Origin of the sequence: Bradyrhizobium nivariense (assembly GCF_029846695.2) — a bacterium.
Classification (GTDB): domain Bacteria; phylum Pseudomonadota; class Alphaproteobacteria; order Rhizobiales; family Xanthobacteraceae; genus Bradyrhizobium.
The window spans coordinates 1-56,122 of the sequence record NZ_JARWCR020000049.1 but is presented as its reverse complement, the minus strand read 5'-3'; the positions used below and the strand labels follow the sequence as shown (position 1 = coordinate 56,122).

At 63.1% G+C, this 56,122-nt stretch carries 53 protein-coding genes, 1 tRNA gene and 1 pseudogene (1 of these 55 cut by a window edge); 24 read left to right on the top strand and 31 right to left on the bottom strand.

Annotated elements, in window-relative coordinates; genetic code table 11:
- The 5 genes and pseudogenes from QCM77_RS31020 to QCM77_RS31000 form a co-directional block, all read right to left on the bottom strand.
- Positions 1–159 carry the 5' portion of a MarR family winged helix-turn-helix transcriptional regulator gene (locus QCM77_RS31020; protein WP_279661348.1) on the bottom strand. Its footprint begins 309 nt before the window's first position, so the window shows 159 of its 468 coding nt (coding positions 1–159); the start codon lies at positions 157–159; the stop codon falls past the left edge of the window.
- A gap of 9 nt (positions 160–168) precedes the next feature.
- Entirely contained in the window at positions 169–1,779 is a 1,611-nt protein-coding gene (locus QCM77_RS31015; RefSeq protein ID WP_279661349.1) for an acyl-CoA synthetase, read from the bottom strand.
- 130 nt (positions 1,780–1,909) lie between these two features.
- Entirely contained in the window at positions 1,910–3,049 is a 1,140-nt protein-coding gene (locus QCM77_RS31010) for an epoxide hydrolase family protein (RefSeq protein WP_279661350.1), read from the bottom strand.
- Between the two features lie 64 nt (positions 3,050–3,113).
- Positions 3,114–3,569 (bottom strand): GatB/YqeY domain-containing protein, encoded by a 456-nt coding sequence (locus QCM77_RS31005; RefSeq protein ID WP_279661351.1) that lies wholly within the window; start codon positions 3,567–3,569, stop codon positions 3,114–3,116.
- A gap of 33 nt (positions 3,570–3,602) precedes the next feature.
- Positions 3,603–4,346: pseudogene (locus QCM77_RS31000) on the bottom strand (alpha/beta fold hydrolase); the annotation flags it as partial.
- 131 nt (positions 4,347–4,477) lie between these two features.
- Between QCM77_RS31000 and carA the strand changes: the two are divergent.
- Positions 4,478–5,668, top strand: coding sequence for a glutamine-hydrolyzing carbamoyl-phosphate synthase small subunit (carA, locus tag QCM77_RS30995; RefSeq protein WP_279661353.1), 1,191 nt, complete (start codon positions 4,478–4,480; stop codon positions 5,666–5,668).
- A gap of 249 nt (positions 5,669–5,917) precedes the next feature.
- The gene (locus QCM77_RS30990; protein ID WP_279661354.1) at positions 5,918–6,442 is read left to right on the top strand and encodes a cupin domain-containing protein; all 525 of its coding nucleotides are present in this window, start codon (positions 5,918–5,920) and stop codon (positions 6,440–6,442) included.
- A gap of 69 nt (positions 6,443–6,511) precedes the next feature.
- On the opposite strand, the gene QCM77_RS30985 is transcribed toward QCM77_RS30990, so the two are convergent.
- On the bottom strand, positions 6,512–7,036 hold the full coding sequence (locus QCM77_RS30985) for a Dps family protein (RefSeq protein WP_279661355.1): 525 nt from the start codon (positions 7,034–7,036) through the stop codon (positions 6,512–6,514).
- Between the two features lie 112 nt (positions 7,037–7,148).
- Here QCM77_RS30985 and QCM77_RS30980 point away from each other — a divergent pair, with 112 nt between their 5' ends.
- Positions 7,149–7,850, top strand: a complete 702-nt coding sequence (locus QCM77_RS30980; RefSeq protein ID WP_279686134.1) for a class I SAM-dependent methyltransferase — start codon at positions 7,149–7,151, stop codon at positions 7,848–7,850.
- Between the two features lie 288 nt (positions 7,851–8,138).
- Here QCM77_RS30980 and QCM77_RS30975 read toward each other — a convergent pair whose 3' ends face one another.
- Positions 8,139–8,510: an ArsR/SmtB family transcription factor gene (locus QCM77_RS30975; RefSeq protein WP_279661357.1), complete on the bottom strand. Its 372-nt coding sequence runs from the start codon at positions 8,508–8,510 to the stop codon at positions 8,139–8,141.
- Between the two features lie 112 nt (positions 8,511–8,622).
- On the opposite strand from QCM77_RS30975, the gene QCM77_RS30970 reads away from it, so the two are divergent.
- From QCM77_RS30970 to greA, 3 genes are all read left to right on the top strand, one after another.
- Positions 8,623–9,792 carry an MFS transporter gene (locus QCM77_RS30970; RefSeq protein WP_279661358.1) on the top strand — a complete coding sequence of 390 codons (1,170 nt, stop codon included), beginning with the start codon at positions 8,623–8,625 and terminating at the stop codon, positions 9,790–9,792.
- 144 nt (positions 9,793–9,936) lie between these two features.
- Entirely contained in the window at positions 9,937–13,401 is a 3,465-nt protein-coding gene (gene carB / locus QCM77_RS30965; RefSeq protein ID WP_279661359.1) for a carbamoyl-phosphate synthase large subunit, read from the top strand.
- A 212-nt stretch (positions 13,402–13,613) separates the two neighbouring features.
- Positions 13,614–14,087 (top strand): transcription elongation factor GreA, encoded by a 474-nt coding sequence (greA, locus tag QCM77_RS30960; RefSeq protein ID WP_279661360.1) that lies wholly within the window; start codon positions 13,614–13,616, stop codon positions 14,085–14,087.
- 248 nt (positions 14,088–14,335) lie between these two features.
- On the opposite strand, the gene QCM77_RS30955 is transcribed toward greA, so the two are convergent.
- On the bottom strand, positions 14,336–14,815 hold the full coding sequence (locus tag QCM77_RS30955) for an Lrp/AsnC family transcriptional regulator (protein WP_279661361.1): 480 nt from the start codon (positions 14,813–14,815) through the stop codon (positions 14,336–14,338).
- Positions 14,816–15,081: 266 nt separating this feature from the next.
- Here QCM77_RS30955 and trxB point away from each other — a divergent pair, with 266 nt between their 5' ends.
- The 5 genes from trxB (at position 15,082) to QCM77_RS30930 (ending at position 18,944) form a co-directional block, all read left to right on the top strand.
- On the top strand, positions 15,082–16,047 hold the full coding sequence (trxB, locus tag QCM77_RS30950) for a thioredoxin-disulfide reductase (RefSeq protein WP_279661362.1): 966 nt from the start codon (positions 15,082–15,084) through the stop codon (positions 16,045–16,047).
- A 5-nt stretch (positions 16,048–16,052) separates the two neighbouring features.
- Complete coding sequence (locus QCM77_RS30945) at positions 16,053–16,976, top strand: LysR family transcriptional regulator (protein ID WP_007614700.1); 924 nt, start codon at positions 16,053–16,055, stop codon at positions 16,974–16,976.
- A 466-nt stretch (positions 16,977–17,442) separates the two neighbouring features.
- Positions 17,443–18,351 (top strand): 4-hydroxy-tetrahydrodipicolinate synthase family protein, encoded by a 909-nt coding sequence (locus QCM77_RS30940; RefSeq protein WP_279661363.1) that lies wholly within the window; start codon positions 17,443–17,445, stop codon positions 18,349–18,351.
- Between the two features lie 39 nt (positions 18,352–18,390).
- Entirely contained in the window at positions 18,391–18,666 is a 276-nt protein-coding gene (locus QCM77_RS30935; RefSeq protein ID WP_279661364.1) for a hypothetical protein, read from the top strand.
- Positions 18,667–18,764: 98 nt separating this feature from the next.
- Positions 18,765–18,944, top strand: coding sequence for a hypothetical protein (locus QCM77_RS30930; protein WP_279661365.1), 180 nt, complete (start codon positions 18,765–18,767; stop codon positions 18,942–18,944).
- Positions 18,945–19,020: 76 nt separating this feature from the next.
- Here the strand turns inward: QCM77_RS30930 and QCM77_RS30925 are convergent, their stop codons facing one another.
- Together QCM77_RS30925 and QCM77_RS30920 are read right to left on the bottom strand one after the other, a co-directional pair.
- Positions 19,021–19,698, bottom strand: a complete 678-nt coding sequence (locus QCM77_RS30925) for an AAA family ATPase (protein WP_007596685.1) — start codon at positions 19,696–19,698, stop codon at positions 19,021–19,023.
- Positions 19,699–20,131: 433 nt separating this feature from the next.
- On the bottom strand, positions 20,132–20,530 hold the full coding sequence (locus QCM77_RS30920; protein WP_279661366.1) for a hypothetical protein: 399 nt from the start codon (positions 20,528–20,530) through the stop codon (positions 20,132–20,134).
- Positions 20,531–20,968: 438 nt separating this feature from the next.
- On the opposite strand from QCM77_RS30920, the gene QCM77_RS30915 reads away from it, so the two are divergent.
- The 3 genes from QCM77_RS30915 to QCM77_RS30905 all read left to right on the top strand — a co-directional run bounded on the left by QCM77_RS30915 (position 20,969) and on the right by QCM77_RS30905 (position 23,375).
- Positions 20,969–21,730 (top strand): AEC family transporter, encoded by a 762-nt coding sequence (locus tag QCM77_RS30915; protein WP_279661367.1) that lies wholly within the window; start codon positions 20,969–20,971, stop codon positions 21,728–21,730.
- A gap of 154 nt (positions 21,731–21,884) precedes the next feature.
- On the top strand, positions 21,885–22,166 hold the full coding sequence (locus QCM77_RS30910) for a hypothetical protein (RefSeq protein ID WP_279661368.1): 282 nt from the start codon (positions 21,885–21,887) through the stop codon (positions 22,164–22,166).
- 999 nt (positions 22,167–23,165) lie between these two features.
- Complete coding sequence (locus tag QCM77_RS30905) at positions 23,166–23,375, top strand: hypothetical protein (RefSeq protein WP_279661369.1); 210 nt, start codon at positions 23,166–23,168, stop codon at positions 23,373–23,375.
- A 486-nt stretch (positions 23,376–23,861) separates the two neighbouring features.
- On the opposite strand, the gene QCM77_RS30900 is transcribed toward QCM77_RS30905, so the two are convergent.
- Both QCM77_RS30900 and tenA read right to left on the bottom strand, forming a co-directional pair.
- The gene (locus tag QCM77_RS30900) at positions 23,862–24,074 is read right to left on the bottom strand and encodes a hypothetical protein (RefSeq protein ID WP_279661370.1); all 213 of its coding nucleotides are present in this window, start codon (positions 24,072–24,074) and stop codon (positions 23,862–23,864) included.
- A gap of 853 nt (positions 24,075–24,927) precedes the next feature.
- A complete protein-coding gene (gene tenA / locus QCM77_RS30895) occupies positions 24,928–25,602 on the bottom strand; it encodes a thiaminase II (RefSeq protein WP_279686132.1) in 675 nt (224 codons plus the stop codon).
- 226 nt (positions 25,603–25,828) lie between these two features.
- Here tenA and QCM77_RS30890 point away from each other — a divergent pair, with 226 nt between their 5' ends.
- Complete coding sequence (locus tag QCM77_RS30890) at positions 25,829–27,070, top strand: hypothetical protein (RefSeq protein ID WP_279686131.1); 1,242 nt, start codon at positions 25,829–25,831, stop codon at positions 27,068–27,070.
- Complete coding sequence (locus tag QCM77_RS30885) at positions 27,067–27,960, top strand: DUF2971 domain-containing protein (protein WP_279686130.1); 894 nt, start codon at positions 27,067–27,069, stop codon at positions 27,958–27,960. Before QCM77_RS30890 ends, QCM77_RS30885 begins: the two co-directional genes overlap by 4 nt.
- Before the next feature lie 37 nt (positions 27,961–27,997).
- On the opposite strand, the gene QCM77_RS30880 is transcribed toward QCM77_RS30885, so the two are convergent.
- Together QCM77_RS30880 and QCM77_RS30875 are read right to left on the bottom strand one after the other, a co-directional pair.
- Positions 27,998–28,074: transfer RNA gene (locus QCM77_RS30880), tRNA-His, on the bottom strand.
- 194 nt (positions 28,075–28,268) lie between these two features.
- Positions 28,269–28,703: a phasin gene (locus QCM77_RS30875; RefSeq protein WP_279661375.1), complete on the bottom strand. Its 435-nt coding sequence runs from the start codon at positions 28,701–28,703 to the stop codon at positions 28,269–28,271.
- A 589-nt stretch (positions 28,704–29,292) separates the two neighbouring features.
- Here QCM77_RS30875 and QCM77_RS30870 point away from each other — a divergent pair.
- Positions 29,293–32,616, top strand: a complete 3,324-nt coding sequence (locus tag QCM77_RS30870) for a PAS domain-containing protein (RefSeq protein WP_279686129.1) — start codon at positions 29,293–29,295, stop codon at positions 32,614–32,616.
- Between the two features lie 252 nt (positions 32,617–32,868).
- Positions 32,869–33,327: an MAPEG family protein gene (locus QCM77_RS30865; protein WP_279661377.1), complete on the top strand. Its 459-nt coding sequence runs from the start codon at positions 32,869–32,871 to the stop codon at positions 33,325–33,327.
- Between the two features lie 3 nt (positions 33,328–33,330).
- Here QCM77_RS30865 and QCM77_RS30860 read toward each other — a convergent pair whose 3' ends face one another.
- Positions 33,331–34,986 (bottom strand): BTAD domain-containing putative transcriptional regulator, encoded by a 1,656-nt coding sequence (locus QCM77_RS30860; protein WP_279661444.1) that lies wholly within the window; start codon positions 34,984–34,986, stop codon positions 33,331–33,333.
- A 63-nt stretch (positions 34,987–35,049) separates the two neighbouring features.
- A complete protein-coding gene (locus QCM77_RS30855; protein ID WP_279661378.1) occupies positions 35,050–35,385 on the bottom strand; it encodes a hypothetical protein in 336 nt (111 codons plus the stop codon).
- Between QCM77_RS30855 and QCM77_RS30850 the strand changes: the two genes are divergently transcribed.
- The 3 genes from QCM77_RS30850 to QCM77_RS30840 all read left to right on the top strand — a co-directional run bounded on the left by QCM77_RS30850 (position 35,372) and on the right by QCM77_RS30840 (position 36,542).
- On the top strand, positions 35,372–35,524 hold the full coding sequence (locus tag QCM77_RS30850) for a hypothetical protein (protein ID WP_279686128.1): 153 nt from the start codon (positions 35,372–35,374) through the stop codon (positions 35,522–35,524). The genes QCM77_RS30855 and QCM77_RS30850 overlap by 14 nt on opposite strands.
- A 113-nt stretch (positions 35,525–35,637) precedes the next feature.
- The gene (locus QCM77_RS30845; RefSeq protein WP_279686127.1) at positions 35,638–35,991 is read left to right on the top strand and encodes a hypothetical protein; all 354 of its coding nucleotides are present in this window, start codon (positions 35,638–35,640) and stop codon (positions 35,989–35,991) included.
- A complete protein-coding gene (locus QCM77_RS30840) occupies positions 35,943–36,542 on the top strand; it encodes a hypothetical protein (protein WP_511337215.1) in 600 nt (199 codons plus the stop codon). The genes QCM77_RS30845 and QCM77_RS30840 overlap by 49 nt, the downstream gene beginning before the upstream one ends.
- Positions 36,543–36,692: 150 nt before the next feature.
- Here the strand turns inward: QCM77_RS30840 and QCM77_RS30835 are convergent, their stop codons facing one another.
- Entirely contained in the window at positions 36,693–38,135 is a 1,443-nt protein-coding gene (locus tag QCM77_RS30835) for an MFS transporter (protein ID WP_279686126.1), read from the bottom strand.
- Positions 38,136–38,241: 106 nt separating this feature from the next.
- Here QCM77_RS30835 and QCM77_RS30830 point away from each other — a divergent pair, with 106 nt between their 5' ends.
- Positions 38,242–39,174, top strand: coding sequence for a LysR substrate-binding domain-containing protein (locus QCM77_RS30830; protein ID WP_279686125.1), 933 nt, complete (start codon positions 38,242–38,244; stop codon positions 39,172–39,174).
- Between the two features lie 36 nt (positions 39,175–39,210).
- Here the strand turns inward: QCM77_RS30830 and QCM77_RS30825 are convergent, their stop codons facing one another.
- The 13 genes from QCM77_RS30825 to QCM77_RS30765 all read right to left on the bottom strand — a co-directional run bounded on the left by QCM77_RS30825 (position 39,211) and on the right by QCM77_RS30765 (position 54,463).
- Entirely contained in the window at positions 39,211–41,184 is a 1,974-nt protein-coding gene (locus tag QCM77_RS30825; RefSeq protein ID WP_279686124.1) for a methyl-accepting chemotaxis protein, read from the bottom strand.
- A gap of 161 nt (positions 41,185–41,345) precedes the next feature.
- Positions 41,346–42,905, bottom strand: coding sequence for an FAD-dependent monooxygenase (locus tag QCM77_RS30820; RefSeq protein WP_279686123.1), 1,560 nt, complete (start codon positions 42,903–42,905; stop codon positions 41,346–41,348).
- Between the two features lie 276 nt (positions 42,906–43,181).
- Positions 43,182–44,354: a thiolase family protein gene (locus tag QCM77_RS30815; protein WP_279686122.1), complete on the bottom strand. Its 1,173-nt coding sequence runs from the start codon at positions 44,352–44,354 to the stop codon at positions 43,182–43,184.
- 174 nt (positions 44,355–44,528) lie between these two features.
- Positions 44,529–46,118, bottom strand: a complete 1,590-nt coding sequence (serA, locus tag QCM77_RS30810; RefSeq protein ID WP_279661387.1) for a phosphoglycerate dehydrogenase — start codon at positions 46,116–46,118, stop codon at positions 44,529–44,531.
- Between the two features lie 208 nt (positions 46,119–46,326).
- Positions 46,327–47,499, bottom strand: coding sequence for a phosphoserine transaminase (locus QCM77_RS30805; protein ID WP_279686121.1), 1,173 nt, complete (start codon positions 47,497–47,499; stop codon positions 46,327–46,329).
- 79 nt (positions 47,500–47,578) lie between these two features.
- The gene (locus QCM77_RS30800; protein ID WP_279661389.1) at positions 47,579–47,770 is read right to left on the bottom strand and encodes a hypothetical protein; all 192 of its coding nucleotides are present in this window, start codon (positions 47,768–47,770) and stop codon (positions 47,579–47,581) included.
- A 173-nt stretch (positions 47,771–47,943) separates the two neighbouring features.
- Complete coding sequence (locus QCM77_RS30795) at positions 47,944–48,408, bottom strand: GNAT family N-acetyltransferase (protein WP_279686120.1); 465 nt, start codon at positions 48,406–48,408, stop codon at positions 47,944–47,946.
- Between the two features lie 35 nt (positions 48,409–48,443).
- The gene (locus tag QCM77_RS30790) at positions 48,444–49,034 is read right to left on the bottom strand and encodes a glutathione S-transferase family protein (protein ID WP_279686119.1); all 591 of its coding nucleotides are present in this window, start codon (positions 49,032–49,034) and stop codon (positions 48,444–48,446) included.
- A 75-nt stretch (positions 49,035–49,109) separates the two neighbouring features.
- Entirely contained in the window at positions 49,110–49,997 is an 888-nt protein-coding gene (locus QCM77_RS30785) for an outer membrane protein (RefSeq protein WP_279686118.1), read from the bottom strand.
- A 168-nt stretch (positions 49,998–50,165) separates the two neighbouring features.
- Positions 50,166–50,996 carry an outer membrane protein gene (locus QCM77_RS30780; RefSeq protein WP_279661393.1) on the bottom strand — a complete coding sequence of 277 codons (831 nt, stop codon included), beginning with the start codon at positions 50,994–50,996 and terminating at the stop codon, positions 50,166–50,168.
- 236 nt (positions 50,997–51,232) lie between these two features.
- Positions 51,233–52,480, bottom strand: a complete 1,248-nt coding sequence (locus QCM77_RS30775) for an MFS transporter (RefSeq protein WP_279686117.1) — start codon at positions 52,478–52,480, stop codon at positions 51,233–51,235.
- Positions 52,481–52,732: 252 nt separating this feature from the next.
- A complete protein-coding gene (glmM, locus tag QCM77_RS30770; RefSeq protein WP_279661395.1) occupies positions 52,733–54,076 on the bottom strand; it encodes a phosphoglucosamine mutase in 1,344 nt (447 codons plus the stop codon).
- Positions 54,077–54,295: 219 nt separating this feature from the next.
- Positions 54,296–54,463, bottom strand: coding sequence for a hypothetical protein (locus QCM77_RS30765; protein WP_279661396.1), 168 nt, complete (start codon positions 54,461–54,463; stop codon positions 54,296–54,298).
- Between the two features lie 133 nt (positions 54,464–54,596).
- Here QCM77_RS30765 and QCM77_RS30760 point away from each other — a divergent pair, with 133 nt between their 5' ends.
- Both QCM77_RS30760 and QCM77_RS30755 read left to right on the top strand, forming a co-directional pair.
- Positions 54,597–55,733 carry an alpha-hydroxy acid oxidase gene (locus QCM77_RS30760; RefSeq protein WP_279686116.1) on the top strand — a complete coding sequence of 379 codons (1,137 nt, stop codon included), beginning with the start codon at positions 54,597–54,599 and terminating at the stop codon, positions 55,731–55,733.
- A 52-nt stretch (positions 55,734–55,785) separates the two neighbouring features.
- Positions 55,786–55,911, top strand: coding sequence for a hypothetical protein (locus QCM77_RS30755; RefSeq protein WP_279686115.1), 126 nt, complete (start codon positions 55,786–55,788; stop codon positions 55,909–55,911).
- Positions 55,912–55,936: 25 nt separating this feature from the next.
- Here the strand turns inward: QCM77_RS30755 and QCM77_RS30750 are convergent.
- Positions 55,937–56,122, bottom strand: a 186-nt coding sequence (locus QCM77_RS30750) for a hypothetical protein (protein WP_279686114.1), incomplete at its 5' end; no start/stop codon positions are given.

Sequence of the window (56,122 nt, the reverse complement as noted above, 5' to 3'; positions counted from 1 at the left end):
ATGGTGCGGGCGCGACAGACCCTGCTTCGCAAGAAACGCGTCGGCCTCGCGTGTCATGCCGCGCCAGCCGTAATACATGAGCTCCAGCGCTGCATCGAGATCGTGCAGCTTCGCAAGTGAGGCGCGGTGAAGCCCCGCGGCTTGAGACGTCTTTGCCATTGTAGGAAGCTAACCCCGCGCCCGCAGCTCGCGCCGCAGCACCTTTCCGGTGGCGGTCATTGGCAATGTCTCCGCGAACTCCACGAAGCGTGGGTATTCGTGAGCAGCGAGCTGCACCTTGACGAACTCCTGGATCTCGCGCGCGAGCGTGTCGCTTGCGGCAAAGCCGGGACGCAGCACGATCCAGGCCTTGATCGATTCGGTGCGGATCGGATCGGGGATGCCGACCACCGCGGCCATCGCCACCGCCGGGTGCTTCATCAGCGTGTGCTCGATCTCGGACGGGCCGACCCGATAGCCTGCGGTGGTGATGACGTCGTCCTCGCGGCTGACGTACCAGAAATAGCCGTCCTCATCCTGCACGCCGAGATCGCCGGTGAGCAGGAACTCGCCGGCATATTTTTTCGCCGTGGCGTCCGGATTGCGCCAGTATTCGAGCATCGTGCACGGGCAGGGCTGGCGCACGCCGATGATGCCGCGCTGTCCCCTCGGCTGCTCCTCGCCTTTGTCGTTGACGATGCGAACGTCGAAACCCGGCGTCGCCTTGCCCATCGCGCCCGGACGGATCGGAAACAGATTCGCGTTGCTGCCGATCACGAGATTGCATTCGGTCTGGCCAAACACCTCATGCGCGTCGATGCCGAAAGTCTCGCGCACCCAGCCGAGCAGCTCGCCGCCGAGGGATTCGCCGCCGGTAAAGATGCTGCGCAGCTTGACGCCCGAATGCGTCACGCCGGCCTGCCGCATCAGCTTCAGCGCGGTCGGCGGCAGGAAGACATTGCGCACGCCGAGATCGGCCATCATCTGCATCGCGGCCTGCGGCTCGAATTTTCGCGCGCGGTGGCCGACCAGGGGAATGCCGTGATACCAGAACGCGAGCAGGCCGTTGACGAGGCCGCCGATCCAGGCCCAGTCGGCCGGCGTCCACATGAGATCGCCGGGGCGCGGCAGGAAGTTGTGGCACATCTCGACATTGGGGAGATGGCCGAGCACGACGCGATGCGCATGCAGCGCGCCCTTCGGATTGCCCGTCGTGCCCGAGGTGTAGATGATCAGCGCGGGATCGTCGGCGGAAGTTTCCACGGTTGCAAATTCCTCGGACGCGGTTTCGATCGCCGGCCAGAACGGCTTGGCACCGGCGTGGACGGCGCCGCTCGTGACATAGATGTCTTGCAGGTAGGGTAACCGATCGCGAACCTTTGTGAGTTTCTCCCAGCCGGCTTCGTCCGTGACGATCGCCCTTGCTTGCGAATTCGACAGACGGAATTCCAGCGCGTCCTCACCGAACAATGCGAACAACGGGATCGAGATCATTCCGGAGCGAAACGCGGCGAGATGCGCGATCGGCAGCTCCAGCGATTGCGACAGGAACACCGCGACGCGGTCGCCGCGGGCAAGACCATCCGCCTTCAGCACGTTGGCGAAGCGGCGCGACATCTCCGCAACCTCGTCGAAGGATGTGCGCGTGATGGCGCCGTTCTCGTCGACATAGACCAGCGCCAGGCGGCCGGTGCCGTCGGCATGGCGATCGCAGCAGGCCTCCGCCATGTTGAAGCGCGCCGGGATGTCCCAGCGGAAGTTGCGATAGAGCTCGTCGTAGGTTGCGGCTTCGGTGAGCATGGCTGGGGCGTTTCCACGGTCTCGGCGTCAGGCCCGGGCTTGTTCCGGCCATCCACGCACTTGCTTCTTGCGCCTAGTCTAAGCGCGTGGATGGCCGGAACAAGCCCGGGCACGACGGCAGAGTGCGTGGCTACCGCACCGTCCGGAAGAATTTTCTGACCTCGCCGACATACAGCTCCGGCTGCTCGAACGCAGCGAAATGGCCACCCTTCTCCATTTCGCTCCAGTGCGTGATGTTGTGGAAGTTCGGCTCCATCCAGCGCCGAACCGGCGTAATGATCTCCTTGGGGAACACGGCGACGCCGGTCGGCACCTTCACGACCGGCGTGGTCCGGCGCCTGCCAAAACTTTCCCAGTAAAGCCGCGCAGACGAGGTCGCCGTCTCTGTCGCCCAATAGAGCATGACGTTGTCGAGCAGCTCGTCCTTGGTGAAGATGTTCTCGGGATGACCGTTGCAATCGGTCCAGGCCCAGAGCTTTTCCAGAATCCAGGCCGCCTGCCCGCTCGGGGAATCCGTCAGGCCGTAGCCGAGTGTCTGGGGCCGCGTCGATTGCTGCTTCGAATAGCCGGAGTCGAGGTCGACGTAGTGCTTGAGGCCGGCGAGCGCCCGCTTCTCCTCCGCCGTCGGTTCGCCCTCGACCTTCGGCGCTGCGTTGAAGGCGAGCGTGACGTGAATGCCGGCGCAATGCTCGCCGTCCTGCATGCCGAGCGAGGTCGTCACCGCCGAACCCCAGTCGCCGCCCTGCGCGCCGTAACTGATATAGCCGAGCCGGTCCATCAGCTTGGCCCAGGTCGCGGCGATGCGATCGACTCCCCAGCCGGTGGTCTTCGGCTTGCCGGAGAAACCAAAGCCCGGCAACGACGGACAGACAATGTGAAACGCGTCTGCGGGATTGCCGCCATGCGCCACAGGATCGACCAGCGGCGCGATCACCTTCTGGAATTCGACGATCGAGCCGGGCCAGCCATGGGTGATGATCAGCGGCAGCGCCGACGGCTCCTTCGAGCGCACATGCAGGAAGTGGATGTCGAGCCCGTCAATCTCGGTGGTGAACTGCTCGAAGCGATTGAGCTTGGCCTCGCGCGCACGCCAGTCGTAGCCATCAGCCCAATAGCCGCAGATCTCCTGGATCCATGTCAGCGGCGCACCCTGGCTCCAGTCGTCGACCAGCTCCGCCTCCGGCCAGCGCGTGCGGGCGAGGCGCGACTTGAGGTCGGTGAGGATGTCGTCGCTGATGGCGATGCGGAACGGTTTGATGGCGCCGGCCATCGGTTGCCTCCCCAGTTTCTTTTGTCATTCCGGGGCGCGCGAAGCGCGAGCCCGGAATGACGGCTCAGCCCGTCAGCGCGGCCTTCACCAAACCGCTGGCCTTGCCGAAATCCATCTGGCCGGCGTACTTCGTCTTCAACACGGCGATCACCTTGCCCATGTCCTTCATGCCCGCCGCGCCGGTCTCGGCGATGGCGTCCGAGATCGCCTTCTTCACGTCGTCGTCCGACATCTGCTTCGGCAGATAGGCCGAGATCACCGCGATCTCCTCGCGCTCCTGCGCGGCGAGCTCGGCACGGCCGCCCTTCTCGTAAAGCTCGACCGATTCCTGGCGCTGCTTGATCATCTTCTGAAACACGCCGAGCAGGTCCGCATCCGACAGCGGCGGCTTGCCGTTGCCGCGCGCCTCGATGTCGGCGTTCTTGATGGTCGAATTGACCATGCGCAGCGTGGACAGCTTGCGCTCGTTCTTGGCCTTCATGGCCTCCTTGACCGCATTGTTGATGTCGTCGCGCAGCATGATCGTGATCCCTTCGAATATCCGACGCCTGATCTATGCCGTTCGCGGCCCTGAGACAACCGGAGTTCCCAGCCATTCGACCAGCGCCCGCATCGTCGCCTCGGGCTGCTCCGGCTGCGGCAGATGCCCGCAATTCTCCAAAACGACGAGCTTCGCACCGGCAATGCCCGCCGCCATCTCCTTCGAGAACGCGTTGGGAATCGTGTTGTCCGCATCGCCGGTCAGCACCAGCGTCGGGCATTTGATCGTCGCAAGCGTCGGCCGCGAATCCACCCGCGCGATGATCGCAGTCTGCTGCCGCAGATAGCCTTCGACGCCGACGTCCTCGCCCTGCTCATGAACGAGTTGGCGAATGCCAGTATCGTCGCGACGCGAGGGATGCACCAGTTCGGGAAACATTTCTTCACGCGCGGCACGCAGCTCGCCGCGCTTGGCCCGCTCCATCAGGCCGCGGCGACGCGCGGTCGCCTCCGGCGTGTCGGGCCGGGCCTGGGTGTTGATCAGCGCGAGCTTGGCCACCCGCTCGGGCGCCTGGCGCATGATCTCGAGCGCGATGTAGCCGCCCATGGAATGGCCGGCGAGCGCGAAGCGCGGCGGCGCCTCGCCCAGCACCCGCCGGGCGATCGCGGCCATGCTGTCGTCACGAATATGGTTGGCGACCATCACCGGGCCGAACCGCCAGAGCGACGGGATGACCGGCGCATAGATCCGGGCCGAGGAGGCCAATCCCGGAACCAGCAGAATCGGGATCGTCTGGTCCATTATTGCCTCCCAAGCCCCGGAATTTGCCGGAAATTATGCCGCCAAGCTTAAGGGCCCAAGGAGACCTGTCAAATATGCAAAAACGCATGTGAATCGGCGCATCTCCGCTTTGACGCCGGCGTCCGCGAAGACTATGAACCGGGCTCATGACACAACATGACAACGATACTGCCTGGCCGGACCACAAACCGACCGCGCTGTTGGTGCTTGCCGACGGCACGGTGCTGGAAGGATTTGGTCTCGGCGCCGAAGGCCACGCCGTCGGTGAAGTCTGCTTCAACACCGCGATGACCGGTTATGAGGAGATCCTCACCGATCCCTCCTATGCCGGCCAGCTCATCACCTTCACGTTCCCGCATATCGGCAATGTCGGCACCAACGAGGACGACATCGAGACGGTGAACATGGCCGCGACGCCCGGCGCGCGCGGCGTGATCCTGCGCACCGCCATCACCGATCCCTCGAACTATCGCGCCACCAAGCATCTCGACCAGTGGCTGAAGGCCCGCGGCATCATCGGCCTCTCCGGCATCGACACCCGGGCGCTGACCGCGCTGATCCGCAGCAAGGGCATGCCCAACGCGGTGATCGCGCACGCCAGGAATGGCGAGTTCGATCTGCACGGCATGAAGGAAGAAGCGCGCGAATGGCCGGGCCTCGAGGGCATGGACCTCGTGCCGATGGTCACCTCCGGCCAGCGCTTCACCTGGGACGAGACACCGTGGCTGTGGGACAAGGGCTTTGGCCAGCAGGACAAGCCTGAGTTCAACGTGGTCGCCATCGACTACGGCATCAAGCGCAACATCCTGCGTCTGCTCGCCGGCGTCGGCTGCAAGGTGACGGTGGTGCCGGCAACGACGTCATCCGAGGACATCCTGGCGATGAAGCCGGACGGCGTATTCCTGTCGAACGGTCCGGGCGATCCGGCCGCGACCGGCAAATATGCCGTGCCTGTGATCCAGGACGTCATCAAGTCGGGCACGCCGACGTTCGGAATTTGCCTCGGTCATCAGATGCTCGGCCTCGCCGTCGGCGCCAAGACGAGGAAGATGCATCAGGGCCATCACGGCGCCAACCACCCCGTGAAGGACGAGACCACCGGCAAGGTCGAGATCACCTCGATGAACCACGGCTTTGCCGTGGACGAGAACACCCTGCCGACGGGCGCGACCCAGACCCACATCTCGCTGTTCGATGGCTCCAATTGCGGCATCCAGCTCGACGGCAAACCGGTGTTCTCGGTGCAGTACCATCCCGAGGCCTCACCGGGTCCGCGCGACTCGCACTATCTGTTCCAGCGTTTTGCCGACCTGATGCGGCAGAACAAGAGCGCGTAAGGGCTACCCTCTCGTGCCCCCGGGCGCAGTGCCATAGCGCGTCGAGACGCGCGTGAACGCGCTTTAGGCGCCGCTCTTTGCGGCGTGCTGCGCTGCTGAACCGGGGCCCATGCCCGCGGCACTCTGGGTCCCGGCTCTGCGCAGCAGCGCAAGAGCGCTGCAGCGCGTCCGGGACACGAGACCTCCAGAGGAACGCCTCCTCCTGCTTTAATGTTGTCTCGACACCTTCGTGTAGCAGGAGCCCGTGCCATGTCCGTCGTCCGCGACAATGCCGAGCCGCTCGCCATCGTGTTCGAGGATGACGGGCTCGTGCCGAACAACATCCTCCCCTTCCTGGTCTACCAGGGTGCGGTGACGCTCGATCCGAAGCAGCCCGAGGAAACCATCGAAAATCTGTTCGGCGCCAACGATTGGGGCGGCACGTGGCGCAACGGCGTCTACGACTATCTGCACTATCATGCGACGGTGCACGAAGTGCTCGGCGTCGCGCGCGGCAGCGCTCGCGTCCGCTTCGGCGGCGATCACGGCCAGGAGCTGGAGATCAAGCCCGGCGATGTCGTCATCCTGCCCGCCGGCACCGGACATCAATGCATCAGGGCGAGCGAGGATTTCTGCGTGATCGGCGCCTATCCGCCGGGCGCGAAGATGGAGATCACGCGGCCGACGCCGGAGAATCATGCGAAAGCGCTGAAGACGATTCCAAAAGTCGCGCTGCCGCCGGCCGATCCGGTGCGAGGCAAGGATGGGCCGTTGATGCGGCTGTGGCGATCGTGAGTCGCGAACGCTGGCTGCAGACGCCGCGTCCCGGCACAAGGCCAAGACGACGTCGTTGATGCAGTCTGCCTACGCCTCGTTGCCGCCTTCCTGTCTTGTGGCTTCGAACAGGAACCAGGTGCGGCGCTCGGTCTCGTCGATGAAGATTTCGAGGATGCTGGCGCTGGCGACGTCGCCGGCCTCGTCGCAGACCTCGTGCGCCTTCCGCATTGCGGCTGTGACGTGCTTGTTGTCCTGCATCAGCTCGCGCAGCATCTGGCGTGGCGGGACGTAGTCCTCATTATTGTCCTTGATGGTCTGGAGCTTGGCGACCTGGCCGATCGACTTCAGCGTGGCGCCGCCGATCTTGCGGACGCGCTCGGCAAGCTGGTCGGTGGTGGCGAAGATCTGGTCCGACTGCTCGTCGAGCAGCAGATGATAGTCGCGGAAATGCCGGCCGCTGATGTGCCAGTGGAAATTCTTGGTCTTGAGATACAGCGCGAACGCGTCGGCCAGAAGCACGTTCAGCGCCTCCGAAACCTTGTTGACCGCCTGGGACGACAGATCGGTGGGCGTATCGAGGTCGGGCGAGACCTTGTTGGGGGCTTTGCTCACGGGAAACCTTCCTGTTAGGACGCAGACATTGACGGCGCGCCGCCGCACCCCTAACGCAGGCGGGCAGCGCCGGTTCCTCTGCCGGAACCGTTTGCCGGGGCCTTCGATTAACATGGACGATTGGATCGATTACTACGACTCCACGCACACGATCTATGTCAGCAAGCTGCATCGCGACTTGCACTTCCAGATCATCGCGCGGGACATCATCGGCTACATCTCCTCGCCCGAAGCGACCGTGCTCGACTATGCCTGCGGCGAGGCGCTGTCGGCGAGCCAGGTGGCATCCGCCTGCGGCAAGCTGATTCTCGCCGAGCCTGCGCCCGGCGTGCGCGGCCGGTTGATCGCGCGGTTTGCCCCGAACACAAAAATCCGCGTCCGCTCGCTCGACGACGTCCGCAAGATGCAGGAGCAGTCGATCGATCTCGTCGTGATGAACTCGGTCGCGCAATACATGACGCCGGACGAGCTCGATGCCGCGTTCCTCAACTTCCGCCGTATCCTGAAACCCTCCGGCAAGCTGGTGCTCGGCGACATCCTCCAGCCCAATGTCGGCATGTTCAGGGACGTCACAGCGCTGCTCAGCTTCGGCCTGCGTCACGGCTTTTTGAAAGATGCGCTGATCGGGCTTATCAGCACCGCACTGTCAGATTACCGTCATCTGCGCACGCGCATCGGGCTGCAGCGCTACAGTGAGGAGGAGATCACCGCCAAGCTCAAGGCAGCCGGCTTCGCGGTCCAGCGCGCACACGACAATATCGGCCACAATCGCTGGCGCATGACCTTCATCGCGCGGCCGCCGTTGGTTCGGTAAGCTTCCTGGGTTCGTTAAGCTTCCTGGGTCCGTTAAGCATAACGTCCGGCCGAGGTGGCTTGTCGCACCCCGATCGGTAATGATCGCCGCGGCCCGGTGGCGGAAGTGTCTACGCGAGGGCGGTGCATCGCTCTTTATCCTGGTTCAAATCCAGGCCGGGTCTCCACGCTTCGCCCTGACGGGCTACGCGTGGCGCCGCCACGCTAGACCGGCGGGGCAAAGCGTGTCCGGCGTAGCTTGAGCGAAGCGAAAGCGTAGACGGACGGGATCGGAGGCCAAGGCGCCCGCTCAATCCCCCTCGACCACGTCACATTCCGACACAAGCTGAAGCCGGTCGGCGTCCTTCGCTGCGGAAGTGATGACGGCATCGAGCAGGCCCGGAAAGCGTGCGTCCAGATCCTCCCGGCGCAGCCGCACGAATCGGTTGGTGCCCGCCACGCGGGTCTGCATCAGGCCGCATTCGCGTAGCTTGGCGAAGTGGTAGGCGAGATTCGACTTGCCGCTGAGCGCGTTGAAGTCGCCGCAGCACAATTCGCTGCTGACACGTTCCTGCTGGGCAAGCTGGTAGACGATCGCCAATCGGATCGGATCGCTCAGGCAATCCAGAACCATCGGCAGCTCGATCTGCTCGCGGCTTGGGTGGAGAGGTGTGCGACTCATGGTGTGACGATCATAGCGAAGTGGCCCCGATGTTCAATAGTTCTTGAACCAATTGACTCATGGATCGGTCTAATTGATAGTTCAATAAACGTTGAACATAAGGACTTTTCTAATGAGCGTGTTCTGGCTGGCCCTGGCGGCCTTTGCGATCGGTACGGAAGGCTTTGTTATTGCAGGTCTTTTGCCGGCGATCGCGACCGACCTGTCGATTTCCGTCTCCGCCGCCGGCCAATTGGTCACCGCCTACGCCCTCACCTACGCGGTCGGCTCGCCGATCCTGGCGGTGACCTTGAACAATATCGACCGCCGCACCGTGCTGGCCCTGGCGCTGTCGACCTTCATCGCCGGAAATCTCGCGGCGATGGTGGCGTCCAATTATGCCCTGCTGCTGGCCTCGCGCATGCTGATGGCGCTGGGCTCCGGGCTATGCATGCCGACCGCGCTCGCGGTGTCCGTGGCGGTCGCCTCGGCCGAGCGGCGCGGCCGCGCGGTGGCGCTGGTTACCTCGGGACTCACGGTTGCGACCGTCATCGGCGTTCCCCTCGGCAATCTCGTCGGCAGCCTGTTCGGCTGGCGCGCGACCTTTGCCATGGTCGCCTTGATCGGCGCCGTTGCGCTCGCCGGCCTCCTGCTTGGCCTGCCCCGCGGCCTGCCGCGCAACACAGCTTCGCTCAGCGAGCGGCTGGCGGTGGCGCGTCACGGCAACGTCCTGATCGCGCTTCTGATCACGACCCTGTGGGCGCTCGGCGGCTTCACCATGTTCACCTATTTCGCGGTCCCGCTGCGCGGCCTTGGATTCGACGCCTCGCAGATCAGCCTTGCGCTGCTGGTGTTTGGCGGCGCGGCCGCGATCGGCAACATGCTCGGCGGCGTCCTGGCCGACCGTCTCGGCACGCTCGCCACCGCAGGCCTCGGGCTCGCGGGCACGGCCAGCGCGCTGATCCTGCACTCGCTGGTCCTGAAGCTGATGCCGGGACAGGCGCATTATGCGGTCCTGGGTGCGATCTTCCTCTGGGGCATTTCGGGCTGGGCGTTCTATCCGGCCCAGGTCGCCAGCATCATCCGGATCGACCCGCAGGCCTCGATGATCGCGCTCTCCCTCAACGCCTCGGCCATGTATCTCGGCTTTGCGATCGGCGGAGCCTTGGGCGGCGCCGTGCTTGCGGCGTGGAGCCCGGCCGATCTCGGCTGGGTCGGCGGATTGAGCGTTTCGGCAGCTCTTCTGGTGCACCTCGCCCGGGGCTGGCAGGCCCGGCCAAAAGCCGTCAAAATTGCCGGTTGATGGGCGTTTTTCGGGGTTTCGCCGCCCCGAAAACTGGTCTAAGACCCACACCGCGCGCGAGGGGGACCACCGCGCTCTCGGCCAAAGGGACGCGCAGCCAGCGCGCCCTTTTTTTGTGCCCAAATTCCACTTCGGCGAGAGTTGATGCCCAAACGTACAGACATCACCACCATCCTGATCATCGGCGCCGGCCCCATCGTGATCGGCCAGGCCTGCGAGTTCGACTATTCGGGCACCCAGGCGGTGAAGACGCTGAAGGAAGAGGGCTACCGCATCGTCCTCGTCAATTCCAATCCGGCCACCATCATGACCGACCCGGAATTGGCCGATGCGACCTATATCGAGCCGATCACGCCCGAGATCGTCGCAAAAATCATCGAGAAGGAACGTCACGTCATCCCCGGCGGCTTCGCGCTGCTGCCGACCATGGGCGGACAGACCGCGCTGAACTGCGCGCTGTCGCTGCGCCAGCAAGGCACGCTCGAAAAGTTTGACGTCGAGATGATCGGCGCCACCGCGGACGCGATCGACAAGGCCGAGGACCGCCAGCTGTTCCGCGAGGCCATGACCAAGATCGGGCTTGAGACGCCGAAGTCGCGGCTCGCCAACGCCTCCGCCCTGAAGAAGTCGTTCCGCGACAAGTACCAGGCCGAACGCGCGAAAGCATCGGGCGCGGCGCTCGCAGAGCTCGAGCGGCAGTGGACGCTCGGCGAAAGCGACCGCCGCAAGCGCTACCAGGAATATGCGCTCGGCCAGGCGCTGATGGCACTGTCCGAGATCGGCCTGCCTGCGATCATCCGCCCCTCCTTCACCATGGGCGGCACCGGCGGCGGCATTGCCTACAACAAGGAAGAGTTCCTCGACATCATCGAGCGCGGCCTGGATGCGTCTCCCACCAACGAAGTGCTGATCGAAGAATCCGTGCTCGGCTGGAAAGAGTACGAGATGGAGGTGGTGCGCGACAAGAAAGACAATTGCATCATCGTCTGCTCGATCGAGAACCTCGATCCGATGGGCGTGCACACCGGCGATTCCATCACGGTGGCGCCGGCGCTGACACTGACCGACAAGGAATACCAGATCATGCGCGACGCCTCGCTGGCGGTACTGCGCGAGATCGGCGTCGAGACCGGCGGATCCAACGTGCAGTTCGGCGTCAATCCCGAAGACGGCCGCATGGTCGTCATCGAGATGAACCCGCGCGTGTCGCGTTCGTCCGCGCTGGCCTCGAAGGCCACCGGCTTCCCGATCGCCAAGGTCGCCGCCAAGCTCGCGGTCGGCTACACCCTCGACGAGATCGCCAACGACATCACCGGCGGCGCCACGCCGGCCTCGTTCGAGCCGACGATCGACTATGTCGTCACCAAGGTGCCGCGTTTCGCCTTCGAGAAATTCCCCGGCGCCTCCACCACGCTGACGACGTCGATGAAGTCGGTCGGCGAAGTCATGGCGATCGGCCGCACCTTCCAGGAGAGTTTGCAGAAGGCGCTGCGCGGGCTCGAGACCGGCCTCACCGGTCTCGACGAGATCGAGATCGAGGGTCTGGGCCAGCACGACGACAAGAATGCGGTCCGCGCCGCGCTCGGCACGCCGACACCGAACCGGCTGCTTCAGGTCGCCCAGGCGATGCGGCTCGGCTGGTCGAACGAGGACATCTTCAACTCCTGCAAGATCGACCCGTGGTTCCTCGGCGAGATGCGCGGCATCGTCGACATGGAGGCGAAGGTCAGGAAGAATGGCCTGCCCGGCAACGCCTTCGGCATGCGCACGCTCAAGGCCATGGGCTTCTCCGACGCGCGGCTCGCGGTGCTCGCGGAGACGACGGAAGCCGAGGTGACGGGGAAGCGTCACGCGCTCGGCGTCCGCCCGGTCTACAAGCGCATCGACACCTGCGCGGCCGAGTTCGCTTCGCCGACCGCCTACATGTATTCGACCTATGAGGCGCCGTTCGCGGGCGTGCCTGCGGACGAGAGCTCGCCGTCCGGCAAGAAGAAGGTCATCATCCTCGGCGGCGGGCCGAACCGCATCGGCCAGGGCATCGAATTCGACTATTGCTGCTGTCACGCCTGCTTCGCGCTACACGATGCAGGCTACGAATCCATCATGGTCAACTGCAACCCGGAAACGGTGTCGACCGACTACGACACCGCCGACCGGCTCTATTTCGAGCCGCTCACCGCCGAGGACGTGCTGGAGATCATCGCGAAGGAGCGCACGAACGGCACGCTGCACGGCGTGATCGTGCAGTTCGGCGGCCAGACCCCGCTCAAGCTCGCGCATGCGCTGGAAGCCGCCGAAGTACCGATCCTCGGCACCTCGCCCGACGCCATCGACCTTGCGGAAGACCGCGACCGCTTCAAGCGGGTGCTCGACAAGCTGCGGCTGAAGCAGCCCAAGAACGGCATCGCCTATTCGGTCGAGCAAGCGCGGCTGGTCGCGACCGATCTCGGCCTGCCGCTGGTGGTGCGCCCGTCCTACGTGCTCGGCGGCCGCGCGATGCAAATCATCCGCGAGGAGAACCAGCTCAGCGATTACCTGCTCGGCACGCTGCCGGAGCTGGTGCCGGCGGACGTCAAGGCGCGCTACCCGAACGACAAGACCGGGCAGATCAACACCGTGCTCGGCAAGAACCCACTGCTGTTCGACCGCTATCTGTCCGATGCGACCGAGATCGACGTCGACTGCCTCTGCGACGGCAAGGACACTTTCATCGTCGGCATCATGGAGCACATCGAGGAAGCCGGCATCCATTCCGGCGACAGCGCCTGCTCGCTGCCGCCGCATTCGCTGGATGACAAGATGATCGAGGAGCTGGAGCGGCAGACCCGCGAGCTGGCGCTCGGCCTCGACGTCGTCGGCCTGATGAACGTGCAATACGCCATCAAGGACGGCGATATCTACGTGCTCGAAGTCAATCCGCGCGCCTCGCGCACGGTGCCCTTCGTCGCCAAGGTGGTCGGCACACCCGTTGCGAAGATCGCGGCGCGCGTCATGGCCGGCGAGAAGCTTCCCGACTTCAAGCTGAAGAAGGCGAACTTCGACCATGTCGGCGTGAAGGAATCGGTGTTTCCGTTCGCCCGCTTCCCCGGCGTCGATACCGTGCTCGGCCCCGAGATGCGCTCGACCGGCGAGGTCATGGGCATCGACCGCTCCTTCGCGGTGGCGTTCGCCAAGAGCCAGCTCGGCGGCGGCACGCGGGTGCCGCGCAAGGGCACGGTGTTCGTCTCGGTTCGTGAGAGCGACAAGACGCGCATCACCGAGGCCGTTCGCGAGCTGCATTCGCTCGGCTTCAAGGTGCTGGCGACGTCGGGCACGGCCCGCTTCCTGACGGACCAGGGCATCCCCACCGAGAAGGTCAACAAGGTGCTGGAGGGCCGGCCGCATATCGTCGACGCCATCACCAATGGCGACGTCCAGCTTGTCTTCAACACCACCGAAGGCCCGCAGGCGCTCGCCGACAGCCGTTCGTTGCGGCGCGCGGCCCTCTTGCATAAAGTGCCGTATTACACCACTCTTTCCGGGGCCGTGGCGGCCGCGCAGGGCATCCGCGCCTATCTGGGCGGGGACCTTGAGGTTCGGACCCTGCAGAGCTACTTTTCGGAAACCTGATCGCGAGCGGAAGGCCCAACCTTCCGTTAAGTGATTGGCGATGAAGCCACAATGGCCGGAGGAACTGTCCGGCCATATGGTTGTTCTGTTCCGGCGCCAAGCCCATATGAGCGTCCGGCGGCGAGCGCGTTGAGCCTCCGGATAGACTGACGAATCAAGTTGCGTGCGCGCTGACATTTCGGGGCGCGCGCGACCGAAGGACGAGAGAAGAGATGGAAAAGGTACCGATGACAGCGGGCGGCTTTGCCGCGCTCGGGGAAGAATTGAAGAAGCGGCAATCGGAGGACCGTCCGCGGATCATCGAGCATATCGCCGAGGCGCGCTCGCACGGCGACCTGTCGGAGAACGCGGAATATCATGCCGCGAAGGAAGAGCAGTCCCACAACGAAGGCCGCATCGCCGAGCTCGAGGACAAGTTGGCGCGCGCCGACATCATCGACATCTCGAAGCTGTCCGGCGACACCATCAAGTTCGGCGCCACCGTGACGCTGGTCGACGAGGACACCGAGAAGAAGACCGTGTGGCAGATCGTCGGCGAGGTCGAGGCCGACGCCAAGAAGGGCCGGATCTCCATCACCTCGCCGCTCGCGCGCGCGCTGATCGGCAAGAAGAAGGGTTCGACCGTCGAGGTCAACGCCCCCGGCGGCGCCAAGGCGTACGAGGTCACCAAGGTGGAGTGGCGGTAGGGATTTGCCGTTGCGTGTGATTTGAAAAAGGCCGCGCACTGCGCGGCCTTTTTTGTTTCTGCATGATGCTGGGAATGCGAGGCGGGAAGCTCCCCACTCTCATGTCCCGGACGCGCTGCAGCGTTCTTCTGTTGCGCTGAGCCGGGACGCAGAAGACAACGCGGTCGGACGCGGTGAGATGGGCCCCGGCTCTGCGGCGCACCGCTGAAGAAGCGCTGCGCTGCGTCCGGGGCACGAGATCGCGCGAGCTACCTTCTTCCCCTCACCTCCAGCGGCACGGCCGCCTCGTATTTCGAGTTATGCAGCACCAGCGAGGTCCGCACGTTGCGCACGTGAGGAGCGGCGGTCAGGTGGGTGACGAAATCCTGGAAGGTCGCCATGTCGGGTGCGACGCATTTCAGGATGAAATCGACTTCGCCCGACAGCATCCAGCACTCGCGCACCAGTGGCTCGGCGCGGACGAACTCCTCGAAGGCACGCAAATCCGCCTCGGCCTGACTGGAGAGGTGCACTGCGGCAAACACCGTGACGTCGAAGCCGAGCTTTCGTGCGTCCAGAAGCCCGCGATAGCCGTGGATATACCCCTCCTCCTCCAGCGCCCGGACGCGGCGCAGGCAGGGCGGTGGCGAAATGCCGACGCGCTTGGCCAGCTCGACATTCGTGATTCGACCGTCGGCCTGAATCTCGGTGAGAATTTTCAGGTCGATCTCGTCTAGGTTCCGCGACACGTGATTGGAACTCCTGGCCTTTGCGGCGGTATTGGGTGGGCTGGTCGCAATCCTCATAGCCTAGACCGCGCGACTAGCGCAATTTTATTGCGCGTGCACCGCAATCGACTTTTGTTCCCTGTTGGAAAAATCCGCCGACAGGGAATGCAATTCTTGCATAGCTCACCAGAAGGCTTAGATTAGCTCTGATATTTCAGCGCCTCCGCGAGGCCTCCCGGCACGTTCCGCGCCCGCGCTGCAATCCCCCGTGAAAGGCGTCCGTTGAAATGTCCGCCACTATCCATGCCAAGGTCGTCATTATTGGCTCCGGCCCGGCCGGCTACACTGCGGCGATCTACGCCGCGCGCGCGATGCTCGAGCCGATCCTGATCCAGGGCATCCAGCCGGGCGGCCAGCTCACCATCACCACCGACGTCGAGAATTATCCGGGCTTCGCCGACGTGATCCAGGGCCCCTGGCTGATGGAGCAGATGGAGAAGCAGGCGCTGCATGTGGGCACCCAGCTCAAGACCGATCTGGTGATCAAGCTCGATACCATGCAGCGACCGTTCCGCCTCACCTGCGATAGCGGTGACGTCTATCTCGCCGACACCGTGATCCTCGCCACCGGCGCCCAGGCGCGTTGGCTCGGGATCTCCTCCGAAGAAACCTTCAAGGGCTTTGGCGTATCGGCCTGCGCCACCTGCGACGGCTTCTTCTACCGCGGCAAGGACGTGGTCGTGGTCGGCGGCGGCAATACCGCGGTCGAGGAAGCGCTGTTCCTGACCAATTTCGCCTCGCAGGTGACTGTGGTTCACCGCCGCGACCATTTCCGCGCCGAGCGCATCCTGCAAGACCGCCTGTTCAAGCATCCCAAGATCAAGGTGGTCTGGGACAACGCCATCGACGAGATCTGCGGCGAAGCCAATCCGGGCAAGGTCACCCATGTCCGCCTCAAGAACGTCAGGACCGGCGCGCTGACCCAGCTCAAGGCCGACGGCGTCTTCATCGCCATCGGGCATGCGCCGGCGACCGAGCTCGTGAAAGACCAGGTCAAGCTCAAGCCGTCGGGCTATGTCGAGGTCGCCCCGAACTCGACCGCCACCTCGGTGCCCGGCCTGTTCGCCGCCGGCGACGTCGCCGACGAGACCTATCGCCAGGCCGTGACGGCTGCCGGCCTCGGCTGCATGGCGGCTCTCGAAGCCGAACGATTCTTGGCCCTGCGCGCCAGCGAGCGCGCGGCAGCGGAATAAAGATCATGGCACGAACACGCGACGGATTTACGGATATGGACTGGGACAAGCTGAAGGTGTTTCACGCGGCGGCGGAAGCGGGCAGCTTCACGCATGCCGGCGAGCAGCTCGGCCTGTCGCAATCGGCGGTGTCGCGCCAGGTCTCGGCGCTGGAACAGGAGCTCTCGGTCTCGCTGTTCCACCGCCACGCCCGCGGCCTGATTCTCACCGAACAGGGCGACCTCCTGTTCCGCACCGCGCATGACGTGTTCATGCAGCTGCAGGCGGCGCGCGCCAAACTGACCGACAGCCGCGAGCGGCCGAGCGGCGATCTCAAGATCACCACCACGCCCGGCGTCGGCATCAACTGGCTGATTCCGCGGCTCGGCGAATTCACCGCGCTCTATCCGGAAATCCGGATCTCGCTGATCGTCACCGACGAGGAGCTCGACCTGTCGATGCGCGAGGCCGACGTCGCGATCCGCACCCGCAAGCCGACGCAGCCGGATCTCATCCAGCGCAAGCTCTTCGCGATGGGCTTCCATGCCTATTGCTCGCCTGATTACATCAAGCGCTTCGGCACGCCGCGCACGCTGGAGGAGCTCGACTCCCACCGCATCATCACGCTCTCCGACGGCAACTTTGCGCCGCATCTTCAGAACCGCAACTGGCTGGTCGAAGCGGGGCGCAACGGCTCGGGTCCGCGCGAAGCCTATTTCAGGGTCAACAACATCCTCGGCCTCGTCCGCGCCTGCCAGCAGGGCCTCGGCATTGCGGCGCTGCCGGACTATCTGATCGAAGAACAGAGCCGCCTCGTGCAACTGTTCGGCGAGTCCGACTCGATCCAGCTCGACACATATTTCGTCTATCCGGAAGAGTTGAAGACGGTCGCACGCGTGCAGGTGTTCCGCGACTTCGTGGTGAGCAAGGCGCAGCGCTGGCCGTCCTGATTTCCGCATGTCTGACATGCGACCTCGGCGGTTGCTGCATGGCGCTTGGCAAGATCATACTGTGTGCACGCTGAGCCTTCGCGTTGCGCATTTGTCCCCCTCCTCCAGTGGCGCGGGAGTTCAGTAATCCCTCTTGGAAGGTGATTGTGTCGGCCTCACGTGGCCAATACCTTAAGCCGGACCCTCTCGGGTCCGGCTTTTTTTCTGTCCGGTTGAGCTCTCGCCTTCCGCGTGTATTGACAGTTCCACGCCAACCCCGCATCATTTGCAAATGATCACGAAGTCGTGCGCAATCTCGTCGAAGGCACTCGCCTCGAGAAAAGGCCCCCATCCGGGGACCTCGGATTTTTGCGCGCGCTAACTAACTAAGCTTCGTCATCGCGAGCCAATCCCGAAAACCCCGCCGCCTGGACGGGGTTTTTTCATGTGCCCCCGTCTCAGGTTTTTTCCGAGAAGGAGATGGAACATGACCGGACTACAGGAACATTTGCACGGGCTCTGGCTGCCGCTGGTGACGCCGTTTCGCGACGGCGCGCTCGACGAGAGGTCGCTGCGGCGGCTGACGCGGCATTACATTGGACAGGCCGTGGACGGCTTCATCCTGGGGGCGACCTCCGGTGAAGGCATGACGCTGCGCGACACCGAGCTCGAACGCCTCGTCGCCATCGTGCGCGACGAGATGGCCAACGGCCACAGCAAGCTTCCGATCTGCCTCGGACTTTCCGGCGCGGACACCTCGCGGCTGAAGGCGCGTCTCGACGAGACCGCGGACTGGCCGATCGACGGTTATCTGATCGCGAGCCCGTATTATTTACGGCCGTCGCAGCGCGGGCTGTTGGCGCATTTCGAGGCGCTCGCCGATCACGCGGCCTGGCCGCTCGCGCTCTACAACATCCCCTATCGCACCTCGGTCAACATCACCAACCAGACGCTGCTGCGGCTTGCCGAACATCCCAACATCATCGGCCTGAAGGATTGCGGCGCGAACCGCGAGCAATCCATCGCGCTGCTGCGCGACAGGCCTGCGGATTTTCGCGTGCTGACCGGCGAGGATGCGAACTACTTCGAGGCGCTCAGTGACGGCGCCGACGGCGGCATCGTGCTGTCAGCCCATCTCGAGACCGCGACGTTTGCAGCTGTGTACGCCGAACTGAAGCACGGCAACCACGATGCGGCCCTGGCGTGCTGGCACGAGGTCACTGAGCTGACGCGCCTGTTGTTCACCGAGCCCAGTCCCGCACCGGCAAAGTACTGGCTGTGGCGCACCGGCCTGATCGACAGCCCCGAAGTGCGGCTGCCGATGGTCGAAGTCGGCAGCGAACTCGCAGCCCAGCTCGACCGCGAGATCGAGCGGCGGATGAAAGTCGCGGCGTAGCTGTTCTTTCGCCTCTCCCCGTAAGAACGGGGAGAGGGTGTGAGAGAGCTGAGTGCGTGGTTAACCGCGCGCGAACGGCCTTCGCTGCTGCCGCATGGCACATCCACGGGTCGTTTACGCAATCGCGCCTATCGTTTGCTTTCACAGTCTTCAAAAGGGGGAATGACCATGGGGCAACGCATCCGCCCGCCGGCGGCAGACATATTCGCGTCCGCTGATTTCTTGCGGGGAATTCTGGTAGTGTCGTCGTTCGGGTTCTGGGCGGTGATGCTCGGCCTGATGCCGGTCCTGGTGTTTCGGATCTGGCTGGCCTGACACAATGCGCGTCCGGATGGTTAATCCGTAGGTTACACCTGTGTTCGAATGCGCGCGGGATTGCGAACTGGAATCTTAAAACATCCCGCGTACCGTTCATGCCCATAAGCGAAGAAATCGCGGGGGCGTTTGTGAATAGTCATAACGAGGCGGCGTCGCATTACGACGCCGGACAGCACGGCTTTACCACCGAGGACATTCTCTGGGCCACCGGGATCTGGTCGGTGATCCTCACCTTGTCGCCGGTGATCGTGTTCTACATGCTGATGGTGGCGTAACTTCCATAGCGATCTCCAGAAACGCAAAACGCGCGGACAGCCGCGCGTTTTTCGTCCGGGGAATGATTTATGAAAATTATGCCGCCTGCTTGTGCATTGCGCCGGATGCCGACGCCGTGCCGCGAATAGCCTTTACCGAACGCTCGATCGCCGCCCACAGCCTTGCGATTTCCTGAGCGGCACGGCTCTCGGCCTGATATTCCCGCGCGCCTTCGCCGTGGCTCAGCGCCATCAACAAATCCGAACGGTTGGTGATCTGGCCGCCCCACACCGGAGCTCGGAATTTCGCCAGCGCCTCGCGGGCGATGGTGACGATCGGGCTTTCGGACTCGTCGCGGCGCGCCGGCGCACCGTTGAGCACGACCGCGTAGGGCTTGCGCGCCGCACGGCACATCTGGATCGTTTCCTGCACCGCGTTGACGTCGAACACGCCGGGACGGGCGGGAATCACGACCATGGTGGCATTGCGGATGGCGTCGTCGACGACGGCCGACAGGTTCGGCGGCGTGTCGATCAACACCCATTCATAACCGTCGCGCTTGGCAGCGGAGACGATCCCGCTGACCGAGTTCACCGCGGACTTGATCGGCGGTTCGTTGGTGCCACGCAGCTTGTGCCACAACGTGAGCGAGCCTTGCGGATCCGCATCGACGAGCAGTATCGGCTTGGTCGCCTTGATCTGCGCGGCGAGATGTGCGGCCAGGGTACTCTTGCCCGAGCCGCCTTTACGCGATGCAAAAACAATAACGTTCATACCTTCGGCCTCCAGATTGACCCCAGGCCGTGAAAATGAATCAGCGCGCTGATTCGTGAAAGAAAAATTTATCGAGAGTTGCGCCGCCGCCACGAAATAACAAAGCGTGTTGGCTTTTGAGTCACACTGCTTCGTGCGACCAAGATACCAACTGCAATGAAACGCCCTTCCCACAAGCAATCGCGGGTTTTTGAGCAGTGCGCCGGGACGAGGCGGAATGCAACCTTGCCGCGCAAACCCCTATCCGGTTCTTTCCGATCGCGCGCATTCGTCATTGTCGCGCAAGCGTCCGCAACGCGGAGGCGAACAAAAGGAGTCCGGTGGCTGGTGTGTGGCTGATGCCGGACATGCAGATGCCCGGGAGGCGAAGACGTGCTTCGCGCTTTTGCCCGGGCATGATGGCGTTTCAGAAAAGGAACGCGGCGCCTCGCGCTCAGCCTTCGCTGGATTTCTTCTTCTTGTTGGCTGCCTTGGGCGCCGGCTTGGTGCTCTTCTTCGTGGTCTTCGCCGTGGTCTTCGCCGTCTTGGGCGCGATGCTGGTCGGCTTGCCGGCGCGGGGCGCGGCCGCCTCGCCCGGCTCCGGTCCCGGCCGGAAGAACGGCCGGCACTGCGGCGAGAGCTGCGACTTCTTCTGGATCATGCAGGCGGTGATGGCGTCGACGTTGGGAACGAACTCGCCGCACAGCCGCATCGCATCCGGCGTGCAGGCCTGCTGCTCCTCCGGCGTGTAGGCAAGGCCCGCGCCAGGGTGGATCAGGACGGCCAGGGCGATTCCGGAGATCGCAGCAGCCATGGATCTCTTCATGGATGTCTTAAAGCGGAACGGCGGCATCGATCCCCCCAAATGTCGAGTCGGATGGAATAGTGGGTGAACGGGCGTTGGTTGGCAACCGAGGGGAGATGCGAAAGCCGGGACGTGTGCGGTCTCGGCAACAGGGAGGTGGGCCCACCGTCTTCTCCGCCGTCATGCCCCGCCACCGGGTCTCGCCTTCGGCGAGCCCGATGACAGGCTCCGGCGGGGCATCCAGTACGCCGCGGCCTCTCGGCCGATCACGACTGCCTCTGGAATACTGGATCCCCCGCCTTCGCGGGGGATGACAGCTGGGTGGAGAAAAAACGCGAAAACAACCCCATGCACAGTAGCCAAGTCCAGGTACGGATTGCGGTTTGCGGATTGGATTTTGCAGATTGCGGTCTACGGATTTTACGAAATCGATTTGACCCGTCGGGCAAAACAGTGGCATGATGGCATGATCGAGGGATGCGTGGGGTGGTCGGCTGTCTCCCCGTGAAGCGAGGGGCGCATGGCCACAATGTTGATCGTCGCGCCGGTGTTTGCGCTGATCGCGGCGGGCTATGCCGCGGTGGCCGTCCTCGCCGCGTCGTGTTCGCGATCGGCTCGGTCTACGGCAACATCGTGATGCTCGGCATTCCCTTGACGCTCTCGGCGCTGGGCGTTGAGGCGGCAGGCCCGATGGCGCTGATCCTGTCGGTGAACACGCCGCTGCTGTGGCTCTGCGGCACGCTGCAGATGGAGCTGGTCGGCCGCAAGCAGACGGCCTCGGCGGTGTCGCTGATCCTGCCGGTGCTGCTGGATCTCGCCCGCAACCCGATCATGCTGGCGATCGGTTTCGGCCTGCTCTGGCGCCTCACCGGCCTCGGCCTCCATCCGGTCGTCGACAGGACCATCGAGCTGTTGGCGCAGGCGGGATCGCCGGCGGCGCTGATCGCGCTCGGCATCAACCTGTTCCGGTTCGAGGTCAGAGGCGAGAAGCTCGGCATCCTCGCGATGAGCGCGCTCAAACTGCTGGCGATGCCGGCGGCCGCCTTCGTGCTGGCAAAGCTGCTCGACCTGCCGCCGCTCGCGGCCGGCGTCGTCGTGCTGTTCGCGGCAATGCCGACCGGCGCGAATGCCTACATCTTCGCGGTTCAGTACCAGCGGCTGGTGAACCCGGTGTCGGGCGCGGTGGCGTTGGGGACGTTGCTGGCGGCGGTGACGCTGCCGGTGATGGTGATGATCGTGGCGGGGTAGTCGATGGCACGCGTTGACTGCTGCGGCATTAGGGTAGTTCGGCGGCCTCGGTGGGGGTATGCGCGAGGTAGATCGTCTGAGACGCTGTCGGGTGATCGTAAGGATGGTATGATTGAGCCGGGGGATTAGTCAGCAATTCTGACAGGAGCACAAGATGGCTCTCCTAAAACGCGAATTATATCGTCATGTGACAGGCCCTGAGGTCACCCACGCGGATCGCTGCACACTCGTTTTCGATACCGACGCAAAGAATTTATACGTCGAACGCGAAGTGGCGCATTTAGACGCCAGCGTTGTTGGTACGATTGATATCCAATCAGCAACGATGGATATCGCTGACTACCTCAAGCAGGGCGGTCAAACTGCCGGGCACCGCGAGCTATGGCGCTTACTGCGAACGATCTTCAAAGAGGACGACAATTCGGAAGAGATGTAAGTTGGATCAGGGGTTCAATTTCCCCGTAGGTTATCCCAACATACTATTACAAGACCCAATGGCAAAAACCCTTTACGCGAAGGCCACCGAAGACCAACGCCAAGCGAGACCACAGCGAAAACGCGTCCTAACTCGTATCTGAGTGCAAGAGCCTTCCACAGGTGCCGTTTCTTCTCTTTGCGCATATCTGGCCACACGCAAAAAGCCGCCAAGGTCTCCCTCGGCGGTTCGTGCCGTTGCATTTTGCGTAGAGGTACTGCGTCGAGCGGTGCTCGAACGCAGCCCGTGCTCGCTCTTGTTTGGACGCACGCGACCTTCAATGAGGCGGTGGGTGCGTTGCCAGTGTGTCGGGCCAACGATCCCCGACCCTTATGAAATATGACTGGCGTCGATGCTCTTCAAGCCAGCACCGCTGTCCCATTCGATGAAATGGCGAAGACGTTTCACTTGGGCGAGGGGTTTTGGACCGTGCGAACAATGGCGCTATTGGGCGCGGTTTAGTTCGTTGCATATGGCGCTCTCGGATTTAGCGGCCGAATGGGCGCTAGGTGGCGACTACGCTTCAAGAGCGGTCGGCAGCTTAGTTGCGCATGCCGCGGTCGGCGCCATTTGCGGGGCTGTCACGGCCAAGTTTTTGCCCGCGAACCGTTGAGGCTGCGGCCTTCCGATATTAGTGAGTACGGTGCACTAATTTGTGTTGCCGGGTGTCGCAGGTGCCTTGCCGCAGGTAGCGTCGGCCGGCCGCTCGGCGACGAGCGTTTCTTCGCCGGCCTCTTACGACTGACCAAGCGATGGCTCAAGCTGGCAAAACGAGAGGATCCAAACCGTCCAAGCCGGGAAGCCCCCAGCAGGACGTGGAGTTTCGTGCACTGTCACCGTAATGGCGGCGACTTGTCTCAAACTGAGTACTCACGCTGGAGGGCTCACGAGCGAAGTTGATGTGGAATAGGCTGTCCCAGCTACGCGCTTTCAACGTTGAAACAGAATTGGGAGCAGCAAATGTCGATCGTGAGAGCTATCGCCCTGTTTGTAATTCTCGCATTCGGAGGCATCGTGATCGCCGCCGGGTTCGTGACATCGCAAGCATCGGCGAGCAAAATGGATGGCAAGGCTGGGGGCTGGGGTGGACGTAACACAGCGCATTATGATGCCCCGAAGAGCGGCACCGCGAAGCCGCCGACTTCCGCGAAAAAGCCACCCGCGCAGTGAACATCAAGGGCGGCCCGTCGGCTCACAAGTCGGCGGGTCTTCTTTTGGGACAAGGAGGTCTAGGTGGCAGCCGCTTCACCTGGGGCGGCGGGGACAGGCGTGGCGCCATCAAAGGGACGTCGCACCAGCTCGCAAATTATCAATGCGTAGGGCCCAGGAACGTGCCCGATCTACTGCGCCTCGTGGGTGTGGAAAAGCAGCGCCACGGTTCACGCTGGCGGGCCCAGCACTCCCGGCGCTCTGATCCGCAATTGAATCGGCAGCCGGGAGCCTTGGGGGCTGGAAAGCAAGCCGTGCCACGCTCGCTCTTAAGCTGCAATCCGTGAGACGTCGAACTCCGGTAGTTGTCCGGACTCCATTTCCGGAACGGGGTGTTCTACTGAAGGAACACCGGCGAGATTTGAGCACCAACCAATTTTTAGTTGTCCGGGAATGCCGCAGTGGGGGCTGGAACCACGCTGCGGCTTTTCCCATTGGGCTTAGTTCCTAGCCGTCGCGGCACGGAACGCCGAAGTTGTCGCAGGTGAGAGCGAAGGTTTCTTTCGCCTTCGCATCTTCAAAGCAGAAGCGCGTGCCGACATCCGCGCGATCGATCCACCAATCAATTTTACTGTCCTTTGCAATGCGCGAGGCTTCTCCTCGTAGCAGATCCAACTTTTTTCCAGCAACGTGGACGATCAGGCAATTTTCCTTGGTCATGAATGACGTCCTTATAATTGAAACAACGGCTCAATTTGATTCCGACAAAATGAAAATCGTGTGGCGTCTCCCCAGAGAAAGATGATCGTTGATCCCTCTTCAGCTTCCGTCGGCCCCAATGCGGCTCCTTGCCCTTCGGATTGAATTCGGGGACGTGGTGACGGTTCAGTGATTACGGTGACAGTGCACTAATTTATGTTGCCGGGTGTCGCAGGTGCCTTGCCGCAGGTAGCGTCGGCCGGCCGCTCGGCGACGAGCGTTTCTTCGCCGGCCTCTTACGACTGACCAAGCGATGGCTCAAGTTGGCAAACGAGAGGATCCAAATCGTCCAAGCCGGGAAGCCCCCAGCAGGACGTGGAGTTTCGTGCACTGTCACCGCAATGGTATATTTTTTGCGGTTCAGTACGAGCGGCTGGTGAACCCCGTGTCGAGCGCGGTGGCGCTGGGGACGCTGCTGGCGGCGGTGACGTTGCCGGTGGTGGTGATGTTCGTGGCGGCGGTGAAGTAATTCCACGCCACTCAGGCAGCCCAGTCCATAATCGCGTCAATGAAAGTCTGAGCCTGGCGGATCGCGTCCACCCTCGTCGAACAAACACCGACCGACACGGTTCGGCCCTTACCGACAGTCCACTGCCAACCGGATAAATAGCGCATTTCGACGATGGAGAAGCTTACGCCGCGATGTTCCACGGAGGACCTCCGCTGACATGTTGCTGTGTCCCGAAGCGTACCCCAAATGCTGAATAGGGTCCAGCCGGACACAGCCGGCAGACCTGATGTCTGTCATCGTAATTGTATGACCTTCAGGTTATGAGCCTGCTTCAGGTTATGAGTCTGACGACTGCCGAAGGGGCTATTGAACACGCTGGCCCGCGCGCCAGGCCATCCCCCAGAAGTCTGCCTCGAGTCGGGTGGCCTCCTTGAAGATCGCAATCAGTTCTGCCTCGCGGGCCGGCGTGGCGTAGAGATCGGCGAGATGCTCCATATGCGCCCGCGCTTTGGCAGCGACCTCCTGGTACGGCGCGCCGGCGTACTCGGCGATCCAAACGCGATAGGCGTTCGTCGCAGCGTCCGCATCGGGTCGCGAGGCGAGCCGCGTTGCGATCTCCGCGTACCCGATCACGCAGGGGGCAAGTGCCACCTTGAGGGCCAGCAGATCGCCGCGCATTCCCGCGTCGAGCACGTAGCGTGTATAGGCCAGCATCTCGGCCGCCGGAGGGGCCTGTTCAAGGTCGGTCGGGGATAGACCCCATTCGGCACAGAGCTTCACATGCAGGTTCATCTCGACATCGAGGATGGCCGAAAGGCCGGCCGCTGCTTCACGCATGTCGGCAAGTCTGGGCGACTTGTAGACCGAGAGCGCGTAGGCGCGAGCAAACTCGATGAGGAACAGGTAGTCTTGAACGAGGTAATGACGAAACGCCGCTTCGGGGAGCGAGCCGTCTGCCAATCCGTTCGTGAAGGGATGCTCGGTGTAAGCCCGCCACTCAACGGATGCTTCTGTCTTGAGACGCTCGAAGAAACTCACGATCTTTTTCGCCTGGCTTGCTTGTCCATGAACGCCTTTGGCTCGCTACCGATAGCGCATTGCGAACCGAGGAGCTACGGTGACTGCGCACAAAACTGGCTTTGAGCAGCGTTGCGGATGGGGCACTCCCCGCGTCGAGAGTTAGCACAAATAGTCGACAGAAATCAGCTGACAGGCCTGCGCAACTCAGAATAGAATATGACGCAGCGGGAGGTGAACTAACAGAATGCCGAAAGAATTCGATTGGGAGCGAGGATTCGATCGCAACCAAGTGCTTGGTCAGCTGAAGGGCATTCGAAAAAGTGACGGTCGCTCTTTTGACTCGGCCGGATATGCATTTTGGCTTCCAGTACTTCACTCAGCTATCCGTGCGACACGACTTGCAGAGCCAGTCAAAGCGAAATGTATCGCGGCTTCTGTGTCTGACCCATCGTTGAGCCTAACTGACCCCGATGCATTTCTGAATCGTTGCAACCAAGAACTTGAACGACTATCGCGGCTGCCTAAGTCAAAATTCGTACTGTATACGACGGTCACCTATTCTGGCCCAAGGCTGATTGATTGGATCGGCGACTATAGCGCGCGCATCTATTGGCACCCTAGCTCGCGTGGTAGCTTTTTGCGCAAAGCAAGAAAGGCTCAGGAAGCTCAAAAATTTCATCGGAGAGCAAATAATATCCCTCGGGAAGACGCGACACTCTGTCCGATTGTAGTGCACGTATCGGCCCACGATCCCCTCGATGCATTCGAAACGGCAAACGATTACGTCGATCGATTTCGAGGCATGCTCAACCTTCTTGTGAATTCGGGCCAATCGGTCAATCCCTTCGCCAGAATGACCGCTCCTCACGCGGTGAATAAGTTTCGCCGCGGCCCTTTTCATTCAATCCACCATCCGGACGGCTCACTTGCCACTGAAACCTTTTGGTATGAGCCGCGGTGGGCGCACAATGCTCCATCCGTGACGTTTAATGACCCTCCAGATTATCGACGGAGCGTCCAGCGCTGGTGGCGCACGCTGCAACGCAACCCGATGAGAGATTTCATTTCTGACGCCCTCCTGGGCTATTGCCGCGCGCTCGATCTACATGAAGCGAACACTGCATTGCTAGGCATATGGCAGGTGCTAGAGAAGCTTATGGGCACCGACAGGTACGATCTTCTAATTGATCGTCTGGTTCGAATATTCCGGGATCATGCTGATGCTCGTCTAATCGCAGGACACATACGTCTTCGCAGAAATCAAACCGTCCATTCTGCACACAGTATCAGCCGTGAAGCAGATGCCATTCTGGTGCAAGCCGAAATGCTCGCGGGCCAAGCCATCTTCTTCTATCTCAGGAATGCTGGAAGATTTCAAAGCCTCGGCGAGCTGCATGACTTTCTCGATCTGCCATTGGATCAGGAAAAGCTAAAGCGAAGGCAGAAGCTGTCAGAATTCTTTATCCAATACCAAAATCGAAAATGACACGACCAGACCACTGGAAGCACGATCGCAACTACTTCTACAAGTACATGACTTGCGACACCGCTGATGCAGTACTGAGAAATCGCTCCTTGAAGTGGTCGCCAGCGTCGGCATTCAACGATCCATTCGACATGCAATTTGATTTGCATTTGGATTTTGACGAGGAGAGCCTCGTTCGAAAATGCGGGCGGGATTTCAAGGAAATCATTTTTGGTGGGCGAGACTTTAATCCGAGCGTTGGCTTAGGCAATGTTCTATCGCGATTACAAGTAATCGGGCCTCGAATGCCCACTATCGAATTGGACAGCTACATAGAGATGGCCATCCGGATGGCGATTAAGAGCGTCGCCCCGGATATGAAATCTATGCACACTGACCTTCGCAATCACTTTGGGCGATACAAAGTGCTATGCCTTTCGGAAAGAAACGACAGCATTTTGATGTGGTCGCATTACGCCGCCAATCACACTGGAATTGCAATCAGACTTGCGTGCCTTGAGGAGACCGATAGTTCTTGGGCCGTAGCTCAGCCCATCAAGTATTGCGAGCGAATGCCGAGGTTCGTTGACGAAGAAGAGTTGCGCGCACTGATCTCGGGACAGGCTGAGCTTCGTCGTGAAGCAATCGTGGAGCGGACGATTTTCACCAAAGCCGAGGACTGGCGGTACGAGCGCGAGTGGCGGGTCTATCGCCCCTCCGAACATACCGCAGCCGAGTATCTGGAGTTCAATCCTCCAGAGCTTTCGGCAATCTATTTTGGCTGCCGAACTCCAGAAGAGGCTCGCGAGAAAATTTCCGCTCTTGCGCTAACGATCAATCCTGATGTGCAATTATTCTCGGCCTTCAAATCCGAGAGAGAATTCGCGCTCGAATTAGAACAGATCAACTAGCCAGCAAGGTGGGTTTTCGCCAAGCTATTGAAATCATTGGTACAGTTGGGTGGGCTCGAACCACCGACCTCCTGTTCCACAGACAGGCGCTCTAACCAACTGAGCTACAACTGCATCCTTGCGAGCCGCCCGGGGGGCGCCCTGAAACGGGCCGGTCACCGAGGGGGCTGGACGGGGCGGAAACTAGGTGCAACGGGCGTTTTTGGCAAGGCCGCAACACCCCCAAATCGTGCCCTCAGCGACGTTATTTCCAAAGCAAAACCCGGGCCTCGCGGCCCGGGTTTCTTAATGAATTCAGGCTCGATCGCTCAGGCGGCGGGCGGGTAGAGCTTCGCGGCAGAGGCCTTGATCGGCTCGGCGGCGGCCGTGGCAGCCCGCTGGGCAATCTCGGCGAGCTCCTTGGCCTGGGCCTGGAAGGTCTCGAGCTGCGTCTTGGAATGGTTGGTCCACAGCGCGAACGCGTCCTGCGGCGACTTCACGCTGAACAGCTCCTGGGTGAAGTCGAGATGGGCTTTGGTGTTGGCCTTCGCGAACTCCATCAGCTTGGCAGTGTACTCGCTCGCGCCCTTGTGGGCGGAGGTGAACACGGCCTCGACGGTGCCATTGTGGGTTTCGGCCGCGTCCTTGAACTTGGCGTAGCTCTCGCGGGCCTGCGACACGCCCTTTTCGGCGAACGCACGCATCTGCTCGGGGACCTCGAACGGAATGATCGAGGCAGAAAACGGATCAGTCGCACCTGTCATGGTTTGTCCCTCACAATAATGAAAAAACGGAGTGAGCCTTCTGGCGCGCCCGCCGGCCAACCGGGGCCATGTTCTGGCGGATACGAAGTCTGGAAACGCGAAACGAATGATGGCTCGCCCAGCGCCCACACCATGGCTGCCTAAGATGTCAACATTGTGCAACGCAACGTGTCTGGGGGTGCGTTGTGAAAATTTAATTCGCGGTGAGGATGAGGTTCCCAGGTAATGGAACCCTTGGTTGAGGTATTTGGGTGACGTCTGAGCGCGCGCCTCGTTCTTCGAGACGACCGCTGCGCGGTCTCCTCATCAGGATGAGGCTGGGCGGCATCGGTGCCTGCCGGCATTCCCGCCGTGCACACCGCCCTCATCCTGAGGGCCCGCCAAAGCGGGCGTCTCGAAGGATGGGGATGCAGGGGCGATGCGGCTTGCTGGTCCGGCCGGATTAAGGTTATCGCGGCTTTAAGCCCTCCCCGATAGACCTGAGCCGTGGACCTGCCCGCGCCTGCGGGCGATACTAACCCTTTCTTAAGGCTGCCATTCCCGGCAGCTCGTACATTGATGCGTGACAGCGAGACGCGAAGCCGGTCGGATGAATAGTTCGGATTTCCAGTTGCGAGGCGTGGGCGATCCCCGGCTGGCCGTGCACGCGACCTCCCCGCTGCCCGCCTGGCTCTGGTCGATCGACGGCACGCGCGTGCTCTGGGCCAATCCGGTCGGCGCAAGACTGTTTGGCGCGGCCAACGCCACCGCCCTCGCGGACAAGACCTTCGGCCCGGCGGACAGCCATCGCCGCCAGATCGTCCGGCTTGCCGGCCGGCTGCCGGCGAACGGCGCCGTCCGGCTCGAACGGCTGCGCGGCTTCGGCGCCCGGCTCGGCTCGCTGATGACCTGCGCCTGCGCGCGGCTCGACTTCGCCGATGGTGGCCGCGCTGTGCTCGTCACCGCGATGGACCCCGGCTTACGCACCATGCCGCTGGTCGAACGCCTGCTTCGTCTCGTCGATGGCGCCAGGGTGCCGATGGCGGCGTTCGCACCCGACGGCCTGTTCGTCGGCGCCAGCGAAACGGCCCGCACCCTGCTCGGCTTCCGCGATCTCGGCGAAGCCGGCCTCGACCGGGCGCGCAGCGATGCGCTTCGCCAGGGCCGCGCCGAGATGCCGATCGGCATCGGCCAGATGGTGCTGCAGCGGGTCGGCAGCGGCGCGGATGTCGGCCTGGTCGCGCTGATCGAGCCTGCCGCGCAGCAGGCAGCGCCCACGCCGTCCGCGACCGAGAGCACGCCGGACCCAGCAGGCGAGGCGCCGCTTGAGTCCGCGCAACAGGCCCCGGAGATGCCAGGCGAGCCGCCGCCATCGCAGGACGCGCCGGCCGAACTCGCATTGTTCGACGCCTTCACTGATCCGGTCGAGGAGACCGTCCAAGCACCGGCACAACAAACGGAGCAGGACGCGCCCGCCGCGACCGCCGACATCGCGCCGAAGACTCCGGTTGAAAACCTGCCCGAAGCCATTGTGCCGCCGCAGCCCGCGCCGATCACTATCGGCATGGTCGAGTCGCCGTCGGGCCACCAAGAGCCGCCGGTACCGCGTCAGCATCCACTGCGCTTCCTCTGGCAGATGGATGCAGAGGGCCGCTTTGTGCTCGCAACCAGCGAGTTCATCCGCCTGATCGGTCCGCGCACGGCCGCCGGCTTCGACCGCCGATGGCGCGAGATCGCCGAAGAGTTCTCGCTCGACCCTGAAAGCCGCGTGGCGCAGGCGCTTGCCAGCCAGGACACCTGGGCGGGGATCACCGTGAACTGGCCGGCCGACGGCGGCGAGCATCTGCCGGTCGAGCTCGCGGGGCTTCCGGTCTACGACCGCGAACGCAACTTCGCGGGCTTCAGGGGTTTTGGCGTCTGCCGCGATCTCGACGGCCTCAACCGGCTCGAGGCGCTCAGGCGTTTCGAGCTGCTGGTCGAACCGCCGGCACCGCAAGGCCCGTCCGCCGATGTGGTCGAGCCGGAGCCCGAACCGGAGGCGCCACCTCCGCCGATCGAGCCGCCTGAGCCAGAGCCTGAAGCTGAACTGTCCGAACCCATCACCGCAGCGAATTCACACCCAACCGATCCGGAAACGCCAGTGGAAACGCCTCCCAATGTCCTGCCGTTCCGAGCGCCCGGGGACACGAGATCGCCGACGCTGACGCCGATCGAGAACAGCGCGTTCAACGAGCTGGCCCGGCAATTGTCCGAGCGCCTCGAACGCGACAGGGAAACGATCGCGGCATCGTCCGAGCCGCCGGCCGCCGAGATCACGCCCGAACCGCCGACGCCGGCGCCTGAGGCACCACACGCGCCGGCCGAATGGCTGAGCGAACCCGCGCCGCCCGCGCACGGCCACAGCATGCGCGACCGCGCGCTGCTCGACCTGCTGCCGACGGGCATCTTGATCTATCGGCTCGACCGCCTGCTCTACGCCAACCCCGCCTTCCTCGCGCGCATGGGCCATGCCGGCCTGAACGCACTGGAGAACGCCGGCGGGCTCGACGCGCTCTATGTCGAGCCGGGCGTGTCCGCGGCCAGCAGCACGTCGCAGGGCGGCACGCCTGTCACGATCAGCGCGACGCTCGCCAATGGCGAAGAGCCGCTGCCGACGACTGAAGCACATCTGCACACGATCGACTGGGACGGCGAGAGCGCGCAGGCGCTGATCTGCGCACTGCCGCAAGCTGTAACTGCCGTTGCAGCGCCCGTTGTCGCGGAGACCGTCGTCGCCGAGACTATTGTCCCCGAGTCCTTCACCGCGCTCGAGCCCGACGCCGGCGATGCGGACGCGGAAGATCTCGCCGCGATCCTCGACACCACGGCCGAGGGCATCGTCATGTTCGATGCCGAAGGCAACATCCACGCCTGCAACCGCAGCGCCGAAGCGCTGTTCGGCTATGACGGCGAGACGCTGATGCAGCAGAATCTGGTGACGCTGTTCGCGCCGGAGAGCCAGCAAATCGTCGCCGACTATCTCGTAAGCCTCAAGAGCCAGGACATCGCGAGCCTGCTCGACCACGGCCGCGAGGTGCTGGGACGCGAGAAGAAGGGCGGCGTCATTCCGCTCGCGATGATCATGGGCCGCACCAGGCCCGACGGCCCGAATTTCTTCGCCGTGTTCCGCGACCTCTCGCAGAGCAAGCAGGGCGAGAGCGAGCTGACGCAGGCCCGCCGCCTCGTCGACGGCGCGGCGAATGCCAAGGCCGACATGCTGGCGCGGATCAGCCACGAGATCCGCACGCCGCTCAACGCCATCATCGGCTTTGCCGAGGTGATGATCTCCGAGCGCTTCGGCACGCTCGGCAACGAACGCTACGGCGAGTACATGAAGGACATCCGCGCCTCCGGCGAGCGCGTCATCGCCATCATCGACGATCTGCTCGAGCTGTCGCGGATCGAGACCGGCAAGCTCGACCTCAACTTCGCCAACCTCAACCTCAACGATCTGGTCGAGGCCTGCGTGGTCGTGATGCAGCCGCAGGCCAATCGCGAGCGCATCATCATCCGCACCTCGCTCGGCCATGCGCTGCCGCAGGTGAGCGTCGATGCGCGCGCGATGCGGCAGATCACGATGAACTTGATCTCGAACTCGATCCGGCTTGCCAGCGCCGGCGGCCAGGTCATCGTCTCGACCGCGCTCACCGACCGCGGCGAGGTCGCACTTCGCATCCGCGACACCGGCCATGGCCTCACCGAGCGCGAAGTCGCCGCCGCGATGGAGCCGTTCCGCACCCCGCCGCCCGGCGATGCCGAGGACAATTCGGCGCTGAGCCTGTCACTGACCAAGGCCCTGGTCGAAGCCAACCGCGCCCGGTTCAACATCAAGAGCGCGGGCCATTCCGGCACGCTGATCGAACTGGTGTTCACACCGGCGCTGGCGAAGGCGTAGGCGGCGGCGGAACGAGTTCGGCCTTCATGGTTCGAGACGCGCCGTAAGGCGGCGCTCCTCACCATGAGGGTCTGAGATTTCGCCGCGAAACAAGTCCTCGTCCTGAGGAGCCCGCCAAAAGCGGGCGTCTCGAAGGATGGCCGCAATGACGGTCTTCACCCGGTCTGCTTCTACACACGCCCCTTACGTACTGGCGCAACGCGGTCGAGCATGTAGTATGGCAAAGGTCAGCCGGCAGCCAAATTGGACGGAATGAATCTTCGCGACCCCCTTTTCGCCACCTATGTCGTTGCCGCGAGCCTGATAATCCTGAAGGCCGTGGCGATGTCCTGGCTAACCGTGTTCAGGATGGTGAAAGTCCAGGGCGGCTACCGTTCGCCGGAGGACATCAAGAAGACGCCACTGAATCCCGCGCCCGATCCAGCGCAGCTTCTTCCTAACGAAGATGTCGAGCGGATCCGCCGGATCCAGATGAATGATCTCGAGAACCTTCCCTATTTCCTCGTCGCGGGCTTTCTTTATATTCTCACACAACCGTCGCTGCTTCTCGCGCAATGGCTGCTCTACGGCTACGTTGCCTCACGCCTGCTGCATTTTCTTGCCTATCTTACCGGGCAAATTCACGACATTCGCGCTATTCTCTGGACCGTCGGCTCGCTCATCCTGGTCTTCATGAGCGTTCGCACGCTTCTCGTTGCACTCGGCGCTTGAGGCTCAGTCGGCCACGCCGGCTACCTGCGGGGCGGAAAGATAGCGTTCAAGCGCCTCGTGTTGCTCGAAAAAGCGCATGGCGCGCAGATCGCGGATCGTGGTTTTTTGTGCTGCATCGCGAATCCGAGTGACCTCGCGGGCTTCTTCCACGCGGCCGGCACCGACCAGACTGGCCGCCAACATACGATGGCCGGTGCCATTGCTCGGATTGTGCCGAACCGACTTGCGTGCCCAGGCAATACCCTCCTCGTACTGCCCGAGGGCAAAGTAGGACGCGGTCAATCCTGTCATCCACAGATGCAGCATCCTGTCGTCGGGACTAAGGACGAGAGACCGATGCAGGCATACGACGGCGTTCGCATAATCGCCGCCCATGCTGTCGATCATTCCGAGCACACCCCATGCGAAGGCCGAACTCGGATTGAGCCTTGCGGCTTCGCTGGCGTGAATACGCCCCTGATCGTTGTCGCCGGCCGGCCCAAAGAGCGTGAAGCCATATACCGCGTGGGCGAAAGCGTCCCCGCCATCCTGCTCGACGGCGCGGCGCGCCAGACCGAGCGCCTCGGCCGTGGCATCCGGAGACGGGCCGGCGCCGAGCGGCGGAGCCATGACGAGTCCCCAGGCTAGCGCCGCCAGCGTCGCCGTTCGTTCCTGATCGAGGTTCAGAGACTGCCGAAGCAGGTCGATGGCCTTGATGACGCCTTCACGGGTGCCGCCCCATAAATGGTGAAGGCCACGCAAATATAGATCATAGGCCGAAAGATCAGTTGGCGGTTTGCGGCGTGCGCGCTCGATCTCGGCGCTACGAACGACGGGATCGACGACTGCAGCAACGCCGCAGCTGACGTCATCCTGCAGGTCGAAGATGTCGACGAGGGAGCGGTCATAGCGATTGGACCAGACTTGAGCTTCGCTGCCGACATGAGTCAGCTCGGCCGACACGCGCATGCGGCTACCCGCTTTGCGTATATGGCCGCTCAGGACGTAGTGGACCCCGAGCTGCCGGGCAATCTGCTGGCTCGTCATTCCCTTATCCCGAAGGGCAAAGCTCGACCCGGCTGCAATCACCACCAGCTCGCGAAAGCGCGATAGAGCGGTGATGATGTCTGCAGTGACGCCGTCCGCGAAGTATTCCTGTTCGGAATCGCCGCCCATGTTCCGGAACGGAAGCACCGCCACGGTGGGCTTGTCGTTGCCGATCATGCGCTCCGCTTGACGCGGAAGTTCTGCCGCGATCTCCGCTGCCGCCAGAGAGATCTTCTGCTCCTGGACCTTGCGCAGTTCCGAAGCCAGCGAGTTGGTTGCCACATCGGGCGCGGTGCCAAGCTCTTGCTTCAGCAGGGTAACGACGGCCTGATAATATTTGAGTGCTTCGGCGTTGCGGCCAGCCGTGGACAACGCACGCATGATCAGGCGGTGCGCATCCTCGCGCATGCTATTGAGCGCATTGGCACGCTGGCCGGCGAGAAGGGCCTGGCCGACACGCCCCTCGGACAGTTCATGCTCGCCGAGCGCCACCATCGCGCCAACAGCCAACTCCGATAACCGCTCGCGTTCGCCGGCCAGCCACTCGCCCCAGCCCTCCTCGTTGACGCCTATGTCATCAACGAGGCGCCCAGCACACGTGCCTGCAGGTATACACCCTACACGAATTGCCAATTTTGCGCACAATATTAACGCCGAAATGACGATCGAATAGCGGCCGTGCTGACGACGGTGGGTTCAGATCGTATTCGCGACGAGATGCCGGTTGGTTGATCGACGCAGAGCAATTTCATCCGCCGAGCCGACATGCGCGCGCATCACCTCATCATCGTCGTCGTCAGCCTGTTCGTGGTCCTCGCCGGATTCGACGCGGCGTTGACTTCCTTTGCACACCCGACACTCAAGGCCGCCTCGCAATCGGCACCAGTCGCACCGCTTCTTTTCGGACGCGACTGATCGCACGCCAACATCACAACAGCCATCAAGCAGGAGGTCGCATTGACCGATCTCGCGCAGCTGACGCGGCCAGTTCTTTGGATTTGAAAGGTCAGGAGACGATATGACGGCAGTCATGTGCGCGATTTCCCGCACGGTGCTCTCGATCACCAGCGCCGACGTGGCGAGACACGCCCTCTTGTTATGCGCAGCGTGCGCCTTTGTGTTCGTGCTGTCGCGGACCTATGGGCTGGATTTAAGCGCCGGACTCTTCTGAGCTTCGCGGCCGCTATGGCCGCAATCCGAACAAGCATCTTGTCGATGCGCTGCAAATGAGGAGCCGATATGTACGTTGGCCGGATATTGTCCACGCTTGGCGGACAAGGACCGATGCTTTTGGTGATCTCGCTTTGCGCGGGGCTGGTGATCACTCCCTTCGCTCACCTCGGCTACGATCTTTTGCCTTTTTCGGCATTTCTTCTGACACTGGGCTCATTTCTGACTGCCGGTCTCGCTCCCTCGGAAGCCAGCATTCGCCTGCCGCTGTTGGGGCTGGTGCTTGCCTGGGTCGGCCTGGCGCTCCTTTGGCTGCTGCGCTTCTGCTGTCCCTTGTTCCGCTTGATCCTGCGCTGCGGGCCGGCGTTCTGCTCTCGCTTCTGGCGCCGCCGGTCGGAAGCGCCGCCGCGATTGCGGGAATGCTCGGTTTGCGACCACGTCTCGCGCTACTCGTTTCCATCGCGCTGACCATGCTCACGCCGATCTCGATTCCGTGTTTTGCCACGGTTCTCGGACTTGGAATTGCGTTCGACATGGGCGGGCTGGCGATCCGGCTCTTCAGCATCATCGGCGCAGCAGGCTTCGTGGCCTTTCTGGCCATAAGGTTTCATCGTCATCTGATTCCCGTTCTGCCCGATCAAAGCGCCGCCACCGGAATCGCCGTTATCGGGCTGGTCATCGTCGGGCTTGCCACCTCACAAGGCATACGGGCACAATGGACCAGCAACGCTCTGCGTTTCGACGTGATGCTCGCCGCGGCAATCGTCTTGAATTTTGGCCTGTGCGTACTCGCTACCGTGACGTTCGCGAGACTGGGGTGGCAAACCGCCGGAACCATCGGTCTCGTGAGCGGAAACCGTAACGTCACGCTCGTCTGGGCAGCTGCCAGCTTCGGTCTACCATCTGTCGCGGAGGGCTATGTCGCTGCGTGCGTCATCCCGGTCCTCGCGCTTCCTCTCATCATCAAGCTTTGTCTTAGACTACCTACCTTCAGCCGTTTCATCCCGCAAAACCAGTGATCCAAAAAACGTAAGGCAGCTTCTGGCCCAGATGCGAAGTCAGGCAATGACCGCTTCGCCGTCGCCGGCAATGCAGGCATCAGGTACCCCGGAACTTCATGGGTACACGCCCCGATCTAGCCATCAAACAAAAAGGCAGGGCGCGCGCCGCTACGCCGCCCGTTTCCCGTCCATGAGCCAATAGACGATGGCGGTCAGGGCGAGGGTCGATGCGCCTGCAACGATGAAGGCGGCGAGATAGTCGCCAGTCGGGCTGAGCTGCAGGGCCGCGCCCAGAAGCGCGATCCCGAAGCTGAAACCGATTTGGCGCATCGTGACGCAGATGGCTGATGCGGTCGCCGCACGATCGCCTGGAACCGCCGACACGGCGACGGCGGTGATCTGAGCGTTGATCACGGCACAGCCTGATCCGCTGACCAGCAACGCAATGACGGTCACGGCCAGCGTGCCCGGCCCCGCACGAGCGCCAGAGATCGCGCCAAGCACCAGGTCAGCCATGCCGATAAGCGCGAGACCGCCACAGAAGAACGACCGTGACGGGATGCGGGTCGTCAAAGCCGCTCCATAGCGCGGCAACACCATCATCGGCAATGTGAGCGCGACCAGGAGCCAACCCGCCTCGAGCAGGCTGAGACCCAATGGTCCGCGCGCCAATTGCGGCACGTAGACGAGCAGCGACCAGAATCCGGTCGATCCCGCGATCGGGACGAGGCACATCGCGATGAACTGCCGAGATCCGAACAGCTTGAGATCGAACGCCGGGTTGGGGTGCCGGTGTTCCACCCAAACGAACAAAAGCAACACAATCCCCGAAGCGGCGAGTCCCGTCAGGAACGTCGCCGACGCGATGCCGCCGAGCGCGGGCGCTTCCAGCAACATAAACGCGAGCACCGCCGACGTGATCGCAAGCAGGCTGGCACCGAGCCAATCCACCTTGGCGCTCGAACGCTGCTGGTCGAGCCCGTTGCCAATTCTGCACAGCACCAGAACGACCAAGACTGCACAAAGCGGCAAGTTGATCCAAAAAATCCAGCGCCACCCGATCGTATCGGCCAGGAGCGATCCGAGCGGCGGGCCAGCAACCATCGAGGCACCGACGATCGTGCCCCAAAGTCCAAACGCCCGCGCGCGCCGAGGCCCCTCGTAGGCACCGGCAAGGAGCGCAGACGAGGTGCTGGTGATGCAGGCACCGGCGACCCCTTGCAATGTGCGGAATGTCAGCAGAGCGTCGAACGTGCTCGCGCACGCACACAGCAGAGAGGCCAGGCCAAACAGCCCCGCACCCCAAGTGAACATTTGAACGCGTCCGTATCTGTCGGCAAGGCTACCTGCAATCGGCAAACAGAAGATCAAAGCAAGGCTGTAGACGTCGATGGCCCAGGCCGCTCGTGCCGAAGCGGCACCGAGGTCGCGGCCAATGTCGGGTAAGGCCGCCGCCAGAGCCGTCAGGTCGACTTGAAACAGAGAGCCGCTCAAGCAGGCCGCAAGCAGCGTCGCCGTTTCCAGCGACATGCGATTGCCGCGACGACCATCGTCGGCAGGCCAACTGGCGCTCTGCGTTTCATCGTCGTTCTGCTGGGGTTTATCGAGCATGATCGTTTCGGCCTCCATGGTGCATGGATGGCCGGGCCACAGGCTCTGGTCGAATGATGGTTCCTCAAAAGCTCATGAATCTGTATCATGGCTTGAGGAGATCGAGATGCCACGCCGCTTGCCACCCTTCGCACCCCTCGTCGCGTTCGACGCTGTCACCCGCCATGGTTCATTCACACGCGCCGCGGCGGAGCTGGGCGTCACACAGAGTGCGGTCAGCCATCAGATCCGAAAGCTGGAGGACCATTTCGGGGTCGAATTGTTGCAGCGTCAGAATCCAGGGATCGGGATAACACCCGCCGGCGCGCAGCTTAGGCAAGAGCTTGCGGCAGCACTCGACGCGCTTGGTGCACTGGATGCTCAGGTTCGGCGGCGCTCGAACCGAACGACGCTGCGTGTGGGCGCGAGCTCGGCGTTGGCAACATGGTGGCTCGTCCGCCGCCTGCCAGACTTTACGGCGCGATATCCGTCGATCAACGTTGATCTCAAACCGCTGGAGACAGGGGACAGCTCAAGGCGGCCGCTCGACGTGCGAATTGTCTGGAACGCGAGCGAAGACGCACGGCGGACGTCGACTCAATTGCCGCTGTTTTGGGAACGGATTTTTCCCGTCTGCGCGCCGCACCTGTTGCCCCGGCGGCGTCCCGTGGCGGACCCCGACGGCCTGCTGGCCCTGCCGCTCATCCACAAAGGCGACAACGCGACCGGCGACTGGGGCTGGCCCTCTTGGTTCAGACGCCTGGGATTGCCGAAATCGGGCGCCGCCGCCGGCAGCCTGACGCTGGACGACATGGGAATGTGCATGTCAGCTGCGGCCGAGGGGGCCGGCGTGACACTTGGGCGCTCACTTCTGGTCGCAGATGCGGTTTCGTCTGGACGCCTCATGTCCGCACTCGCCAATTACCCCACGGTCGAGTGCACGAAAATTCAGGTTGCGCAGTGGCCAGCCGATCTGATCGGCGACCGCAGTGTCGAATTGTTCGTGAACTGGCTCGCCGAGCAAGCCGAGACGACCGTGAAGAATATTTCGGCTGCCTAGTCCAGGATACGTCTTGCTGTCGCGAGCCGCGCGCGATCACGCCGCGCGCACCGTGTCCAGGAACTTGCTGACCTCGAGCTTGAGGCGGCTGCTGTCGTTCGACAGCGATTGCGCCGCGGAGAGCACCTGCGAGGAGGCCGAACCGGTCTCGGTCGCGCCCTGGCGCACGCTGCTGATGTTGGCGCTCACCTGGGTGGTGCCGGCCGCCGCGTTCTGGACGTTGCGCGAGATCTCGCTGGTCGCGGCGCCCTGCTCTTCCACCGCGGCCGCGATGGTGGACGAGATTTCGGACAGGCGTTCGATCGTGGCGCCGATGGTCTTGATCGCGCCGACCGAGTCCTGGGTGGCAACCTGGATGCTCGAAATCTGCTGACCGATATCGCCGGTCGCCTTCGCGGTCTGCTCGGCCAGCGCCTTGACCTCGGAGGCCACCACGGCGAATCCGCGCCCGGCCTCGCCCGCGCGGGCGGCCTCGATGGTCGCGTTCAGCGCCAGCAGATTGGTCTGGCCCGCGATGGCGTTGATGAGCTCGACCACGTCGCCGATGCGCGCAGCCGCTTTCGACAATTCGCTGACGCGGTCGTTGGTCTGCCCGGCCTGATTGACGGCCTCGCCGGCCATGCGCGCGGAAGCCTGCACCTGGCGGCTGATCTCGTTGACGGACGCCGTCAACTCTTCGGCTGCGGAGGCCACCGACTGCACGTTCGTGGCGGCCTCTTCCGACGCAGCTTCGACCAAAGTGGCAAGCTCGCTCGACCGGCCGGCGGTCGTCGTCAGCGACGTTGCCGAAGCCTCCAGCTCGGTCGCGGCCGACGACACGGTCTCGACGATCTCGCCGATTGCGCCTTCGAAATCGTCGGCCATCCTGATCATGTCGGCGCGGCGGCGCTCGGCGGCGAGCTTGTCCTGCCTGATCTTCTCTTCCGCCTCCTCGCGCGCCTTCTGCTCCGCATTGATCTTGAACGTCTCGACGGCTAGCGCGATCTCGCCGATCTCGTCGGGACGGCCGAGCCCCGGAAGGACGATCGCGAAATTGCCCTTGGCCAGCTCGATCATCGCCGCCCGCATCGCGCCGAGCGGTTTCGAGACCGAGCGCCCGATGAAGGCACCGAGGCCGAGCACGCCGGACGCGATCAGCGCGATCGCAACAGCAATCCAGAACTGGATGCTGGCGCGCTCGACCTCGTTCAACCGGTCGGCCTCGACGCGAATCTGGTCGACCGACCTCGACACCTGCTCGATGACGGGCTCGACCGACGAGAAGGCTTCCGACATCGACTTCAGCTCAGCCGCCAGCTTCAGCGCGGTCTCCATCCAACCGGTGAAATCGCGCTGGTAGTCCGCGAGCTTCTGGCGCAGCTCGGCCTTCGCGTTGTCGGAAATGGCAGCGCCGTCAACGCCCGCCACGAATTCCACCGCCCACTTCTTCATGTCATCGCCGTATCTGGCGTCACGGCGCAGCATGAAGTCCTTCTCGTGCCGGCGCATCATGAGCATCACGACCTTGAGCGGCGCGTCATTGAGCTGGTCGACTCTTGCCTCGATGTCGTGGACGGAGGCGCGCAGACGCCCTTCAAGACCGGACTTCTCGTCGAGGCCGAGCCGCTGCCTTTCCTCGACCACCGCGGCGAAACGCGCCTGATAGGTTTTGAGCGATGCGTTCATCGCGTCGATCCTCGCGACCAGCTCCGGCTTGCCGAGGGCTGCAATCCTGCCGCGAAGCTTCTCGATATCGAGTGCCACTTGCCTACCGATTTCGCCCTGGCGCTGGGCCTTGGCGGCATCACTGCGCAGGAGGAAGTCCTTCTCGGCGCGCCGCGCCTCGAGCAGCTCGACTGCGATCGCGCTGTTCAGCTCGAAGACGGTGCGTGCATCCTCGGCCGCGTCGCGATAGACGCCCATCGCCCGCTCGCCATAGAGATGAATGCCGCCGATCAGGACGACACCGAAGACGCCGATGACACCGATCGCAGTGATCTTGTGCGTGAGACGAAGGGAGAGGAGCCGCATCTTGATCGCGAAGCCGGTTGTGATTGATGCTGCTCATCAAGCGCCAATGCGTAAAAGCTTCCGTTAATTTGCGGGCACGTATTAATACGTGTGCTTCGTCACGATGCTCGCGCGTATGCACGGCAGCGTGCACAACGACGGCTTCATCACATGACACGACGCTATTCGCGCCGTGCGGGTTCGCCGAACCATCGCGACGCAACCTGAGCGGCGTCTTCATAGTCGCGTGCGTCGTCACTGGCCCAGGCGACGAAGCCATCGGGGCGCACCAGCACGGCGTCCACGCCCAGCCGATCCCTGGCGTCACCCGCGACATAATCGATCCGGCCACTCCAGCGGCTTGCAAGCGCTTGAAGCGGTGCGCGAGCGTCGAAGTCCAGCAATATCCCTCTCGCCGTCCTGAGGCGTTCTCCGACCGTCGTTCCGTCCAGCAACTCGAAATCGGGAACACTGCGGCCCACAAGCGGATGGCTGCCGCTGAGATCGTAGCGGAGCGAAACGCCGCGCACGCGCTCGGCGAAATAGGTCGCACCGTCCCGGGTCTCGATCAGATCGCGCATGATGGCCTGAAGCGCGCGCGTGCTCGGCGTCGGCCGCATGATCGCCACCTGCGCGCGGGACCAGTCGAGGACCTGCGCGCCGACTGGATGTCGCTCGCGCGAATAGGTGTCGAGGAGATCGGCGTGTGCATCTCCGCGGATCGCAGCAGTCAGCTTCCAGCCCAGGTTCATCGCATCGCCGAGACCGAGATTGAGGCCTTGGCCGCCGAGCGGCGAGTGGATGTGGGCGGCGTCGCCGGCCAGGAGCACGCGTCCCTTGCGATATGTCGTTGCCTGATGGGCCCGATCCGTCCAGGTCGCGGCAAGCCGAAGGGCCGTTATGGTGACGTCCGTGCAGGAGACACCACGCAAGACCTTCTGCACCTGCTCGCGTGTGATCGGCTCGGTCCGGTGGAAAGCGCCAGCGTCGAAATCGACCATCGCGATCGTTCCGGGCTGCGTATAGGTATACATGCCTGTCGACGTGTAGTTGCGGCCCCGGCGAAGCTTGTCCGGATCGGCCAGCTCGACTTCGGCGGAATAGCCTGTGAATTCGGGGTCGGTGCCGACGAAGTCGAAGCCGCTGATCTTGCGCACCGTGCTGCGACCGCCGTCGCAACCGACAAGCCAGCGTCCGCGGAAGGTCTCGCCGGCCGCCTGCACCATCACGTCTTGGTCCGAAGCGGCAACAGCATCGACGGCGAAGCCGCGCCTGATCTCCACGCCCAAGCGGCATGCGCGCGCGGCCAGAACGGATTCAAGAGTTTCCATATCGACCGCGATGCCGGCATCGGCCGGCGTTGGCAGACGCCAGGACCACTTCGCGTCATCAATGTTGTCCTGATAGAATTGGATGCCGGCGAAATGACCTGCGGGCCGTCGCGTCTGCTGCATCCAATGGGCAGCGGTCTTGATAGCGCCTGGGGCAAGGTGCTGCGCGGCCACGATATCCTCCAGCAAGCCACGCCGGTGAAACGCCTCGCGTGTGGGGATCGAAAGGCCGCGCAGGCCGAACGGGAGTCGCTTCAGGGCTGAATGCGGGTCTTGAGATTGCTCCAGCAGCAGGACCTGGAGACCAGCGCATCGCAACTCGCACGCGAGAAACAGGCCAACGGGGCCGGCACCGGCAATGACGACGTCGTATGGAATCGAGGATTGCAGATTCGATGATTGAGTTTGCATGAGACGCTCCTGTGGTCGATGTTCGACCGGAGCGTTCCCAAAGCTTCGAGAATCACACGGACGAACGATGGGGCGCCTGGGCGGCGTCCGATGTTCGTCGTGGGGATCTCGTGCACAAGGCCAAAGACCAGAGCTTTCGTTACCGAAAGGACTTGGGCTTACCAGACCAAGTCTGCCTTTTCCGACACAAGCAATATAGTTTCGTGACAATCGACGCGCAATGAAAAAGGCACGGCGCTTGCGGCGCCGTGCCTTTCGCATTCATGTCGCTTGATCTCAGCTGTAGATCTCGAACAAGCCGGCGCCGCCCTGGCCGCCGCCGATGCACATCGTCACGACACCCCACTTGGCCTTGCGGCGGGCGCCTTCCTGGAGCAGGTGGCCGGTGAGACGCGCGCCGGTCATGCCGAAGGGATGGCCGATCGCGATCGAGCCGCCGTTGACGTTGTACTTGGCGGGATCGATGCCGAGCTTGTCGCGCGAATAGAGGCACTGGCTGGCGAAGGCCTCGTTGAGCTCCCAGAGATCGATGTCGTCGATCTTCAGGCCGGTGCGCTTGAGCAGCTTCGGGATCGCGAAAACCGGGCCGATGCCCATCTCGTCGGGCTCGCAGCCGGCGGTCGCCCAGGCGACAAAGCGGCCGAGCGGCTTCAGGCCGCGCTTCTCGGCGTCCTTGGCTTCCATCAGCACCACGGCAGCAGCGCCGTCGGAGAGCTGGCTGGCATTGCCCGCGGTGACGGACTTGCCGGGGCCCTTCACCGGCTCGAGCTTGGCGAGGCCTTCCAGCGTGGTCTCGGGGCGATTGCACTCGTCGCGATCGACGACGTAATCGACGATCGATTCCGCTTTGGTCTGCTTGTCGACGACCTTCATCTTCGTCTTCATCGGGACGATCTCGTCCTTGTACTTGCCCGCCTGCTGGGACGCCGCCATGCGGCGCTGCGATTCCAGCGAGAACTCGTCCTGGTATTCGCGGCTAAGCTTGTAGCGCTCGGCGACGATGTCGGCGGTGTCGATCATCGCCATGAAGATATCTGGGGCGACCTTGAGCAGTTCCGGGTCGATCGATTCCTTCGGCGAGCCGCCGCCCGGGATCGAGATGCTCTCGACGCCGCCGGCGACAATGCAATCGGCGCCGTCGGAGCGGATCGAGTTGGCGGCCATCGCGATGGTCTGCAGGCCCGAGGAGCAGAAGCGGTTCACCGAGACGCCGGCGGTGGTCGTCGGCAGGCCGGCGAGCAGCGCGGCCTGGCGGCCGATGTTCGGCGCGCCATGGGCGCAATTGCCGAGATAGCAATCCTCGACATAGTCCTTCTCGACGCCGGCGCGGTCGACCGCGTGGTGAATGGCGTGGGCCGCGAGCGACATCGGCGGCGTGACGTTGAACCCGCCGCGGCCGGATTTTGCGAGGCCCGTGCGCGCATAGGAAACGATGACGGCTTCACGCATTGTTTTCTCCCTTTTCGAACGATTTTGAACGGAGCGTCGGTCGAGGTATTCTCGGCGCCATTGGTACACAAAGTTTGCAGGCGGCGGGGAAAATATGGCGCCGCGCGGGGGCAAACAAAACGCCGCCCTCGCGAGAGGGCGGCGTTGTTCCGCTGGTCGGAATATGTCGGCGTGTCAGAACGTCAGCGCCTTGACCTGCTTGACCTGCGGCAGGGCCTGCACCTTGGCGAGCAGGTCGGCTGGAACCGCGCCGTCGACTTCGACCAGTGCGATGGCATCGCCGCCCTGCTCGACACGGCCGAGATGGAAGGTCGCGATGTTGATCTTGGCGTCGCCGAGAAGCCCTGCGAACTTGCCGATGAAGCCCGGCTTGTCCTCGTTGGTGACGTAGATCATCGACTTGCCGAACTCGGCGTCGACGCGGATGCCCTTGATATCGACGAGGCGCGGCTTGCCGTCGTGGTAGACGGTGCCGGAGACCGAGCGCTCCTGGCGTTCGGTCGCGACCGTCACGGTGATCAGGCTCTCATAGTCGCTCTGGGCGGCGCGAACGATCTCGTCGACCACCATGCCGCGCTCCTTGGCGACGACGGGCGCGGACACGACGTTGACCTCGCCCAGCATCGGCCGCAGCAGGCCCGACAATACCGCAGAGGTGATCGCCTTGATCTTCATCTCGGCGACGTGGCCTTCATAGGTGATCTCGACCTTGAGGATGCCGGTCTCGGTGAGCTGGCCGGCAAACGAGCCGAGCTTCTCGGCGAGCGCGATGAACGGCTTCAGCTTCGGCGCCTCTTCCGCGGTGATCGAGGGGAAGTTGACGGCGTTCGAGATCGCCCCGGTCAGCAGATAGTCCGACATCTGCTCGGCGACCTGGAGCGCGACGTTCTCCTGCGCTTCGGTGGTGGAGGCGCCGAGATGCGGCGTGCAGATCACGTTGGGATGGCCGAACAGCACGTTCGCATTGGCGGGCTCCTCGACGAAGACGTCGAAGGCGGCGCCCGCGATGTGCTTGGAGTTCAAAGCGTCGACCACTGCCTGCTCGTCGACCAGGCCGCCGCGGGCGCAGTTGATCAGGCGCACGCCCTTCTTCATCTTGGCGATCGCGGCTGCGTCGATGATGTTCCTGGTCTTCTCGGTGAGCGGGGTGTGCAGCGTGATGAAGTCAGCACGCTTCAAGAGGTCATCGAGCTCGACTTTCTCGACGCCGATGTCCTTGGCGCGCTCCGGCGACAGGAACGGATCGAACGCGACGACCTTCATGCGCAAGCCGAGCGCGCGGTCGGCGACGATCGAGCCGATGTTGCCGCAGCCGACGACGCCGAGCACCTTGCCGGTGATCTCGACGCCCATGAAGCGGTTCTTCTCCCACTTGCCGGCCTGGGTCGAAGCGTCCGCCTGCGGAATCTCGCGTGCCAGCGCCAGCATCAGGGTGATGGCGTGCTCGGCGGTCGTGATTGAATTGCCGAACGGCGTGTTCATCACGATGATGCCCTTGGCCGTGGCGGCGGGAATCTCGACATTGTCAACGCCGATGCCGGCGCGGCCGATCACCTTGAGGTTGGTCGCCTTCTCGAGGATCTTCGCGGTCGCCTTGGTCGCCGAGCGAATCGCAAGGCCGTCGTAATTGCCGATGATCTCGGCGAGCTTGTCCTTGTCCTTGCCGAGGTTGGGCTGGAAGTCGACCTCGACGCCGCGGTCCTTGAAGATCTGAACGGCGGCGGGAGAGAGCGCGTCGGAAATGAGAACTTTGGGCTTGGTCATGGGGATGTTTCCTTCGCCCCGCAACAAGGGCGGGCCACTGGGCTGATGTGGTGAAGTCTCTGGTCACTTCTCCCTCTCCCCGTTCTTACGGGGAGAGGGTCGGGGTGAGGGGCAGCCACGGGCGAAGGTAGCGGAGAGAGCCCCTCACCCGGATTGCTGCGCAATCCGACCTCTCCCCGTAAGAACGGGGAGAGGTTAAGAAAGAAACTTACGCCGCCTTGGCGAGCGCGGCCTTGGTCTCGGCGAAGGCCCAGTCGATCCACTGGGTCAGCAGCTCGACATCCCTGGCCTCGACGGTCGCGCCGCACCAGATGCGCAGGCCTGCGGGCGCGTCGCGGTAATAGGCGAAGTCGTAGCCGGCGCCTTCCTTCTCGACCAGCGCGACCAGCTTCTTGCTGAACTCGGCCTGCGCGTCCTCGGAGAGCGAGGTGAGCGCGGGATCGGTGAACTTCAGGCACACCGAGGTGTTGGAGCGGATCGCGGCGTCCTTGGCGAGGAAGTCGATCCAGGGCGTCTTCGCCTTCCAGTCGGCGAGCACCTTGGTGTTGGCGTCGGCGCGCGCGATCAGCGCCTTCAGGCCGCCGATCGACTTGGCCCAGTTCAGCGCGTCGAGATAATCCTCGACGCAGAGCATCGACGGCGTGTTGATGGTCTCGCCGACGAAGATGCCTTCGTTGATCTTGCCGCCCTTGGTCATGCGGAAAATCTTCGGCAACGGCCAGGCCGGCTTGTAGGTCTCGAGCCGTTCGACAGCGCGGGGCGACAGGACCAGCATGCCGTGCGCGGCCTCGCCGCCGAGCGCCTTCTGCCAGGAGAAGGTGACGACGTCGAGCTTGGTCCAGTCGAGGGCTTGCGCGAACGCGGCCGAGGTGGCGTCGCAGATGGTCAGGCCTTCGCGGGTCGCGCTGATCCAGTCGGCATTCGGGACGCGCACGCCGGAGGTGGTGCCGTTCCAGGTGAAGACGACGTCGCTGTTCTGATCGACCTTGGAGAGGTCGGGGATTTCACCGTAAGCCGCGTTGAGCTTGGTGACGTCCTTGAGCTTCAATTCCTTGACGATGTCGCTGACCCAGCCCTCGCCGAAGGATTCCCAGGCGAGCGTGGTGACGGGCTTTGCCCCGAGCAGCGACCACAACGCCATTTCGACCGCGCCGGTATCGGACGCCGGCACGATGCCGATGCGATAATCGGCGGGCACTTCAAGCACTTCGCGCGTCAAATCGATCGCGAGCTTGAGCTTGGTCTTGCCGACCTTCGCGCGATGCGAACGGCCGAGCGCTGCGTCCTTGAGATTTTGGGCGTTCCAGCCGGGGCGCTTGGCGCAGGGACCGGAGGAGAAATGCGGCACGTTGGGCCGCGAAACGGGCTTCGCTACAATCATAATCTACCCTTCCAGATAGTAAGCCTCCCGTTGGGGGGAGGTGTCCCGCCGCGGCTGATACGGGAAACGGGAAGAGTCGTCAAGGAAGTTCCGGGGCCTCACGCGCGAGTGATGGCGCCTCCGGTGCGATATCAGGGGCTTCGACCACGGCAAGCGCGTTCAGCAAGTCCGTGGCATCGCTGATCAATTGCGCGGCACGGCGGCGGCTGCCGACTTTCAAGATGCATTTGTCATTGGCCTGCACAACGTAGTCGTTGCCGACCTTGATCATCGAATAGCTTTTCATCGAAATCCCCGAACCGACCGAGCCCGGTTTCAGACGCTCGCGTAGCACCGTTCGTTCCTGGGTCCACGTGAACGACGGCTGGGTAGTTTATCAGCTCTTAATACGAACCAACGCGCGATCCGATTTCGCTGATCGCGCAACGCTCGCGGCGCGCTGCCTCAAAAACGGACAGTCATGCCGACGTGGCTCGATGCAAATCCGAGCCGCTTGTAGAAGCGCTGCGCATCTGTTCGGCTCGCATGCGTCAGCAGTTCGACCAGATTGCAGCCGCGCGCTTTCGCTTCCGTCACCGCCCATTGCACCAATTGCTCGCCGATGCCGCGGCTACGGCGATCGGAAGCAACGCGGACGTCTTCGAGCAGACCGCGCATACCGCCTTGCGAACTCAGACCAGGCAGGATCGCGAGTTGCAGGCAGCCGACCACCCTGCCCTCGCTCTCGGCAACCACGAGCTGGAGATTTTGATCGCGCTCGACCCGCGAGAATGCCTCGTAATAGGACGCAGGCAACGGATCTTCCACGCGCTCGCGTGCGCTCCCGAGACGATCGTCGGCGAGCATCGCCACGATCGCAGCAACATCCTCGCGGCGCGCGGGACGAATGGAGACGGATACGGCGCTCATTGCGTTACTCCTGCCTCAGCGCGCCTCAACGCGCCTCAACGCGCCTTGGGAAGGCCGAGAAAGGCCTCGGCTTCGGCGATCCAGCGGCGGACGGCAGCAAAGCGGCCGAGATCGAAGCCGCCTTCATGCGCAACGCGGGTATAGGCGAGCAGCGAGACGTCGGCGAGCGAAACCACATCGCCGGCGAGGAAGCGGCTGCCGGCGAGATGCTGCTCCATGCGGTCGAGCGCCGCATAGCCGCGCTTGACCTTTTCAGGATCGAGCTCGGAGGCATCCTTGCCGAGATAGACGAGCTGGAAGCGGCACACCGCGATATAGGGCTCGTGGCTGTATTGTTCCCAGAACAGCCATTCGTCCATCTTGGCGGCAGTGAAGGCATCGCCCGGAACGAGCGCACTGTCGCGAGCGAGATAGCGGATGATGGCATTGGACTGCGCCAGCGTGCGACCATCGTCGAAGGCGACGGTGGGCACCTGGCCGGCAGCATTCATCTCGAGGAATTGCGGCGTGCGCGTCTCGCCCTTGCGGGTGTCGATCTCGATCCATCGGTATGGCACCGCGAGCTTGTCGCAGACCCACTTCACCTTCAGACAATTTCCGGAATTGGTATCGCCGTAGATCCGCATCGCTGCCCCCCGCGCGTCCAGCGACAGAGCATCAGGACGGAAGGAAGCTGTCAACCGCGGCGGATCGAGGTCGCGTCAGAACTTGTAGCCGAGCCCGACGCGCGCGTTGTTCAGCGTCACCGACGTGTTCATGACGGGAGAAAATCTCACATATTCATATTCAACGCGCGCGAACAGCCCTTGCCACAGGCAATATTCCAGTCCGAGACCCGCGGTCCAGCCGACAACGAAGTTGTTGGTCCGGTGCTGGGTCTGCGTCTGGGATTGCGCCGGAACGGGGTGCGTCGCGCCGATCGTGGTGGTTGTGTTGCCGAAGGCGTCCGTCGTCGTAATATCCTGGCGCAGGGTCACGGTGCTCGTCACCGTGCGCGAGACATCCATTCGGCCGACGGCAGCACCCATGAAGGCATAAGGCATGAAATCGCCGCCGTCCCAACCCACGCGACCGCGGAGCGAGATCATGTCCTTGACCTTCGCCGCGGCTGTGCCGGTCAGCGTCACACCATAATTGTCGGTGACGCCTGCAGGCGGAGTGTCGCCGGGCGGGTTGACGATCAGCAGCGAGTTGGAGCCGCTCGTCTGCGTGGAGAGGTTGTTGAAGTAGCTGTAGGTGCCCTCGAGACCGAGAACGGCATCGTACCATTGCCAGTTGCGGCCGACGAAGGCGCCGAAATTGGTGCTCTGCGTGGTGGTCTTGTTCATGAGCGACCACGTCGAGGTCGGCTGCTGAAGCACGCTGTCGCGAAAGATGAAATTGGTCAGGCCGACCACGCTCTGGGTAAAATCGGTCGCATTGGAGGTGTAGCCGGCATCGCCGCCGACGTAAAAGCCGTCCCAGTTGTGGCTGGTCTTCGACAGGCCGTCGGTGAAGCCGCCGCGCAGGATTGGCAGATCCGGCATGTCGGCCGCGTGCGCGGCAGACACCGTCCCCAACATCGCCGCCGCCAACCAAAGCCCACGCATCGCAACGCTCCATCGAACTCGAACTTTCGCCCGTGATCATGGCTCGTTAACCTTAACCAATGGTTGCGCCGGAGGCTTTCATCGCCGCACGCCATGAAAAATACTCAAAGCAAAACGGCGCGGGATGATCCCGCGCCGTTAAGAGAGTTTAACCGATGAGGCTGACGATCAGCCCTTGGTGACGAGCGGCGGCGGCATGTAGGCCGGCGGGCTGTTGAGATCCCAGCGCACGCCGAGCTTGACGTCGTGCGAGGTGAGCTCCTTGATCTTGATCGACGTCGGGCCAGAGCCGCTGTTGTCGAACAAGCGGAAGTTGCCGGGCGCCGCATCGCCGAGGTTCATGTAGCTGTAGGCCAGTTCGACGGTGAACCCGGGATTGACCTTGTAGGCAAGACCGGCATGAGCTGCCCAGGCCAAATTCCACTTCCCGTTGTCGGCGAAGTAGGCGACGCTGTTGTTCAGCAACGGGCTGTATGACACGCCGTCGTCGCGGAAGCCGCTGATCTTGTTGTAGGAGCCGCCGACACCGGCACCGATGAACGGAGTGATGCACCACCAGGTGCCGAGGTCGACGTAGGCGTTGGCCATCACGACCCACTCGGACTTGCTGCCGGCGTAATTGTTGACGCCGACGAAGCCAGGTCCAACGACGTTGTCGCTGCCGTGCAGATTGGCTTTGCCGCGGTACTGGCCGATCACGTCCGCACGAAACCAGTTGTTGAAGCGATAGCCGACGCCGAGGTCGAACAGCGGCGACGAGTCGAAGCCCAGTCCCTCCGTCGACTTCGTGTACCCAGCCGGCAGGGCGGCGTCGATCCGCTTGGCGCTCTGGTTGGTCATGCCGACGTCACCGCGCAGATACCAGCCGCCGAAGTCGGCGGGCGGGGCCGGCGGGGCGTACATCGGAGGGGGCGCCGCGATCGGCATATCGGCGGCGAATGCCATCGACGAGATCAGGGTTGCCGCACCCGCGGCAAGGAGAGACTTAACGCTACGCATTGGCTTCGTCCTTTTGGCCGGTGAGGCAAATACGGCGCCCCACGTTCTGGAAACTCACGGCCCGGACGATGGCACCAAATGTTTAAGCGCCACTTAACCCTAATTTTTAAGGTTGATTTTTTCTAACTGTACACGCGCGCACCGCGCGAGCGTTGCAAAAATGCAGCGCCAAATGCGACACCTTCGCCGCATTTCCTAACGATGTATGAAGCCGCGTTGCGGCAAGAGAGGATGCGTTAACGGATGTGCCGCGGCAGCTTGGGCAGGAACACCGCAAGCAGGCCGATCGCCGGCAGATAGGCGCAGACCTGGTAGACGAATTCGATCGAGGTGTGGTCGGCGAGCTTGCCGAGCACGGCGGCGCCCAGGCCGCCGATACCGAAGGCGACACCGAAGAACACGCCGGAGATCATGCCGAAGCGATGCGGCACCAGCTCCTGCGCGAACACGATGATCGACGACGTCGTCGAGGAGATGATCAGGCCGATGATCACCGAGAGCACCGCGCTCGCATAGAGCCCGGCATAGGGCAGCGCCAGCGTGAACGGCAGCGCGCCGAGGATCGAGATCCAGATCACGATCTTGCGGCCGAAGCGATCGCCCAAGGGACCGCCGAGAAAAGCGCCGACCGCGTTCGCCGCGAGGAAAATGAAGAGATACATCTGCGCCGCCTGCGTCGACACGCCAAAGCGGTCGATCAGATAGAAGATGTAGTAGCTCGACAGGCTCGATACGTAGAGCTGCTTCGAGAACAGCAGCGCGACCAGCACGAGGAGTGCAACGACGACGCGACGTGAGCCCGGCGCGTCGGGATGGGCCTCGATCGCAACCGTCTTCTTCGCCTTGATCTGCGGTTCGTACCAGCGGCCGATGCGCCAGAGGATGAGGATCGCGAGGAACGCGATCGAGGAAAACCAGGCGATGCTGCCCTGCCCGAACGGAACCACGATCAGCGCGGCCAATACCGGCCCCATCGAGGTGCCAAAACTGCCGCCGAGCTGGAACACCGATTGCGCAAAACCGTAGCGGCCGCCGGAGGCGAGCCGCGCAATGCGCGCCGACTCCGGGTGAAACACCGCCGAGCCGAGACCGACCAGCGCGGCGGCGACGAGGATGACGAGATATTGGTGGGCGGCGCTGAGCAGCAGGAGACCGAAGAAGGTCGAGGCCATGCCGATCGCCAGCGAATAGGGCTGCGCCTTCTTGTCGGTGTAGTGGCCGACCACCGGCTGGAGCAGCGAGGCCGTGAACTGGAACGCCAGCGTGATCATGCCGATCTGCGCGAAGTCGAGCGCGTAAGTGTCCTTCAGGATCGGATACACGGAAGCGATCAGCGACTGCATGGTGTCGTTGAGGAAGTGCGAGAAGCTGATGCCGGCAAGCACCACATAGGCCGGCCCTGCGGCTGCGGTGGCGGGCGCGACGTCGTTGACGACGACGGGCTCGGTTAGCGTTTCCTCGGAGACGACGACTGGCTTGTTCAATGGTACATCCCGGCAGGCGCGGCAGATTGCCGCGATCCGCTAATTACGATGCAAGCGACGGCCTAACCACCGCCAATCGTCGATAGCTGGGATGCGCGAGTGTCGCTTTTGCTGCGAGCGGCGCGGCCTGCATGGTTCGAGACGCCTGCCTTTGGCGGGCTCCTCACCATGAGGGTTCAAGATTTCGCCGCGAAGCAAGACCTCATCCTGAGGGCCCGCCAAAGGCGGGCGTCTCGAAGGATGGCTGCAAGCTCAGGCCGCTGCCTGCCCGAGCGCCGAGACGATGGTATCGACGACGTCCTCGATCAGGCTGCGGTCCTCGCCCTCGCCCATGACGCGGATCACCGGCTCGGTGCCGGAGGAGCGGATCAGCAGGCGGCCGTGGCCGTTGAGCCGCTTCTCGCCGTCGGAGATCGCCGATTTGACGTCGGAATCGTCGAGCGGCTTGCCGCCCTTGTGACGGACGTTCTTCAGGATCTGCGGCAGCGGATCGAAGCGGTGGCAGACTTCCGACACCGGCCGGCGCAGCTTCTGCACCACCGCCAACACCTGCAATGCGGCAACGAAGCCGTCGCCGGTGGTGGCGTAGTCGGACAGGATGATGTGGCCGGATTGCTCGCCGCCGAGATTGTAGCCGCCGTTCAGCATCTGCTCGAGCACATAGCGGTCGCCGACCGGCGTGCGCACGAGATCGAGCCCCTGCGCGTTGAGGAAGCGTTCGAGCCCGAGGTTCGACATCACGGTGGCGACGATGCCGGGGCGCGACAGCCGCCCGTCTTCCTTCCAGCTCTGCGCGATCACCGCGAGCAGCTGGTCGCCGTCGACGATGTGGCCGCGCTCGTCGACCAGGATGACGCGATCGGCATCACCGTCGAGTGCGATGCCGATGTCGGCGCGCATCTCGCGAACCTTCTTCGACAAGGCTTCCGGCGAGGTGGAGCCGCATTCCTTGTTGATGTTGAAGCCATCGGGCTCGACGCCGATCGGAATCACGTCGGCTCCCAGCTCCCACAGCGCTTCCGGCACCACCTTGTAGGCGGCGCCATTGGCGCAATCGACCACGACGCGCAGGCCGTCGAGCGACAGATCGCGCGGCAGCGTGCGCTTGGCGAATTCGATGTAGCGATCATGCACGCCGTCGATACGGCGGGCACGGCCGAGACTGGCGCTCTGTGCGAGCCGCTTGTCGATGGGCTCGTCGAGCAGCTGCTCGATCTGCTTCTCGACGTCGTCGGAGAGCTTGAAGCCCTGCGGGCCGAACAGCTTGATGCCGTTGTCCTCGAACAGATTGTGCGAGGCGGAGATCATCACGCCGAGATCGGCGCGCATCGACTTGGTCAGCATCGCAACCGCCGGCGTCGGCATCGGGCCGACCAGCAGCACGTCCATGCCGACCGAGGTGAAGCCCGCGACCATCGCGTATTCGATCATGTAGCCGGACAGGCGGGTGTCCTTGCCGATCACGACCCGGTGGCGGTGGTCACCGCGCTGAAACGCAAGGCCTGCGGCCTGGCCGACCTTGAGCGCGAGCTCCGGCGTGATCAGTCCGTTGGCGCGGCCCCGGATCCCGTCCGTCCCGAAATATTTGCGGCTCATATCGTCCCCCACGCAACAACCAAGGATGCCCAATACAACCTCCGGTGCCCGAACGGGCCCCGCATCCCTGATTTGCTGAGGTGTTATAAAGCCATCGCGGCTAATTTGGCTTCAAAAAATATGATAAATCATTACGGAACCGGCCGCGGCTCGGCGCCGATAACGTCTTGTTAGCATTATATTTCCTGTGGACGTGCCGGAATAGCGAGGAACCCGCCGCTAGCCAGAGCGCTTCACATGGCCGTCCCCCCGGCTCGGCGCCGGCTGGATGACGTTGACAGGATCGGAGCCCGGAAAGGTCTCTTCGAGACCTTCTTCCAGCGCTTCCTCGAGATCACGCTTCTCCTTGATCTCTTCCGGCGTCGGTCCGGCGCGCGGCTTGGTCATGGCGCCCTCCTCTCAAACGATTTGGCTGTGCATCCAACCATGGTAGATGACCCCTCGATCTTCCGATGCAAGCCTTCCGATGCAAGCCTTCCGATGCAAGCCTTCCGATGCAAGACGGGCCGGGGAAACGTTCATGAAGCACATCACCTGTATCGACGATCTTCGCACACTGCATCAACGCCGCGTGCCGAAGGCGTTCTTCGACTATTGCGACCGCGGCTCCTACGCCGAGGAAACGCTGCGCGCCAACCGCGACGACATGCAGGCGATCAAGTTCCGCCAGCGCATCCTGGTCGACGTCTCCAAACGCGACACCGCGACCACGATCCTCGGCGAGCCCTCGACCATGCCGCTGATACTCGCGCCTGTGGGCCTGCTCGGCATGCAGCATGGCGACGGCGAAATCCATGCCTGCCGCGCCGCGCAAGCCGCCGGTATCCCGTTCACGCAGTCGACGATGTCGATCTGCTCGATCGAGGACATCGCGGCCAATGTCGAGAAGCCGTTCTGGTTCCAGCTCTACGTGATGAAGGACCGCGGCTTCATCAAGGCGCTGATCGAGCGCGCGATCGCGGCGAAATGCTCCGCGCTGGTGCTGACCGTCGATCTTCAGGTCATCGGACAGCGCCACCAGGACATCAAGAACGGCATGACGGTTCCGCCGGAATGGTCGCTGTCGAAGCTGATCGATTTTGCCACCAAGCCGGCCTGGGTGTCGGGCGTGCTCCAGGGCAAGCGCCGCACCTTCGGCAATCTTGCCGGTCATCTGAAGGTCAGCGACGACATCACGTCGCTGTCGACCTGGATCAACTCGCAGTTCGACACCTCGCTGAACTGGAAGGACATCGAGTGGATCCGCAGCATCTGGCCGGGCAAGCTGATCCTGAAGGGCATTCTCGACGTCGAGGACGCCGAGCTCGCTGCGAAAACCGGCGCGCAGGCGATCGTGGTCTCCAACCATGGCGGCCGTCAGCTCGACGGCGCGCCATCATCGATTGAGGTCCTGCCCGAGATCGCCGACGCGGTCGGTGACAACATGGAGATCATGTTCGACGGCGGCATCCGCTCCGGCCAGGACGTGATGCGCGCGCTCGCGCTCGGCGCAAAGTCCTGCATGATCGGCCGCGCCTACGCCTATGGCCTGGGCGCCGGTGGCCAGGCCGGCGTCGCCAAGGCGATCGACATCATCCAGAAGGAGCTGCTCACCACCATGGGCCTGTGCGGTGTCAACAGGATCGACGAGATCGACGATCATATCATTGCGGTGTGAGGCGCTAACCTCTCCCCGCCCTTCTGCGGCGAGAGGTCGGATTGCCCCGGCGATGCGAAGCATCGTCCGGCGCAATCCGGGTGAAGGGCAAGGCACGCCGTTCGCCAAAATGAAAGTCTATCTGACTCCCGTGGTCGATGCGGAGTTGGATACTCAGCTCACCATTAAAGCGCGATGAGATCAGGATGAATTATCATCGCGCTTTAGGTTGTTGTTTGAGCATGATCTTTTCGGAAAACCGCTTCGCACTTTTCCGGATCATGCTTTAGCAGTCTGCTGAAGAACCCCCTCGCCACGGAGGGGGCTTGATGATTCACTTTATCCATCTCGAATCGGCAGAGGCGATCATGCGCGGCAGGTTTAAGGACCAGGGCGGCCTGTTTTCGTAC

Bases quoted from the DNA above. Each gene is read 5' to 3' on its own strand.
- QCM77_RS31015 (WP_279661349.1), bottom strand. From the start codon at position 1,779: ATGCTCACCGAAGCCGCAACCTACGACGAGCTCTATCGCAACTTCCGC.
- QCM77_RS31010 (WP_279661350.1), bottom strand. From the start codon at position 3,049: ATGGCCGGCGCCATCAAACCGTTCCGCATCGCCATCAGCGACGACATC.
- QCM77_RS31005 (WP_279661351.1), bottom strand. From the start codon at position 3,569: ATGCTGCGCGACGACATCAACAATGCGGTCAAGGAGGCCATGAAGGCC.
- carA (WP_279661353.1), top strand. From the start codon at position 4,478: ATGACACAACATGACAACGATACTGCCTGGCCGGACCACAAACCGACC.
- QCM77_RS30990 (WP_279661354.1), top strand. From the start codon at position 5,918: ATGTCCGTCGTCCGCGACAATGCCGAGCCGCTCGCCATCGTGTTCGAG.
- QCM77_RS30980 (WP_279686134.1), top strand. From the start codon at position 7,149: ATGGACGATTGGATCGATTACTACGACTCCACGCACACGATCTATGTC.
- QCM77_RS30975 (WP_279661357.1), bottom strand. From the start codon at position 8,510: ATGAGTCGCACACCTCTCCACCCAAGCCGCGAGCAGATCGAGCTGCCG.
- QCM77_RS30970 (WP_279661358.1), top strand. From the start codon at position 8,623: ATGAGCGTGTTCTGGCTGGCCCTGGCGGCCTTTGCGATCGGTACGGAA.
- carB (WP_279661359.1), top strand. From the start codon at position 9,937: ATGCCCAAACGTACAGACATCACCACCATCCTGATCATCGGCGCCGGC.
- greA (WP_279661360.1), top strand. From the start codon at position 13,614: ATGGAAAAGGTACCGATGACAGCGGGCGGCTTTGCCGCGCTCGGGGAA.
- trxB (WP_279661362.1), top strand. From the start codon at position 15,082: ATGTCCGCCACTATCCATGCCAAGGTCGTCATTATTGGCTCCGGCCCG.
- QCM77_RS30945 (WP_007614700.1), top strand. From the start codon at position 16,053: ATGGCACGAACACGCGACGGATTTACGGATATGGACTGGGACAAGCTG.
- QCM77_RS30940 (WP_279661363.1), top strand. From the start codon at position 17,443: ATGACCGGACTACAGGAACATTTGCACGGGCTCTGGCTGCCGCTGGTG.
- QCM77_RS30930 (WP_279661365.1), top strand. From the start codon at position 18,765: ATGCCCATAAGCGAAGAAATCGCGGGGGCGTTTGTGAATAGTCATAAC.
- QCM77_RS30925 (WP_007596685.1), bottom strand. From the start codon at position 19,698: ATGAACGTTATTGTTTTTGCATCGCGTAAAGGCGGCTCGGGCAAGAGT.
- QCM77_RS30920 (WP_279661366.1), bottom strand. From the start codon at position 20,530: ATGCCGCCGTTCCGCTTTAAGACATCCATGAAGAGATCCATGGCTGCT.
- QCM77_RS30910 (WP_279661368.1), top strand. From the start codon at position 21,885: ATGGCTCTCCTAAAACGCGAATTATATCGTCATGTGACAGGCCCTGAG.
- QCM77_RS30905 (WP_279661369.1), top strand. From the start codon at position 23,166: ATGTCGATCGTGAGAGCTATCGCCCTGTTTGTAATTCTCGCATTCGGA.
- QCM77_RS30900 (WP_279661370.1), bottom strand. From the start codon at position 24,074: ATGACCAAGGAAAATTGCCTGATCGTCCACGTTGCTGGAAAAAAGTTG.
- QCM77_RS30890 (WP_279686131.1), top strand. From the start codon at position 25,829: ATGCCGAAAGAATTCGATTGGGAGCGAGGATTCGATCGCAACCAAGTG.
- QCM77_RS30885 (WP_279686130.1), top strand. From the start codon at position 27,067: ATGACACGACCAGACCACTGGAAGCACGATCGCAACTACTTCTACAAG.
- QCM77_RS30875 (WP_279661375.1), bottom strand. From the start codon at position 28,703: ATGACAGGTGCGACTGATCCGTTTTCTGCCTCGATCATTCCGTTCGAG.
- QCM77_RS30870 (WP_279686129.1), top strand. From the start codon at position 29,293: ATGAATAGTTCGGATTTCCAGTTGCGAGGCGTGGGCGATCCCCGGCTG.
- QCM77_RS30865 (WP_279661377.1), top strand. From the start codon at position 32,869: ATGAATCTTCGCGACCCCCTTTTCGCCACCTATGTCGTTGCCGCGAGC.
- QCM77_RS30850 (WP_279686128.1), top strand. From the start codon at position 35,372: ATGACGGCAGTCATGTGCGCGATTTCCCGCACGGTGCTCTCGATCACC.
- QCM77_RS30855 (WP_279661378.1), bottom strand. From the start codon at position 35,385: ATGACTGCCGTCATATCGTCTCCTGACCTTTCAAATCCAAAGAACTGG.
- QCM77_RS30845 (WP_279686127.1), top strand. From the start codon at position 35,638: ATGCTTTTGGTGATCTCGCTTTGCGCGGGGCTGGTGATCACTCCCTTC.
- QCM77_RS30840 (WP_511337215.1), top strand. From the start codon at position 35,943: ATGCTCGGTTTGCGACCACGTCTCGCGCTACTCGTTTCCATCGCGCTG.
- QCM77_RS30835 (WP_279686126.1), bottom strand. From the start codon at position 38,135: ATGCTCGATAAACCCCAGCAGAACGACGATGAAACGCAGAGCGCCAGT.
- QCM77_RS30830 (WP_279686125.1), top strand. From the start codon at position 38,242: ATGCCACGCCGCTTGCCACCCTTCGCACCCCTCGTCGCGTTCGACGCT.
- QCM77_RS30825 (WP_279686124.1), bottom strand. From the start codon at position 41,184: ATGCGGCTCCTCTCCCTTCGTCTCACGCACAAGATCACTGCGATCGGT.
- QCM77_RS30820 (WP_279686123.1), bottom strand. From the start codon at position 42,905: ATGCAAACTCAATCATCGAATCTGCAATCCTCGATTCCATACGACGTC.
- QCM77_RS30815 (WP_279686122.1), bottom strand. From the start codon at position 44,354: ATGCGTGAAGCCGTCATCGTTTCCTATGCGCGCACGGGCCTCGCAAAA.
- serA (WP_279661387.1), bottom strand. From the start codon at position 46,118: ATGACCAAGCCCAAAGTTCTCATTTCCGACGCGCTCTCTCCCGCCGCC.
- QCM77_RS30805 (WP_279686121.1), bottom strand. From the start codon at position 47,499: ATGATTGTAGCGAAGCCCGTTTCGCGGCCCAACGTGCCGCATTTCTCC.
- QCM77_RS30800 (WP_279661389.1), bottom strand. From the start codon at position 47,770: ATGATCAAGGTCGGCAACGACTACGTTGTGCAGGCCAATGACAAATGC.
- QCM77_RS30795 (WP_279686120.1), bottom strand. From the start codon at position 48,408: ATGAGCGCCGTATCCGTCTCCATTCGTCCCGCGCGCCGCGAGGATGTT.
- QCM77_RS30790 (WP_279686119.1), bottom strand. From the start codon at position 49,034: ATGCGGATCTACGGCGATACCAATTCCGGAAATTGTCTGAAGGTGAAG.
- QCM77_RS30785 (WP_279686118.1), bottom strand. From the start codon at position 49,997: ATGCGTGGGCTTTGGTTGGCGGCGGCGATGTTGGGGACGGTGTCTGCC.
- QCM77_RS30780 (WP_279661393.1), bottom strand. From the start codon at position 50,996: ATGCGTAGCGTTAAGTCTCTCCTTGCCGCGGGTGCGGCAACCCTGATC.
- glmM (WP_279661395.1), bottom strand. From the start codon at position 54,076: ATGAGCCGCAAATATTTCGGGACGGACGGGATCCGGGGCCGCGCCAAC.
- QCM77_RS30765 (WP_279661396.1), bottom strand. From the start codon at position 54,463: ATGACCAAGCCGCGCGCCGGACCGACGCCGGAAGAGATCAAGGAGAAG.
- QCM77_RS30760 (WP_279686116.1), top strand. From the start codon at position 54,597: ATGAAGCACATCACCTGTATCGACGATCTTCGCACACTGCATCAACGC.
- QCM77_RS30755 (WP_279686115.1), top strand. From the start codon at position 55,786: ATGCGAAGCATCGTCCGGCGCAATCCGGGTGAAGGGCAAGGCACGCCG.